This window comes from Dissulfurirhabdus thermomarina (genome assembly GCF_012979235.1).
Classification (GTDB): domain Bacteria; phylum Desulfobacterota; class Dissulfuribacteria; order Dissulfuribacterales; family Dissulfurirhabdaceae; genus Dissulfurirhabdus; species Dissulfurirhabdus thermomarina.
The window spans coordinates 113119-170324 of sequence record NZ_JAATWC010000005.1; the positions used below are offsets into that span (position 1 = coordinate 113119).

Consider the following 57206-nt stretch of genomic DNA (forward strand, 5'->3'; position numbering starts at 1 on the left):
GGACGCCCGCCCGGCCCGCGGCGGCGGGGCCCCCGCTTCCTGCCGGGGAGGTGGCCGCCATCCTCCGGCGGGCCTCCCGCAACCCCCTCGGGGTGCCGCTCCCCTCGCCCGGGGAGGCCCGCCGCCTCGCGGCGGCCTTCGCCCCGGTCTTCGTCCAGGAAACCGTCCATCCAGCCGACCGGTGGGGCGCCGTGGTGCCCGGCAGCGGCGGGTTCCGCGTGGACGGGGACCGGCCGGTGGTCTACTTCTACCTCGACCACCTCCTGGCCGGGGGCCGGCCCCTCCTCCGCCTGAACTACGTGATCTGGTACCCGGAACGAAACGGCGGCCTCACGCCCTGGTTCGAGCAAGGGGCCTTCGACGGCCTGACCTTCGCCCTCGTCCTGGGCCCCGATGGCCGGCCGATCCTGGGGGAGGCCATGAACAACTGCGGCTGCTACCACATGGAGTTCCCGGCACCGGCCGTGGCGGTCCGGGCCCGCCCGATCCCTTTCGGCCCGGACCCCCTGGTGCCCCAGGCGCTGCCCGTTCCGGGCCCGGGGGAGCGCCTGGCCGTCTTTCTCATGTCCGGCTGGCACCAGGTGCTCCGGGTGACCGCCGAGGCATCCGCGGGGCCCGGGCGGCGCTACGAGCTCCGGCCCTACGCCGAACTCGAGACCCCGGCCGGGCCGGGCCGCCGCTTCTTCGACGGGCGGGGGGTGGTGCCGGGATCGGAGCGGGTGGAGCGCTTCTTCTTCTTTTCCATGGGGATTCCCGCCGTGGGCAGCATGCGGCAGCGGGGCCACCAGCCCATCACCCTCCTCGGGCGGGAGCACTACGACGATCCCCGCCGCCTCGAGCGGCACTTCGAGCTCCGGTTGCCCGCGGGGGAGGCGGGCGACGGGGCCGGCCCCTCCGGCGAGTGATGGAACGTGTCCCGGAGCCCGAGCTCATGGCCGGCGAGGACCAGGCCCGTGCCTACGCCGAGGCCGACTTCGAGGAGCCGCACCGCCGGGTGCTCGAGGTCTTCCACGGCTGCTTTCCGGGCCTTTCCGTCCGGGGGCCCGTGCTGGACCTCGGCTGCGGGCCCGGGGACATCACCCGGCGGTTCGCCGAGGCGTTCCCCGGCTGCGAGGTGCACGGGGTGGACGGCTCGCCGGCCATGCTGCGCCAGGCCCGGCGCCTGCTGGCGGTATCGCCCGCCCGGCACCGCGTCCGCCTGGTCCTGGGCGTCCTCCCGGACGCGCCGCTGGCCCGATCGGCCTACGATCTCGTGGTCTCGAACAGTCTCCTCCACCACCTGGCGGACCCGGGGGTCCTCTGGCGGGCCGCCCGGGCCTTCGGGCGCCCGGGGGCCGCGGTCTTCGTCATGGATCTGCGGCGGCCGGACAGCCCGGCCGAGGCGGCGGCCCTGGTGGACCGCTACGCCGGCGGGGAGCCGGAGATCCTCCGCCGGGACTTCTTCCGGTCGCTCTTGGCGGCCTACCGGCCCGGCGAGGTCCGCCGTCAGCTCGAGGCCGCGGGGCTCCATCACTTCGAGGTGCAGGCCGTGGGCGACCGGCACCTGGCGGCCTGGGGACGGCTCCTGCCGGGCGGGTGAATTGCCCCTTGCGCCCGGGGCGTTTTTGTTTTATGAAGTGCCCCCAAGCCCCGTTCATTCGCCCGGGTTCTGGCGAATCTCGCTCCGGCCGGAAAAGGTTCCTAAAAGATAGATATCAAACCATCGTGACTTGATGAGTTCATCCGATCGAGATCTCTTCTTGTTCCTGGGGCGGGCCTTCCAGTATCCCGACGCGCAGGTCGCCCTGCACGGTGCCTGGACCCTCAAGAAGCTCGCCCGCGACCTCGGGCTCGATCTCCCCGACGTCCCCGAGATCTCCCTCGAAGAACTCCAGACCGAGTACACCCGCCTGTTCATCAACTCGCCCGAGGGGGCCGCGGCGCCGCCCTACGCCTCCATCTACCGCCACCGGGCGGGTTTTCTCTACCAGGAAGGGCACGACGAGGCCCTTTCTTATTACCGGGAAATGGGGTTCGAGCCCGTGGAGGGGCCCGAGCCCGGGGATCACATCGGCTTTGAACTGGCCTTCGTGGGGCTCTTGCTGGAAGAGGGCCGGCTGGATCTCTTGGAGCGTTTCCTGGGCGGCCACCTGCTCAAGTGGTATCCGGAGCTGGCCGCCCGGCTCCTCGCGGCCCGGCCGCATCCCTTCTACGCGGCCCTGGCGCAGGTCACCGACGCCTGTCTGAACAGACTGTTGGAGGAGGTTGTGCATGAAGAGAAGAGAGTTCCTTAAGTTTTCGACGGCGAGCTGCATGGCGCTGGCCGCCATGGAGCTGGGCGGAGGAAAGGCTTTCTTCAGGCCCGCCAAGGCCATGGCCTCCGGGGAGCTGCCCGGCAGCCTCGGAGCCAAGGAGGTCTACTCCGTCTGCGAGATGTGTTTCTGGCGGTGCCCCATCGTGGCCAAGGTGAAGGGCGGCAAGCTGGTCAAGATCGAGGGCAACCCCAAGAGCCCGGCCAACGGCAAGCGGGTCTGCGCCCGGGGCAACTCCGGCGTCCAGCTCCTCTACGACCCGGATCGGGTGAAGTACCCCATGAAGCGGACGGGCGCCCGGGGCGAGGGCAAGTGGGCCCGGATCTCCTGGGACGAGGCCCTGGACGAGGTGGCCTACAACATGAAGAAGGTGCGGAAGAAGTACGGCCCGCACGCCCTGGCCTACTTCGACCACGGGGCTTCCGCCGAGTTCATGCGCGGCCTCTTCATGCACATGGGCACCGAGAACTACTCCAACGAGCCCGCCTTCTTCCAGTGCGTCGGGCCCGTGGCCGAGGCCTTCATCTCCTCCATGGGGTACCTGGTCTCCGGCACCCGGCAGTACACGGACATGGGGCACGCCAAGGCCATCCTCCTGGTGGGGAGCCACATCGGCGAGAACGTCCACGTCTCCCACGTGCGGGAGTACATCCAGGGGCTGGCCAACGGCGCCAAGCTCGTGGTGGTGGACCCGCGCTTTTCGGCCCCGGCCAACAAGGCCGACGTCTGGCTGCCCATCCGGCCCGGCACGGACACCGCGCTGCTGCTTGCCTGGATCAACTACGTCATCCAGCACAAGCTCTACGACAAGGACTTCGTGGCCAACCACTGCGAGGGCTTCGAGGCGGTGAAGGAGGGTGTCAAGGACTACACCCTCGAATGGGCCGCCCGTATCTGCGACCTCAAGGTGGCCGACATGGAGGCCGCCATCCGGATGCTCGCCAAGGCGGCGCCCAACGTCACCATCCACCCGGGCCGGCACTCCACCTGGTACGGGCGGGGTGACGTCCAGCGCCACCGGGCCCTGGCCATCTTGAACGGGCTCCTCGGGGCCGTGGCCGTGCCGGGCGGGCTGTATCTGCCCACCCCGGTGAAGACCGGAAAGAGCGAGTGCCCCGAGTGCGAGGCCGAGGTGGAGGAGCCGGACACCTCGCTCAAGGACGACTTCCCCTACGCCGGGAACTTCCCCGGCAACCCCACGGCCAAGATCATCGAGGCCACCCTCACCGGTGAGCCCTATCCCATCAAGCTCTGGGGCGTCAACGGGGTGAACATCCTCCAGACCATCCCGAACCCCTACGACACCATGGAGGCCATCAAGAAACTGGACTTCATCTTCACCGAGTCCATGATGGCCGACGAGGCGGCCATGTGGGCCGACATCGTGCTGCCCGGGGCGACCTACCTCGAGCGCTACGACAGCCTCCATACCTACGACGGCATCACCCCGTACCTCGCCGTCCGCCAGCCCGCGGTGGAGCCGCTCTTCGAGTCGAAGTCCAGCTACTGGATCGCCCGCGAGCTCGCCAAGCGGCTCGGCGTCGACTGCTACCCCTGCGAGCACGAGGTGGAGTACATCGAGGAGGAGCTCAAGGGGGCGGGGCTCACCCTGGAGAAGCTCAACCGGATGGGCGGCATCGTGAGCTACAAGGCCAATCCCTACCGGAGCCGCAAGGAGCTCAAGCTCCCCACCGAGAGCGGCAAGGTGAACCTCGCGGTCGCGCACTACGAAGACGACGACTTCGACCCGGTGCCGAAGTTCGAGCCGACCCCGGCGCCCCCCAAGGGCTACGCCCGGCTCATCTACGGCCGCGTCCCGGTCCACACCTTCAGCCGGACCATGAACAACCTCTGGCTCCACAACGAGTGGCCCGAGAACCACGCCTGGGTGAACGACGAGGTGGCGGCCAAGCTCGGCATCGCCGACGGCGACACCATCGTGCTCGAAAACCAGGACGGGAAGCGCTCCCTGGAGGTCAAGGCCAAGGTGACCCCGGGCATCCGGCCCGACGCCATCTACCTGCCGCACGGGTTCGGCAGCCGCTCCAAGCGCCTCACCCGGGCCTACGGCAAGGGCGCCAGCGACCAGTTCCTCATCACCCACTACGAGAACTGCCCGTTCACCGGGGCCTCGAGCCACCGGACGAGCTTCGTGCGGATCGTCAAGGGGGGCAAGGCGCTCGACATCCCCGAGCTCCGGCCGCTGCCCCGGGAGATCCCCCGCTTCAAGAAGAGCGCGTAATAAGGAGGGTTAAGGAATGAGCCAATATGCCATGGTGATAGATCTGGACCGGTGCGTGGGCTGCCACGCCTGCGCCATCGCGTGCCGGGCGGAGTGGAAGGTCCCCACCGAGGAGGGCTACCGCCGGAACTGGGTGAAGCGGATCGGGCCGGAAAAGACCCCCTACGGGATCTCCTATACCTTCTTCCCCGGCCTCTGCAACCACTGCGACCACCCCGTGTGCGTGGACGTCTGCCCGGTGGACCCCGAGGAGCGGACCTTCACGGACTTCCGCACCGGGAAGAAGACCCGGATGGAGATCAAGGCGACGTACAAGGATCCCTTCACGGGGGCGGTGCTCATCGCCAAGGAGCGGTGCATCGGCTGCGGCGCCTGCGTGGAGGCCTGTCCCTACCACGCCCGCTACCTCGACGAGACCCTCGACGAGCCCAAGGCCGACAAGTGCACCTTCTGCTACGAGCGGCTCGCCCACGGCGAGGAGCCGGCCTGCGTCAAGACCTGCATCGCCGACGCCCGGATCTTCGGGGACCTCTCCGATCGCAACTCCCGCGTCTACAAGCTGGTCCACAAGGAGGGCGCCAAGCGCCTCGAGTCCGACGTGGTGAAGATCGGGCCCAACGTCTACTGGAAGGGCAAGAAGAAGGACCTTCATGCCCTCTTCAAGAACTACGCGCCGCGCGAGCGGACCTGGGAAGAGGTGGACAACATGAGCCGCCGCGGCTTCCTGGCGGGGCTCGCCCGGAAGACGTCCCTCAAGGGCTGATCCGGCCCTTCGCGGACATCCAAGCGCGGGGCGGGCCGGACGGCCCGCCCCGCGTCTTTTTGTCGGAGGAACGAACATGATGGACAACACAAGTGGCGGGGGCCGCGTGGTCTCCATCGCCTGGAGCGAGCGGAAGGGGGAACGCAAGACGCGGGTCGAGCGGGCCGTCCTGGTGGCCGGTCACGGCCTCGAGGGCGACGCCCACGCCGGGCCCTGGCACCGGCAGGTGAGCTTGCTTGCCGCCGAGGGGATCTCGCGCGCCCGGGAAAGGGGGCTCGACGTCCACTTCGGGGACTTCGCGGAGAACGTCGCCACCGAGGGGATCGACTGGCCCGCCGTTGCCGTGGGGACCCGGGTCCGCATCGGCGCCGAGGTCGAGATCGAGATCACCCAGATCGGGAAGCGCTGCCATACCCGCTGCGCCATCTACCACATGGCCGGCGACTGCATCATGCCCCGGGAAGGGGTCTTCGGCCGGGTGCTCCGGGGCGGCGAGATCCGGGTCGGCGACGCGGTCCGGCTGCTTTCCGGGGAGGCGGGCGAATGAACCCCGGGGCGGCCGTCCCGGCCCGCCGGGGTCGCGCGGGGTAGGGCGGCCCGGGTGGCGCGGATGGTGTCCTCCGCCGGGCCGGATCCCGGGGCCGGGCGCCGCCGGGCCCTGCGCTTCATCCTCTGCCTGGGCCTCGTCAGCCTCTTCGGCGACATGGCCTACGAGGGGGCCCGGGGGGTCACCGGGCCGTACCTGGCGCTCCTCGGGGCCGGGGGGGCGGCGGTGGGCCTCGTGGCGGGGCTCGGCGAGTTCGCCGGGCACGTCCTCCGGCTCGCCTCCGGGGTGGCCGCCGACCGGACCCGCGCCTACTGGCCCCTCACCTTCCTGGGCTACGGGCTCATGCTCGCCGTCCCGGCCCTGGCCCTGGTGACCTCGTGGCCGGCGGCGGCCGCCTGCCTCGTGCTGGAGCGGGCGGGGAAGGCCCTCCGATCCCCGGCCCGCGACGCCATCCTCGCCGGAGCCGCCCGGGAGGTGGGGCGGGGCACCGGCTTCGGCCTCCACGAGGCCCTGGACCAGGTGGGCGCCGTGGCCGGCCCGCTGCTCCTGGCCGGGGTCTTCGCCCTGGGGCTCGGCTACCGGGCCGGCTTCGCGGTGCTCGTCGTCCCCGTGGGGCTCGCCCTCCTCGCGCTCTGGCGCGCCCGGGCGGCGGCGCCGCCGGAGCCGCCCCGGGCCGGGGCCGGCCGGCCGGGGGCGGCGGTCCCCACGCGGCTCGGCCGCCGGTTCCGGGCCTACGTCCTCTTCACCTTCTTCGCCGTCCTGGGGCTCGCCAACTTCCCCCTCGTCGCCTACCACCTCGGGGTCACCGGGGCCGTCTCCCGCACCACGATCCCCCTCCTCTACGCCCTCGCCATGGGGGTGGACGCCCTGGCCGCCCTGGCGGCCGGGCGCCTCTACGACCGCCTCGGCCTCGCCGTGATCGGCGGGGTGCCGGTCCTCACGGCGGGTGCCACGGCGCTCGCCTTCGCGCCGGGGCCGGGGGCGGCGGTGACGGGCGTCGTCCTCTGGGGCGCCGTCATGGGCCTCCACGAGGCCGTCATGCGGGCCGCGGTGGCGGACCTCGCCCCCCGGTGGCGGCGGGGCACCGCCTACGGGATCTTCCACGCGGTCTACGGGGCGGCATGGCTCGCGGGGGGCTGGACCATGGGGGCGCTCCACGACGCGGCCCCCGGGGCGCTTGCCGCCTTCGCCGCCGGGGCGGAGCTCTTGGCGCTTGCCGCCTTCGCCGCCGGGCTTCGGCCGGGGCAAGGGGACGGGTGAGGGGGCGGAGGCCCCGCTGCGGCCGGGGATTTTGGCGGCTCCTCGTTGTTTGGTAGAATGGAGAGCGGAGGAGAGGCGGGAGCCCGGGACCAGGCGCCCTCCGGCGCGGGAGGCATCATGACGTTTTCGATCCCCAGATATGCTCCCGGAACTCGGACCGCTTGGCTGGCGTTCCTGTGCCTCCTCCCGCTCCTTGCCGCATGTGATCGGGGCCCGGACGATGGCGGCGCCGGGCGGCACGAGGTGGTGCGGCTGGACCGCCTGCAGCCCCTTCCCGGCCGTATGCGGGGGAACAATGCACGGCCCTTCCGCATGGCGGTCGCCGCCATGTTGTCCCCGGAGGGGAATCTCCAGGCCTACCGGGACCTGCTCCAGTACCTCGGGCAGCGGATGGGCCGCCCGGTGGAACTGGTCCAGCGGCGGACCTACCTCGAGGTGAACAAGCTCGTCACCGACGGGCGCGTCGACCTGGCCTTCGTCTGTACCGGGGCCTATTGCCAGGCGGCGGGGGAACACCGCATGGAACTGCTCGTGGTGCCCCAGGTGGGGAGCAAGGTGACCTACCGGGCCCTCATCATCGTTCCCGCCGCCTCCGGGGCCAAGGCCTTCCGGGACCTCGAGGGCCGGGTCTTCGCGTTCACGGATCCGCTCTCCAACACGGGCTACCGATATCCCCGGCGGGTCCTGGCCGAGATGGGGCGGCGGCCCGGGCCGTTTTTCGGCAGGACCCTCTTCACCTACAGCCACGACCGCTCCATCCGGGCGGTGGCGGAGGGCTTGGCCGACGGCGCCGCCGTGGACGAGATCGTCTTCGAGCGGCTGGCCAAGGCGGAGCCGGCCCTGGCGGAGCGTGTCCGCGTCATTCTCCGGTCCGAGGAGTTCGGCATCCCGCCGGTGGTGGTGCCGGCCTCCCTTCCGGATGTGGAAAAGTCGCGGCTTCGCCGGCTCCTGCTCGCTCTCCAAGACGACCCGGAGGGACGGAAGGCCCTTAAGGCCCTCGGCGTGGACCGGTTCGTGGAAGTGGATCCCGCGCTCTACCGCGTGCCGTGCCAGGAGCCCCGGGAGGAGCGGTGCGAGCGCTGAAGGGCCGAGGTCCTTGGGGCGGCCGCCCGAGGACCCTCCTGGTGGGGGCCCTGGGCCGGGCGGGGGCCGCCTTTTGGGCCGTGGCCGATTCGGTTCCCATCCGCGTCAAGATCATCGGGATGGTGCTGGGAACCGCTTGCCTGGTGGGGTCCTTCGCTACGGTGCACGTCTACCGGGTCATGTCCCGGCAGGTCTCGGAGCACCTGCGGGAGATGAGCCGTGCCGTGGCCGGGGAACTGTCGGCCCACGCGGGAGATTTCATCCTGGTCAACGACATCTATGGTCTCGACCGGTTGCTCCGGGAGGCCCGGGCCAACCGGCCCGATCTCCGCTATGCCTTCGTCCTGGACCCGGGCGGCCAGGTCCTCGTTCATACATTCGAGGGCGGATTTCCGCATGACCTCCTTCGCGTCCGGCACCGGGCGAAGGACGCGGGCACGATCCGTTTCCTCACCAACGAGGGCAGCGTGTGGGATACCGCCGTGCCGATTTCCGGCGGGGCGGCCGGGATCCTCCGGGTGGGCATATCGGAACGTCGATCCCGGGCGGTCATCCACTTTCTCGTTCGGGACCTCCTGCTGACCACGCTCCTGGTCATGGCAGGCGGGGTCCTGCTCTCGGGGCTCCTGACCTGGGTCCTCACGCGGCCCCTGAAGTCCTTGGCGGAGGCCGCCCGCCGTATCCAGGTGGGGGACTACTCCGCCCGGGTCAGGGAGTTTTCCCGGGACGAGGCCGGGCGGCTCATCTCGGCCTTCAACGAGATGGCCGAGCGGCTCGAGGCCGCCGAGGCCGAGAGGGCCGGCCGGGAGGCACTCCGCCGGGAGCTCATGGGGCGCGTCCTCGTGGCCCAGGAGGAGGAACGGGCCAGGATCGCCCGGGAACTGCATGACCAGGTGGGGCAGTCGATCGCCTCGCTCATGGTGGAACTCAAGGTGCTCCAGGGCGTGGCCGGGTGCGAGGCGGCCCGGGCGGGGGTGGAGCGGCTCCGCCATACCCTTACCCGGGAACTCGAGGGGATCCATCGCCTTTCCGTGGAGCTGCGGCCGCCCGTCCTGGACGACCTGGGTCTGGCCGCGGCCCTGGATCTGTACGTGACCGAATTCATGGAGCAGCACGGGATAGAGGTGGATTTCACTCCCATCGGCGTGGAAGAGGGGCGCCTGCCCGCCCCGGTGGAGATCGGGGTCTACCGGATCATCCAGGAGGCCCTCACCAACGTGGTGCGGCATGCGGAGGCCCGCCGGGTCACGGTCATCCTGGAACGCCGGGCCGGGCGGATCCGCGGCGTGGTGGAGGACGACGGAACCGGCTTCGTGCCCGGGAAGGTCCGCGGCGGCCGGGTCGGCCTCTACGGGATGGAGGAGCGGGCCCAGCTCCTGGGCGGGCGGTTGCACGTGGACAGCGAGCCGGGCAGGGGGACCATGGTGGTGCTGGATGTTCCCTTGCCGGGAGGGGCGGGATGACGGAGCGGCTCACCGTGGCCATAGTGGACGACCATGCCATCCTCCGGGCCGGGCTCCGCCTGCTCCTGGAGGCCGCGCCGGACATGGAGGTGGTAGGGGAGGCCGGGGAGGCCGGCGAGGCGCTGTCCATGATCCGGGACGCGCGACCGGACGTGGTGCTCCTGGACATCTCCCTCCCCGGGACGAGCGGCCTGGAACTCGTCTCGAGGATCCGTTCCCTCTCTCCCGATTCCCGGATCTTGATCCTCACCATGCACGAGGACACCCGCTATCTCGAGCGGGCCCTGGAGGAGGGCGCGGCCGGGTTCCTCCTCAAGAAGGCCATGGACGTCGAGCTGCTCCTGGGGATCCGGACCGTGGCGCGGGGGGAGCCCTTCATCCACTCCAGCATGGTCGCCGGGCTGCTCGGCGCGGTCCAGCGGCGGCCCCGGGCGGAGGCCACCGAGGACGGGCGGGATCGGGCCCTCTGGGGCACCCTGAGCCCCAGGGAGCAGGAGGTCATGACGGCCGTGGCCCACGGCCATACCAGCCGGGAGATCGCGGACCGGCACCACCTGAGCGAGAAGACGGTGGCCACCTACCGGTCCCGGGCCATGGCCAAGCTGGGGATCTCCAGCAGGGCCGAGCTCGTGGACTTGGTGCTCCGCCTGGGGCTCATGGACCGCCCGTCGGCCTGACACATCGCCTTCCCCGCCGGTCGCGGCCGGTGTCGGGGATCTTCCTACACGTCCGGGCGGCCTGTCCGGTCAACTCCGACAAAACTATCCAAGATTCCCCGATTTTTTTCGTGCGCCGGTGGATCTACCCTGGTTGTGGTCGGCAGGGTGAGCCGGGCGGCGGCGTCACCCGCCAGCGGCCGGGCCGGGCGCCTTCGCAGTGCTTGCGGATAGGGATCTCAGGAGGTTTCACCATGGCATTCATGGACATCGAACCCCAGGAAATTCGGCGGCGGATGACGGAGGACCTCAGGCGGGCCCTCGCCAAGCCCATGAACGAGCGGCACTGGGTCATGGTCCTGGACCTGGCCAAGTGCGTGGGCTGCACGGCCTGCACCACGGCCTGCGTGGCCGAGAACCACCTCCCGCCGGGTGTGGTCTACCGGCCCGTCATTGAGCGGGAGATCGGCCGGTATCCCAACGTTCGAAAGACCTTCATGCCCCGCCCGTGCATGCAGTGTGACAATCCGCCGTGCGTCAAGGTCTGCCCGGCCCACGCCACCTGGAAGCGGCCCGACGGCATCGTGGAGATCGACTACGACAAGTGCATCGGGTGCCGCTACTGCATCAATGCCTGCCCCTACTCCGCCAGGACCTTCGACAAGGGCTTCTACTACAGCGATGGCACCCCGTACATCCCGGACTACGAAAAGAAACCCGCCTTCGAGTACGGCAGGACGTGGCCCAGGCGAAACCGCCACGATTCCCCGGCGGGCAACGCCCGAAAGTGCACCTTCTGCCTTCACCGGATCGACAAGGGGCTCTTGCCCGCCTGCGTCACCACCTGTCTCGGGGACGCCACCTACTTCGGCGATTCCAACGACCCGGACAGCCTCGTCTCCCGCCTGATCGCCTCGCCCCGGGTGATGCGGCTCAAGGCGGAGTTCGGGACCCGTCCGAGCACCTATTACCTGGTATAGGGGGAGAAGATGAAAAAGCGGTTGAACGGCTTGGCCTGGCTGCTGGCCTCGGTTGGTTTCGTGATCGGCCTCTACGGCCTCTACCAGCGCTTCACCCTCGGTCACCGCATGGCCGATTACGGCTCCTACATCCCGTGGGGCCTCTGGGTGGCGGCCTACATCTACTTCATCGGTCTCTCCGCCGGGTCTTTCCTCCTGTCCACGCTGGTCTACGTGGCCCGGATCGAGCGCCTGGAGAAGATCGGCAAGCTGTCCCTCTTCACCGCCTTCGCCTGCCTGGTGGGTGCCCTGATCTCCATCTGGCTGGACCTGGGCCACGAGTTCCGCGTGTACCGGGTGGTCCTCCACCCGAACTTCCGGTCCATGATGTCGTGGATGGGCATCCTGTATTCGAGCTATTTCCTGATCATCCTGGTGGAACTCTGGTTTGCCATGCGGGTGGACCTCATCGCCGCCGGAAGGGGGCAGGGGGCCTCGGCGGCCCTGGCCAGGGTGGTGGCCCTCGGTTCCACGGACACCTCGGACTCGGCCGTGGAGAGGGACCGGCGGATCCTGAAGGTCCTGGGCTCCATCGGGGTCCCCCTGGCCATCGCCTTCCACGGCGGCGTCGGCGCCCTCTTCGGGGTGGTCGGCGCCCGGACATACTGGCACAGCGGCCTGACCCCCATCGCCTTCCTGGTGGGGGCACTGGCGTCGGGCGGCGCCCTCCTGGCCGCCATCGTCTACGTGTGGGGACCCGACCGGGACGGCCCGGCCTTCGAGGACATGATGCGGTTCTTGGGCAAGGTGGTCCTGGCCATCGTCCTGCTGGACCTGCTCCTCGAGGTCTCGGAGTTCTTCGTCGGCCTCTACTCGGAGATCCCCGACGAGGCCATTCCGATCCGGGCGGTGCTCTTCGGGTCCCGGTGGTACGTCTTCTGGGTGGTGCACATCTTCTTCGGGGTCCTGGTGCCGGTGTGGCTGCTCTTCCGAAACGCCGTGCTCCGCCGTACCGGGGAAGGGGGGCGTGCCGCGGGCGCCGTGGCCCTGGCCGGGTTCTTGGTGGCCGTCACCTTCATGGCGGTACGGCTGAACATCGTCATCCCGGCCCAGATCAACCCCGAGATCGCCGGCCTCGAGTATGCCTTCACGGGGCCGGGCCTCAAGTACACCTACCTGCCCACCCTCGGCGAATGGTTGGTGACCGTATGGGTCTCGTCCTTCTCCGTGTTGCTCTTCCTCGTCGGGTACAAGCTGCTGCCAATCGTGGGCCGCGATGATCGGGAGGTTGCCTGATGTCCGCCAAAGATCGCAATGGAAAAGTCGACCGCTACGACACCATGGAGGTGGACGGGCGGAGGATCCGCCTGAGCCGCCGGGGTTTCCTGAAGAGCACCGCCTTCCTGGGCGGGCTCGCCGCCGCCTCCGGGCTGCCCGGGTTCGATGCCTGGGGCGGCAAGCGCGGGGGACGGCGGCATCTCGCTGCCAACGCCTATCCCTTCGACCGGCCGGAAGGCGTGATCTATACCTGCTGCCTCCAGTGCCACACGGCTTGTACCATCAAGGCCAAGGTCCTGGACGGGGTCATGGTGAAGGTGGACGGGAATCCCTACAGCCCCATGAACATGAACCCCCACCTTCCTTACACCATGAAGCCCCAAGACGCGGTGGTCTTCGACGGGCGGCTCTGTTCGAAGGGCCAGGCGGGGGTCCAGACACTCTATGACCCTTACCGGATTCGAAAGGTCCTGAAGCGGAAGCCCGGGAGCCGCAGGGGCGAAAACAAGTGGGTCACCATCGATTTCGACAAGGCCGTGGACGAGATCGTCAACGGCGGCGACCTCTTCGGGGAAGGCAAGGTGCCGGGTCTCAAGGACCTCTTCGCGGTCCGTGATCCGGCCGTCATGAAGGAGCTGAAGGCCGACGCCGCGGCGGTGGCCCGGGGTGACATGACGGCGGCGGACTTTCGCAAGAAGCACCGGGCCCGCCTGGATCTCCTCATCGACCCGGAGCATCCGGACCTCGGGCCCGTCAACAACCAGTTCGTCTTCCTGGCGGGTCGGATCGAGCACGGCCGGAAGGAGTTTTCCCAGAGGTGGCTGAAGAACGCCTTCGGTTCCGTCAACTGGTACGAGCACACCACCGTGTGTGAGCAGTCGCACCACATCGCCTACAACGAGATGACCTCCCGGTACAAGGGCGGCAAGTGGCACCCGGTGCTGAAGGAGTACCGCGAGGATTACGGCGGCGGCAAGCATCACATGAAGCCGGACGTGCCCAACTGCGAGTTCGTGATCTTCTTCGGCACGAGCCCCTTCGAGGCCAACTTCGGGCCCACCAACTGGACCTCTTACATCACCAACGCCCAGGCCAAGCGCAACTTCCGCTTCGCGGTGGTGGACTCCCGCCTGAGCAAGACCGCGGCCAAGGCCAACTACTGGGTGCCCGTGCGCCCCGGCGGCGACGCCCCTCTGGCCCTGGGCATGCTGCGGTGGATCATCGAAAACGGCCGCTACAACGAGGCCTACCTCCGGGCGGCCAACCGGGCCGCCGCCGCGGCCAACGGGGACACCACCTGGACCAATGCCACCCATCTCGTGCGGTTGTCCGGCGACGGGAAGCGGGGCGTCAAGCTCCTTCGAGGCGACGAGTGCAAGCTCTGCGGGGAGCACAGCTTCATGGTCAGCGTCGGCGGGCGGCTGCGGCCCTTCGATCCTTACGCCGAGAAGGGGGAGCCCCTGGTGGGGGACCTGTTCGCGGAAGGAGAGGTGAACGGGGTCCGGTACAAGACCGCCTTCGCCCTGCTCCGGGACCTGGTGATGGAACGCAGCCTCGAACAGTGGGCCGAGGCCGCGGGCGTACCGGTGAAGCAGGTGGTGGCCCTGGCCCGCGAGTTCACCTCCCACGGGCGCAGGGCGGTGGCCGACCTCTACCGCGGCCCCGTTCAGCACACCAACGGCTACTACAACGGGCAGGCCATCCTCACCCTGAACCTCATGGTGGGCAACGGGGACTGGAAGGGCGGCCTCATGGTGGGCGGCGGCCACTGGCACGAGGACGGGAGCAAGAAGGGACAGCCGTTCCCGGTGAAGAAGGGGCTTCACCCAGGCAAGGTGGGGTCCTTCGGGGTCACGCTGTCACGGGAGAAGTGGCACTACGAGGACACCACCCTGTTCCGGCGGCACGGGTACCCGGCCCGCCGGACGTGGTACCCCTACACCGGCAACGTCTACCAGGAGGTCATCCCCAGCGCGGCGGACGGTTACCCTTACCCGATCAAGGCCCTCTTCCTCCACAAGGGGACACCGGCCTTCTCCGTTCCCGGGGCCAACGCCACCATCGAGACCCTGCGGGATCCGAAGAAGATCCCCCTGGTGTTCGCAGATGACATCGTCATCGGCGAAACCAGCATGTACGCCGACTACATCTTTCCCGACACGGCCATCTGGGAGCGCTGGGGCCTCCCCCACCTCACGCCCGCCGTCCCCACCCGGGGGAGCAAGGTCCGCCAGCCCGCGGTGGCCCCCCTGGTGGAGACCTGCACGGTCTTCGGGGTCGAGCAGCCCATCTCCATGGAGGCCCTCATGCTGGCCATCGCCGAACGGCTGGGCCTGCCGGGCTACGGAAGGGACGGTTTCGGGCCCGGCCTCGACTTCCGGACCCGGGAGGACTTCTACCTCAAGATGGTGGCCAACATCGCCTACGGCGACAAGGGAGGCAAGGACAAGGTCCCCCCGGCCGGCACCGGGGAGATGGAAATCTTCCGCAAGGCCCGGCGGCATCTTGCCGGCACGGTCTTCGACGAGAAGCGCTGGAAGGCCGCAGTGGGAGGCGGCGAGGACCTCTGGCGGCGGGTGGTGTACGTGCTCAACCGGGGCGGCCGCTTCGAGGGGGCGGAAAAGGCCTACGAGGGCGCCCGGATGCACCACCGTTTCGCCAGCCAGTTCAACCTCTTCGTGGAACACGTCGCCCTGGGCCGCCACAGCATGACCGGCGAGAACTTCTCCGGCCTGCCCATCTTCGAGCCCGTTCGGGACGCGGCCGGGCGGGTGGTGACCACCGGTGACGACTACCCCTTCCAGCTCTTCACCTACAAGCTGATCCTCGGCGGCCAGTCCCGGACCATCAGCAACTACTGGACCATGGTGTCCGAGCAGGAACGCAACTACGTCCAGATGAACCGATCCGACGGCCGGCGGCTCGGCCTCCGTGACGGCGACTTGGTCCGCCTCGAGGGACCGAGCAACTCCAGGGGCCGCATCCCCCTCCTGGACAGCGAGTTCAAGGAGGTGGTGGGCGTGGTCCGGCTCGAGGAAGGGATCCGGCCGGGCACTGTGGTCGCCAGCTGGAGCTACGGCCATTGGGCCTACGGCTCCCGCGACGTCACGGTGGACGGTGCCCTGGTGAAGGGCGATCCCCGCCGCGGCGCCGGGCTGTGCCCGAACGCGGTCATGATGGTGGACCCGGCGGTCCGGAACATGTGCCTCTCCGACCCCATCGGCGGCAGCTGTTCCTTCTACGACTCGTGGGTCCGGGTGGTCAAGGTCTGACATGCCACCGGTACGGTCTTCTCTCTCCAGGGCGGAGGTCCCCGCTCCTCCCTGGCTCATCGCACTCCTCCTCTTCTTGTCCTGCCTCCCCGCCGCGTGCAGGGAGGCAGGACACCCCTCCGGGGGCGGGGGCGGCCGAGAGGCCACGCCCGGGGAGAGCGGGGCGGGGGAAAGGACGGCGGCGCGCTACGCGGCCTTGGTCCGGGCCGGCGACCGGGCCTTCCGGAACGGGGACTTCGCCGGCGCCGCGGAGCGTTTCAGGTCGGCCATCGTGATCCGGCCCGCCGACGATGCGGCCTGGAGCCGCTACCGGCTGGCCGTCCTGGCGGCCGCCGGCGACGACTACCTCACCTCGGTACCGGAGGATCGCTACCGCGTGACGCCGGCGGAGCTGGAACAGGCGCTCCGGGGTGGCGGGCCGGGCTTTTTCCTGCTGGACGTCCGCGACCCCGAGGAATTCGACAAGGGACATCTCAAGGACGCGGTCAACATCCCCTTCCGCCGGGTCCTCAGGCACCTGGACTTGCTTCCCGGGAAGGACGCCCCGATCCTGCTCGTCTGCCATACCCAGCGCCGGGCCATCCACGTCCTGGTGGTCTTGCGGGAGCTCGGCTTCACCCGGGTCTATACCCTCAAGGGCGGCTACGCGGCCTATCTCAAGTGGAAACGCCGGGGTGCCGGGGCGGCGGGGGGGGTGATGCAGCCACCGGCCGGCCGTCCCGGGGGCGGGCCGGCGGGCGACACGTCCTCCGGCGACGCCGAGGAGGAAGACTTCGGCTGTTGAGTTGAGCGGCGCCGCTGGGGCCGTCTCGGCGAGGGATGAACGTGCAACACGACAAGGAGGGATTCATGAAAGTCATCGAAACGGCGCAAAGGTATCTCGTGGCGTTCATGGCCGTGGCGTTCGCCGCCGCGGTGGTTGCGGCCGGCGGCGTCGCCAGGGCCGCGGACGACCCGCTGCTCCAGACCCTGGTCAAGAAGGGCGTCCTGACCCCGGAGGAGGCCCGGGCCATCGCGAAGGAGAACGGGCGGGAGGCCGGGCTTCCGCCGGCGCTCCAGGGGCTGTCCATCGGCCTCCTGGGGTACCTCGACTATTCCATCGGGAAGTCGCCCAAGGCGGGCGGGGAAGAGAGCTTCGACCGCTTCACCCTGGGCCGGGGCTACCTAACGGTGAAGAAGCGGATCACCCCCTGGCTCTCCGCCCGGATCACGAGCGACATCACCCGGAAGGCGGACGGTGACTGGGAATTCCGGCTGAAGTACCTCTACGCGGAGTTCCGGCCGGGGGATCTCGGTTTCCTCACCGACATGAAGGCCGAATTCGGGCAGGGGCACAATCCCTGGCTGGACTTCGAGGAACACGTCAACCCCTACCGCTGCCAGGGCACCATGGCCATCGAGCGTGCCGGTGTCTTCAATTCCGCCGACCTCGGCGTCAGCCTGCGCGGCAACATCGGCGGGAAGCTGCCCGACGCCAAGGAGAAGACCGGCAACCATCACTACGACGGCCTCTACGGGAGCTGGCAGGTCGGCGTCTACAACGGGGGCGGCTACCATGCCGACGAGGCCAACCAGAACAAGGCCGTCGAGGTGCGCCTGACGGCCCGGCCCCTGCCCTGGCTCCTGCCCGGCTTCCAGTTGAGCTACCTCGGGATGTTCGGGGAGGGCAACAAGGACTACAACGGCGACAAGCCCGACTATATGGTGAACCTGGGGATGCTGAGCTACGAGCACCCGCTCTTCATCTTCACCGCCCAGTACTTCCAGACCACCGGGAACGCCGCCGGTTCCTGGGTCAAGACCGATGCACTGGGCAACCTGGTGGACGAACTCCAGACCCAGGGTTACTCGTTCTTCGGGCGGGTGCGCCTGCCCTTCGTCACGAACCGCCTCTCGCTCTTCGGCCGCTACGATCACTTCGACCAGGACAACGATGACGACATCGCCAAGGACACCGCCTACGACCTCTACATCGTCGGCCTGTCCTTCGATGTCGCCAAGGGGAACCTGCTGGTGCTCGACTACGAAACCACCAACTACGACGACGACACGGGGCTCAAGCACAAACTGCCCGCCACGGGCACCAAGCTCGGCGACGACTACAAGGTCCAACTGGTCTACCAGCTGGCCTTCTAGGATCGCCGGCCGTCACCGCGCCCGGGGGCGGGTCCGCCCGCCCCCGGGGCACATCCCCGGCGGACGACGGGGGACGACCCCGGGCGGGGCGTGGGCACGGCGGAGAGGAGACATGATGCCGGCACGAAGATGCGGCGGGCGAGCGCCCCGGGGGGCCGCGGCCCTTGCGGCGGCGGTCTTCTGCTGTGCCGTGGTCGCCGTCCCCGTGGACCGGGCGGCGGCCGCCTCCGGGCAGGATGCCGCGACCGCGGAGCGCCTCGACCGCCTGGAGGAACGGGTCGGGGACCTCGAGCGGGCGCTGGAAGAGAAGGACGCCCAGATCCGAGAGCTGCGCCGGCGGGCGGCCGGCCCCGAAGGACCCGGGAAGCGACCCGGGGCGGGCGGCGAGACGCCCCTGGTCTTCACGCCCCCCGGGGGGGACATCCAGGTGGGGTTCGGCGGCCAGTACCGCGTCAATTCCTATGCCGCCGACAACGACCTGCCCGGGGACCATCCCACCGCGAGCCGGGTCCGCATCCGCCAGGACCTGGACTTCCGGTTCGGCGAGCGGTTGCGATCGCACCTCGAGCTGGAACTCGGTCATACCAACGACAACCTGACCACAACGCCCTCCGGCTCCCGCGCCACCACGGTGGGGGTGCGACACGCCGTCGTGGCCTTCGCCCCCCTGGGGTTGCACGGCCCCGAGGTGCGGGCGGGCATCCTTCCACTCTCCGACCGGTTCGGCGACGTGCTCTTTTCCGCCGACTGGGACTACAACCCCGTGGGGGTCGAGGTCCGGGTCCCCCTGGGACCGGTTCAGGTCCGGGGTTTCGCCGCCGATCTCCATGAGGGGGCGGAACCCGTCGCCCACGACGATTTCGACCATTACCAGCTCGATCTCCAGGTCCGGCCGGCGCCGGGCCTGCGGCTGACGGCCGGGCTCTCGTTCCTGGATGCGGCCACCCCTGACGGACACCACACGCGGCGCCACTGGAACTACGGGGCCGGCGTCGAGGTGGAGGCCGGGCCCGCCGTGGCGGTCCGCGCCTGCGTCCTTGGGTCCAGGACCGACGGCCGTCTGCTCGGCGTGGACGATCCCGGGCAGGGGTGCGCGGCGAAGCTGGAGGTGACCGCCGAGGCCGGGCCGCACGCCGCCGGTCTCATGGCGACCTACGCCTCCGGCGAACGGGACGGGAGCGGCTTCCTGCCCGTCATGGCCCTTTCCCGGACCTACGGTTACTGGGGCTACACCGGGCTCCTGACCGTCCAGGGGGCCACCGACACCGGCATCGACGAGAGCGCCGTCAACATCTCCAACAACGGCTACGGCCTCGTGACCGTCCAGGCCTATTACACCCACCGGTTCGAGAGCCGGTTCTCCCTCCGGCTCGCCGCCGGCTGGTTCGGCGCCAGCCACACGCCGCGGGGCCGCAGCTCGGAACTCGGTATCGACACCCTGGTCATGGGGACCTGGCGCCTCCACCGGTACCTGACCTTGGACCTCGGGGTGGCCTACGCGCACCTCCGGGACGGGATCAGCGGCTACTGGTCCGGGGTCGGGCCGGCGGGCTTCGTTGCGCCGGCGGGCGCCCGGCGGGACAAGACCGCGGCCTTCTCCCGGCTCCAGCTGGCCTTTTAGCCGAAAAAAAAAGCCCCCCTTTCGGGGGGCTGGGGTGGAGGGGCCACGGCCCGTGGCCCCTGCCGAATCGGTGGCCCGGGAAGGCCCGGCCCCGTGCCTTCGTGCCTTCCCACCCGTGGCCCGGCCGCCGGCCGCGTCTTCATCACCCGAACAGCCTCCAGAGCAGTTTCGCGGCCACGGCGAGGAGGACCCCGCCGAACATCCGCTTGATCCAGGCGGCCTTCATCCGCTCCCGCATCACCTTGGCCCCCAACTGCGAGCCGACGATCACCGCCGCCAGGGTCGCCCCCATGAGGGGCCAGTCGAAGTGGCCCTCGGCCAGGTGCCCGGCGAACCCCGAAAAGGACGAGAAGACCACCACGAAGGCACTGGTGGCCGCGGCCTGCTTGGTGGGGTAGCCCATGGCGAGCATCATGGGGACGAAGAGGAAGCCGCCCCCGATCCCGAGGAGCCCGGCGATCATCCCCACGCCGAAGCCGCCCGCCCCCATGAGGGCGAACCGGGCCCCCGGGGCCATGTGCCGCCGCGTGTCGGGCCGGCCCGCGGCGATGAGCATCCGCCCACCGGCGAGGATCATCCCGGCGGCGAAGAGGAGGATGAGGGTCTCGGTGGGGACGTAGCGGGTAAAGAGCGCGCCCACCGGCGCCCCGAGAAACGAGGAGACGATGAGGGGCGCGGCCCCCCGGACGTCCACCATGCCGGCCCGCAGGTACGAGACGGCGGCGGAGAGGGCGGTGACGCCGTTGAGCAGGAGCCCCGTGGGGATGGCCACGGACTTGAAGTCGTAGCCGAACCAGTGGAAGACCGGGATGTAGAGCATGGCGCCCCCGAGGCCCAGCATGGAGAAGAGGAATGCCAGGGCGAGGACGATGGCGGCGGTCAGGGAGAGCATCATGGGCGGGACCTCCCGGGGGTCGCCCGGCCGCCGCGGCGGCGGCCGGGCGGGGGCATCAGTCCGGGTAGCCGGAGCACGGGATGCAGTAGAGCTCGCCGTCGGTGCCCACCCGGAGCTTGTTCACGAAGGTGAGCTCCCCGCATCCGGCGCAGCGGCGGGCTTCGAAGACCCCCTTCCCCTTGGGGACCTCCACGGTCCGGACCTCCCCGACCTCGAGGAACTCCGCCTCCGGGAGCCCGAGGATCCGTTCCACCAGGGGGTCGGCGATCTCGGCCGGGATCTCTTGCGGCGGAACGCCCGCCTTCCGCTGCTGGACGAAGGGGGAGGCCAGGGCCTTCTCGAAGAAGTCGGGTTTGACCGCCACGCGGACGGCCCGTCCCGTCCGGGCGTCGATGAGGGTGAAGGCGAGCTTGTTGTAGTAGAGCTTCCGGACGTTGGCCTTGCCGTAGGTGCAGCCCGTGGCCGTCATGAGGCCGTCCAGGAAGCAGGCGGCGGCATGGCCCTTCCCTGTCTCGGACTCCAGGAGGAGTTCCTTGTCCTGGGCCCGCTCGACCCCGAGGGTCCGCATGGCGGCCAGGCCCGCCCGGAGCCCCATGGGCATGGCGGGGCACTTGTGGCCGTGGAAGGCGAGACCGATGGGAAAGAGTTCGTCGAGTTTCTTCATGGTGACACCTCCTTGCTGGATTGTGGTGCTGCCGTGTCAAGGGGCGCCGCGAAGCGCCAGGTGACCTGGCAGACGAGGCGGCCGGCGTCGTTTCGGGCGATGCCGTTTTCGGTGATGAAGTCCCCGGCCCGGAGTACGGCGTAGAAGACCTGGACGTCCCAGTCCCGGGCGGGCCGCCACTGGATCACAGCGTCGAATTCGTCCCCGATGTGGGCGTGGCGGTTGCCGGGCACCCGGTAGCCGTAGTAGGTCCACTTGTCGGCCTTCTCCGCCAGGGAGAACCGGTGGAGGGCCAGGTGGACCGAGAGCCCGGGGCGGGGGGCGAGGTCGAGGCTCGCCTGGTCGTCCACCATGTTGCCCCAGGACATGACGTCCAGGCGGCCGTAGTGGCGGCCGTCCGTGGAGCCGAAGGGGCTGGAGAAGGTCCGGACGCGGTCGTCGCCGGGGCGGGGGTCGCCCGAGGCGTAGACCCGGCCCAGGCCGAGCCGCGGCCGCCAGGGAAGGTCCCGGAAGGTCCAGCCCGCCTTGGCCACGTAGGCGTAGGCCGAGACGTCCGGGTCCGGGCCGCGGCGGTCTTCGAAGCGGCCGGTTTCCCGGATCCATGTGAGGTCGAACCAGAGGCCCCGCCAGTCGTCCTCGTAGAGGCGGCAGCCGAAGAAGCGGGTGTCCTCGCGCCGGTCGCGGTCGAAGAAGCGGGCCTTCTTCCAGGCGAAGAAGGGCTCGACGCCCCCGGTGGCGGACCAGGCGTGGCGGGCGTAGAGGCCCACGCCCTGGTAGGCGTGGCGGGCGGCCAGGCTCAACGACTCCGGGTCCTTGGTCTTGGTCTGCCCGTACCAGACGTCGGCGAAGTCCCGGCCCCGGCGGAGCGAGTACCGGGCGGCGTCCCAGAGCCAGCCGATGGCGTTTCCCCAGGAGCCGGGGCCGAAGACGCGGCGGTCGCCGTACCAGATGACCTGGCGGCCGAGGACGAGGCGGGACTGCCGGGTCCCGATCCCCTTGATCGTCACCTGGGCGTCGTAGAGCTCGAGGTATTCCTCGTAGGGGTCCATGACCACCTCGTCGCTGGTGCCCCGGTTCTTCACGAAGTCGTCCTGGTCGAGGGACCAGCCCCAGACCCGGGCGTCGTAGAGGTGGAGGCGCCAGTCGATCCGCCGGCCCTCCCCCGTAAGGCCGGCCACCACGCGCTGGAGGAGGAGCCGGTCGTCGGGCTCGCCCCGGACGGTGCCGGCGGAGTCCACGGCCGCGTCCCCGTAGGCCTTCTTGTTGAGGCCGTTCCAGGCCTCGAACCGTTCGCGGATCTCCCCGTCGAGGGTGACCCCCGCCCGCGCCGCCGCGCACCGGAGCCCGAAGAGCAGGGCGGCGAGAAGGAGAAGGGCCCGCGCCGGCAGCGGGCCCCGCGGGGGGCGCAAGGCGCGGCCGGCCGGCCGCCTCTCCCGTTTCCCCGGCATCTCACCGTCCCCGGGCCGGGGCCTTCCCGGCCCGCCGCGCCAGTCCCTCAGCCACCCCGCGTGCCCAGGCCCTGAGGTCCTCGAAGAGGGTGTAGAAGATGGGCACGTAGATCAGGGTGAGCAGGGTGGAGACGAAGAGCCCGCCGATGGCCACCACCGCCAGGGGCGAGAGGCGCTCGAGGCCCAGGGCGCGTTCCGCGGCGATGGGCAGCATCCCCACGATGGTCCCGAGGGCGGTCATGAGGATGGGCCGCGTCCGGACGCGCACCGCCCGCTCGATGGCCTCCCGGAGGGGCACCCCCTCGGCCCGCGACTTTTCGATGAAGTCGATGAGCAGGATGGAGTTGTTCACCACGATGCCCGCCAGGAGGATCATCCCCATGTTGGCCGGCATGCAGGCGTGGCGGCCGGTGAGGAGGAGGCCCCAGGCCGCCCCGATCATGGCGAGCGGGATGCTCGTCATGATGGTGAGGGGGTTCAGCCACGACCGGAAGGTGGGCGCCAGGGAGAAGAAGAGGAGCACCACGGCGAGGCCGAGGGCCCGCTTGAGGCGGCGGCCCGCCTCCTCCATGTTCTTGATCTCGCCCTCGTGGCGGAGCGTGTACCCGGGGGGCAGCCGGAGGCCGGCCAGGGCCTTTTGGATGCGGCCTTGGAGGTGCGTGATGGCCGTGGTGGCCCGGTAGCCGTAGACGTCCACCGTGGGCTCGAGGTCTTGGCGGGTGAAGCGGGTCCGGGTGCGGGCCCGGGTCACCCGGGCCAGCTCGGCCAGGGGCACCGGGCCGATCCGGGTCCGGACCTGGATGGCCTCGATGTCCGGCCGGCTGTCCCGGGCCTCGGCGGGGTAGCGCACCCGCACGACGTAGCCGTCCTCGCCGGGGACGCGGAGCACGGAGGCGGGCCCGCCTCTCACCGCCTCGGTGAGCTGCCGGCTGATCTCCACCGGGTCCAGGCCGTAGCGGGCGGCCTTCTCCTGGTCCACCCGGATCCGCCACTCGGTCTTGTCCAGGGTCCAGGAGCGCGAGACGGTGGTCAGCCCCCGCACCCGGCGGATCCGGGCCGCCACGTCGTCCGCCAGCCGGTCCAGGACGGCGGGGTCCGGGCCCGAGATCATGACGTCCACCGACGCGGCGATGGAGGAGAGGGGAGTGGCGCCGAAGTCGAAGACGTCGAGGCTCTTGAGGCCCGGGATGGCGGCGGCCCGCTTCCGGATGGCCGCCTCGAGCTCCCAGATGGTCTCCTTTCGGTGGAAACGGTCCACGAAGTGGACCGTGACGAGGCCCTGCTGGGGGATGCGCCCGGTCCCGAAGCTCACCACGCCGGGCTCGGACCCCACGGTGGTGGAGATCCGTTCGACCCCGGGCATGTCCTGGAGCACGGCCTCGATCCGTGCGGCCACGGCCTCGGTGGCCGCCAGGGAGCTGTCGGAATCCGTCTCGAAGGCGATCTTTACGATGCCCGTGTCCATGGGAGGCATGAGATCCCGGCCGGCAAGGGGCATCTGCCGCATGCTGGCCACGAACAGTAAGGCGGCCACCAGGAGGAAGAGGCCCCGGTGCCGCAGGGCCACCTCGATCAGCCCCGCGAAGAAGTCCCGAACCGGATCCACGAGGTACCGCCCGACGTGGCTCACCCAGCGTTCCACGCGGTTTCTGGATGTGCCGGCCTTTACTACGTGCCGGGCCAACAGGGGGATCACCGTCACCGAGACCGCGTAGCTGACGAGGAGCGCCATGGCCAGGACCACCGTGAACTGGCGGAGGATCTTTTCCACGTATCCGCCGATGAACATGATGGGGACCAGGACGATGGCCGATGTGAAGACACCGGCCCAGTTGGCGAGCAGGATCTCGTTGACCCCGTCCACCACCGCCCGGTGGATGTCTTTCCCGAGTTCCCTGAAGTGGCGCTCGATGTTCTCGATCACCACGATGGCGCCGTCCAGGAGGAGGCCCACCGCCACGATCATGGCCGTCAGCGTCACGATGTTCAGCTCGTAGCCGAAGACGTACATGGCCGCGAATGTGAGGAAGTAGGTGAAGGGGATGGAGACGGCGGCCAGGAGCGAGATCCGGGTGTTGGCCAGGATCAGGAAGATCACCGCCACGGTCATGACGATGGCGTCCCGGAGGGCATCCACCATGTTGGAGATGCTGGTCTCGATGATGGTCTTCTGGGTGTCGGCCACCTCGAAGGTCACGTCGGGGAACCGGGCGCGGATGGCCGGCAGCGCCCGTTCCAGGGCGGCGATGGTGGTGGTGACGTGGCCCTTTTCCGGCCGGAGGATGTTGACGCCGATGGCCGGGTGGCCGTTTCCGCGGTAGAGCGACTGGCGCTCCCGGTAGCCGGTGCGGACGTCGGCCACGTCGCCGAGGTGGACCTCGCCCCCGGCCTCGCGGCCCACCACGATGTCCAGGAGGCGGGCCTTCTCGAGGCGTTCCCCCTGGGTCTTGACGAGGTACTGGCCGCCGTCCCGGAAGACGAGGCCGTCGGGGATGTTCAGGTTCTGGGCCCGGATGGCGGCGATCACCTGCGCCAGGGAGAGGCCGTGGGCGTGGAGGCGCCGGGGGTCCACCTCCACGGTGACCTCGGGCGCGTAGCCGCCGAAGACCTCCACGTTGGCCACGTCGGGCACGCGGAGCAGGGCCTCGCGGATCTCGTTGTCGGCGAGCTGGCGGACCTTGGCGAGGTCGAGGTGGCTGCCGGGCCGCGGCGCCAGCGCCAGGGTGAAGACGGGGTTGGTGGCGTCGCTGACCCGGAAGATCTCGGGCGGCTGGATGTCGGGGGGCAACTTGGCCTCGATGCGCTTCAAGGCGTTGGCCACGTCCGTGGCCGCGGCGTCGAGGCTCTTCGCGTACTCGAACTCCACGCTCACCGCGGCCATCTCGTCCTGGCTCACGGAGCGGACCTTGCGGACGAGGTCGATGGTGGCCAGCTCCTTCTCCACCGTGCGGGTCACCTTGTCTTCCACGTCCGAGGCCGCGGCCCCGGGTTCCGGGATGATCACCGCGATCACCGGGTAGTTGGCGTCGGGGAAGAGGTTGAGGGGCATGGCCTTGAAACCGATGAACCCCAGGGCGGCGGCGAGCAGGATGAACGAGGTGATGAGGTAGGGCCGCTCGAGGTAGGCCTCGACGAAGGTCTTCCGGCCCCCGGGGCCGGGCGTGGGCGTGCCGGACGGGGCGTTCATGGCCGGGCCTTCCCGGTGTCCGCCTTCGGGCCCGGCGCCGCCGCCCCGGAGGGGGCGTCGGCGCCGGCGGCCTCGGCCACCCGGACTTTCTCGCCGTCGTGGAGGCGCAGCAGGGCGCTCTCCTGGGCGGTCACCACCCGGGGGACACCCTCCAGGTCGCCCCGGACCACGGCGAAGGTGTCGCCGCGCCAGCGGACCTCCACCCGGACGGGGTGGACCGTGCCGCCGTCCGAGACCCGGAAGACCCAGTCGGCCCCCGCGTTCTCGAGCAACGCCCGGAGCGGCACCCGCCACCCCTCGTGGCGCCGGGTCTCGAGCCGGGTCTCCACGGTGGCCCCGGTGGGGAGCCCGAAGGGGCGGTCCGGGAGGTCGATCTCCACGGCGGCGAGGGTGCCGACCCGCACCGCCGGGACCACGCGGCTCGCCCGGGCCGCCAGCGGGGGGGCGGTGCCGGGGTCCGGGGGGAGGATCTCGGCCCGTGTCCCGGGGGCGAGCACGGGGAAGAGGTCCTGCGGCACCCGGACCCGGACCCGGTAGCCGCGGTCCGGAGCCTCCATGGCGACCACGGGCCGGCCCGGGAGGGCCAGGTCCCCGGGGTCGGCGAGGCGGGCCGTGACCACGCCGTCGAAGGGTGCCTCGAGGCGGGTGTAGGCGAGGTCCGTCTCGGCGGCGTGGAGGTCCTTTTCGAGGCCGGTCACCCGGGCCCGGGCGGCCTCGAGGGCGGCCACGGACCGGTCCAGGGCCTCCCGGCTGAGGGCCTTGGCCTCGAAGAGGCGCCGGTCGCGGCCGGTGACGGCCTCCTGGGTGGCGAAGGCCGTGCGGGCGGCGTCGAGCGCCGCCCGGAGGCCGGCCACGCGGTCGCGCTCGGGCCGGTCGTCGAGGCGGGCGAGGAGGTCCCCCCGGCGCACCCGGTCGCCCTCGCGCACCCGGACCTCGAGGATCTGGCCGGTCACCCGCGGGGCGATCTCGGCGGCCACCTTGGCCTCGATGGTGCCCAGGAGGCGCACCGTGGCGGGAAAGGTGCCGTAGGCGGCCCGGGCGGTGGTCACCACCGGCAGCACCGGGGCGGGGGGCGGGGTCCGGGCGAGCTGGGCCTTGCGGTGGCGCACGAGGAGCACGGCCCCGAGGGCCGGGATCAGGACGGCGAGGGCGAGGGCGATCTGCCTGCGGTTCAGGCGGAGTCGGGTCTTCATCTGGAGGCGGTCCTTTCCGGGGTCTCGCCGTCGCCTGCAGCCGTCGCCGGGGGCCCGGCCTCGATGAGGCCGAGGGCCAGGCGCTCGGCCACGGCGGCGCGCTGGTGGTCGAAGATGGCGGCCAGCTCCGCGGCCTTGGCCTGGAGCCAGGCGGACTGGGCGAGCAGGCTGTCGGTCACGGTACCGGCGCCGGTCCGGTAGCGGAGCTGCTCGATCCGGTAGGTCTCCTCGGCGGTCCGGCGGGCGGCCGCGGCCACCTCGAGGCGGTGCTCGGCCTCCCGGCGGGCGGAACGGGCATGGAGGATGTCGGTCCGGGCCCGGAGCCGGGCCTCGCGGAGGCGTTCCTCGGCGGCCCGGAGTTGGTCCTCGGCCTTCCGGATCTCGGCCGAGACGGTGCCGCCGGTGAAGAGGTCGAAGGAGAGGGCGACGCCGGCCCACCAGACCTCCTCGTCGGCCTCGAAGCCGCTTCCCGCCCGGCGGCCGTAGTCCCCCACGAGGTCCAGGGCGGGGAGCCGCCGGCCCCGGGCCGCCCGGAGCGCCGCCTCGGCCTGCCGGACCCGGCGCTCGGCCTGCCGGACGTCGGGGCGGCGCGCCAGGGCCGCCTCGATGTCCGGGGCGGCCTCGCCTGCGGGCGGCGCCGGCAGGAGTCGGCCCTCCGCCTCGGGGGGCGCCGAGGGGTCGAGGCCGAGCAGCAGGGCGAGGTCCTCCCGGGCCCGGAGGGCCGACTCGCGGCTCTGGATGAGGGCCTGGCGCTGGGAGGCCACCTGGGTGTCGATCCGCATGAGTTCCACCGGGGCGATGCGGCCCACCTCGAGCCGGAGCGCGGCGTCGGCGCGGGCCTTCTCGAGGGCCGAGAGGGTCTCCTCCTGGGCCCGGACCAGGGCCTCGAGGTAGAGCACCCGGTTGAAGGCGTCGGTGACCTCGGCCACCAGCCGCTGGGCGGTGAGACGGAGCCCTTCCAGGGCGGCCCGGTCCCCGGCGGCCGCCTGGGCCAGGCGGGCCCGGAGGCTGCCGCCGTGGAAGAGGGGGGCCCGGATCCGGGTGCCCGCCTGGTACTGGTCGCGGCTGAAGTCCGGAAGCGGGCCGTTGAAGCTCTTGATGGGGACCACCACCGTGGGGTCGCTCTGGCGCCGGGCGTCGGCGTAGGCCGTGACCTGGGGGAGCATCCGGCCCAGCGCCGCCCGGCGCTCTTCTCCGGCGGCTCGGCGCTCGTGGACCACCGCGGCGAGGAGGGGGCTCTGGCGGAGCGCGGTTCGGACGGCCGCCTCGAGGGTGAGCCTCCGGGGCGCCGGGCCGGGGGCCGGCGGCGCCGCCGCGGCGGCCGGCAGGGCGGCCAGGGCGAGGAGGAGGACGAGGAACGCGGGGAGGTCTCGGAGCGACATGCGGCGGCCAGCCTTGTCGGGAGCCTCGGCCCTGGTGATGTCGCGAAAACTCGCCGATGGCTGTGGTGCTTCGGATCCCCTCGTCACCGCGATGTACCCATGGCCCGCCTCGCTCCTCGGCATTCTCGCACCGTGCATTTTCGACCTTCCTTGGGTATCCGCTCAGAAGCCCTTGCGGGCCATCACTCCCTGACCAAGAGGATCGGGGCCGCGGCGAATTCCACGGCGGCCCTGGAGACGCTTCCCAGGAGGAGTTCCCGGAAGCCGCCCCACCCCCGGGTGCCCATGACGGCAAGGGTCACGTCCCCCCGGCGGAGCCGCCGGGTCACTTCCTCCCGGACGGGGCCGGTGACGAGCTCGACCTCCACGGCTCCCGCCCCGGCGGCCTTCATCTCTTCCGCAAGGCCGGCGAGCCGGTTCCGTGCCGCCGCGGGGGCCTTCCCGGGAGGCGTCTCCCGGGCGGTTTCCTCTCCCGCCCCGGGGGATTCCACCACGTGGAAGAGGGTCATCCGGGCCGCCCTGGGGGCCAGGGACCGGGCCGCCCGGCGGGCCCCCTCGGCCCGGGGCGACAGGTCCGTCAGGAGGCAGACGTGGTCGGTCACGGGCCGGGCCTCGAGGGCGCAGGTGAAGCGGTCTCCTGTGCCCGCCGGGCGCATGACGAGGACGGGGACGTCGGCGTGCTCCACCACGAAGCCGGTGGTGCCCCCGAGGAGTTTCTCCTTCCAGGAGGTGCGGCCGTGGGAGCCCATCACCACGATGTCGCAACCCTCGGCCCGGGCGGCATGGACCACGCCCTTTCCCGGGATGTCGTGGACGAGGCGGCTTTCGGCCTCGATGCCGGCCCGGCGCAGGTTCTCCAGCCGGGCGGCCAGTTCCTGGGTGGCCATTTGGTCGTGGCGTTCGTAGAAGGTCTTGTCGAAGCCGAGGAAGTCCACGGCGGACCTCACGTCGGTGACGTGGAGGAGCACGGCCTTTCGGATGCCGAGCCCCTCGAGGGCGGACGTGCAGGCGAGGACCTTGTCGGAGATCTCGGAGAAGTCCACCGGGAAGAGCGCTTTTTCGAACATGGTCATACCTCCGTGAACCAGTGGCGGGTGCGGTTGCAGAAGGCGCACACCGAGAGCATCACCGGGACCTCCACCAGAACGCCCACCACGGTGGCGAGCGCCGCCCCGGACTCGGGCCCGTAGAGGGCGATGGCCGTGGCCACGGCGAGCTCGAAGAAGTTCGAGGCCCCGATGAGGGCGCCGGGGGCGGCCACCGGGTACGGGACCCGGAAGAGCCGCATGAGCCCGTAGACCAGGGACGAGTTGAAGTAGACCTGGATGATGATGGGCACCGCGATGAGGGCCACGTGGAGGGTCTTGTCGCTGATGTTGTCCGCCTGGAAGGCGAAGATGATCACCAGAGTGGCCAGGAGCGCCGCCACGGAGACGGGGTGGAGCAGGGGCAGGAACCGCTGTTCGAACCACTCGAGGCCCTTGGCGCGGATGGCCAGGGTCCGGGTGAGGCTCCCGGCCGCGAGCGGGATCACGATGAACAGGAACACCGCCCAGAGGAGCACCGGGATGGGCACCGTGAGCCCGGAGGCCCCGGCCACGAGGAAGGTTACGATGGGGGCGAAGGCGAAGAGCATGATGAGGTCGTTCACCGCCACCTGGACCAGGGTGTAGGCCGGGTCTCCGTCGGTGAGGTAGCTCCAGACGAAGACCATGGCGGTGCAGGGGGCGGCGGCGAGGATGATGACGCCCGCGATGTACTGCCGGGCCAGCTCCAGGCCGATGATAGGCAGGAAGAGGTGGCGGAAGAAGAGCCAGCCGAAGAAGGCCATGCTGAAGGGCTTGACCAGCCAGTTCACGAACAGGGTGATGAGGAGCCCCCTCGGCCGCTTTCCCACGTCCAGGACGGACTTGAAGTCCACCTTGAGCATCATGGGGTAGATCATGAGCCAGATGAGCACGGCGATCACCACGTTGATGTGAGTGTTCTCGCCGAACTCCAGGGTCCGGATGGCCGAGGTGGCCGCCGGGAAGGTCCGGCCCAGGACCACCCCGAGCACCATGCAGGCGGCCACCCAGAGGGAGAGGTAACGTTCGAAGAGGCTCAGGCGCTTCGGGCGCGCCGCGGTGTTGTCGGTCATGAGATCCGTCCTCCTTCTTCGATGGCCTCCGGGATCGCGGGCCGGCGCCGGCGGGCGCTCATCCCTCCTCCCCGGTGAGCAGTCGCTTGATCTCCTCCACGGAGAAGAGCTTGCCGTAGCCCTTCACCTTGCCGTCTACCACGATCCCGGGGGTGGTGAGGACGCCGTAACCGATGATGCGGCCCATCTCCGAGACCTTTTCGATCTCCGCCTCGAGGCCGAGTTCCTTCACCGCCTGTTCCGCGTTGGCCCGGAGTGCCTCGCAACGCGCGCAACCGGGTCCGAGGATCTCGATCTTCATGGGGGACCTCCTTCTCCTGGTTTTGTGTCGTTCAGGCCCCCGGCCCGGCCAGCACCGGTGCCAGGAGGTGGTTCCATGTCCAGTAGCTCCCCGCCGCGATGAGCCCCGCGCCGCTGGCGGGTCGGGCCCACCGGTCGAGGCCTCGGGCCGCCTCGAAGACCCGGGCGGCGGCGTCGGCGCCGGCGGCGATGGCCGCCGCCGCGGCGGCCACCGGGAGGGCGGTGCCCACCCCGAAGGCGGCTGGCAGCAGGAACGGGGACCGCTCGGCCAGGACGAGCGGGAGGAGACTCCCGAAGAAGAGGGCCGCCGAGACGGGGCAGAAGGAGAGGGCGAAGAGGAAGCCGAGGGCCCCGGCGCCCCAGGCCCCGCCCCGGTCCGCCAGGTGCCGGGCCCCCGCCCCGGTGCGGGGGCCGAAGGCGGGCAGGCGCAGCCACCCGAGGAGCACCGCCCCGGTGGCCACGAGCAGCGGCCCCATGAGGCGGTTCATGTGGGTTTCCAGGAAGAAGGCCGTCCGCGGCACGGCGAGGAGGCCCCACGAGAGGGCGGAGGCCAGGGCCGCGTAGGCCGCCGCGCGGCCCAGGGTGTAGCAGAGCCCCGCCCGGAGCGCCGCCGGGCCGGAGCACCGGCCGGTGCCGCCGGCCATGTAGCATATCGCGGCGAGGTTGCCCGCCAGGGGACAGGGGCTCACCGAGGTGAGGAGGCCCAGCCAGCCCGCGGCGAGGAGGGAGGGGATGCCGTGGGTCATGGCCGCCCTCCCGAGCCGCCGGCCTTCGAGAGGAAGGTGCGGACTTCCTGCTGCACGTAGTGCTTGAAGGCGGCGGGCTCGCGCACGAGGTCCCAGATTCGGGCGAGATTCTTCCACCTGGGGGCCGGGCCGCCCTCCTCCACGAGCACCAGCGACTTGGTGTAGAGCCGGAAGTCGTCCACGAAGTGGCGGTCTTCGGGGCGGGTTACGTCCACCGACCGGAAGGCGAGGCGCCCGTCGGCCAGCTCCGCCGCGAAGCCCTCCGAGACGGCCTCCCGGGAGAGCCGCTCGAGGGTGCGGCAGGTGGGACACCGGTAGGCGGTGTGGAAGTAGTAGACCACGACCTTCCGCTCGGCGGCCGGGCAGGCCGGGACGACCCAGGCCAGGACGGCGAGGATCGCGGCGGCCAGCGCCGCCGGGCGGCGGAACGGGGCCGGCATCTCCTTTTTCACGATGTTTCCTCCATGGCGCGCAGGGCCTCGTCCGCCGCACGGCGGACGTCGGCGAGACATCAGCGGCCCCGCGGGTTGCGCTCCGCGCACCGGCAGGCGCCCGCGGCCTTCTCGGCCAGGATGCGCGCGAAGATGGTGGAACGGCCGTGGGCGCGGACGTCGTCTCGGATGTCCGCGTCGGTGTAGCCGAAGCAGTAGCAGAGGGTTTCCGGCATGGTCAGCCTCCGGCGGCGAGGTACCCGTAGCCGAACCCGGTGAGCGTGGCCACCGTCACCACGAGGGCTACGTAGACGGCGGTCTTGCGCGTTCCGAGCACGGAGCGGATGACCAGCATGCTGGGGAGCGAGACGGCGGGCCCGGCCAAGAGCAGCGCCAGGGCCGGCCCCGGCCCCATCCCGGAGCCGATGAGCCCCTGCAGGATGGGCACCTCGGTGAGGGTGGCGAAGTACATGAGGGCCGCCATGACCGAGGCGAAGAAGTTGGCTGCCAGGGAGTTGCCGCCCACGAGGGCGGCCACGTGGCGGGCGGGGATGAGGCCGCCGCCCTCCCCGGGCGCCCCCAGGAAGAACCCGGCGAAGAAGACCCCCAGGAAGAGGAGCGGCAGGATCTTCCGCGCCAGGATGTAGGAGGATTCGAACCAGGCACGGGCCTCGCCGCCGGCGGTGTAGAGCACCACGGAGAGCCCGGCGGCCCCCAGGGTGAAGGGGATCTCGGGGCGCCCGGCGGCCGCGGCCGACGCCGCGACGGCCGCGGCGAGGGCGGCCAGGGGCGCGGGGCGGACCCGGTAGAAGACCGCCAGCTCCACGGCCAGGGCCAGGGCCGCGGCGGCGGTGAGGACCCACTTCACCTCGTGCACCCGCTGCCAGAGGCCGATACCCTCGCCCCACGTGGCGAAGACCAGGAGGGCCACCAGGGTGGCCATGAAGAGGACCACCTGCCACAGGGGGCGGCCGGGGCCGGTCGCCACCGAGGCCATCCGGTCGAGGCGTTCCCGGTCCTCCCGGCGGAAGACGGCGGCCATGGCCAGCCCCACGAGGATGCTCGTCGCCACCGCCCCGACGGCCCGGGCGAGGCCGAGGTCCAGCCCCAGGACCCGGGCCGTCAGGATGACGGCCAGCACGTTGATGGCCGGGCCGGAGTAGAGGAAGGTGGCGGCCGGCCCGAGCCCGGCCCCCATGGTGTAGATCCCGGCGAAGATGGGCAGGATGGTACAGGAACAGACGGCGAGGATGGCCCCGGCCACCGAGGCCACCCCGTAGGCAACGGGTTTCGGGGCCGCGGGGCCCAGGTACCGGAGGACCGCCTGGTCCGAGACGAAGACCTCGATGGCGCCGGCGATGAAGAAGGCCGGCACCAGGCAGAAGAGGACGTGTTCCCGGGCATAGAAGTTGAGGAGCAGGACGCCCTGGTCCACGGCCCGCAGGAATCTCGGCCCCCCGGGCAGGAAGTAGAAGACCAGGAAGAGGCCCACCGCCCCCCCGATCAGCAGGAGTTCCCGGCGCCAGTTCACGGCCGGCCTCCCGCCGGACCGGGACGATTTTGGAGACTTATGGCTATGTGGCTATGAATTTGGGCCATCAAGATTCACCTCTCGTTCTCGATCCCGAGTTCCCGCGCCACCAGCGGCACCAGCTCCGCCCGCATCCGGTCCCGGACGCGGCGGAAGGCCGCGAGCCGTTCGTCCTCGCCGCCCGTGGCGCCGGCCGGGTCGTCGAAGCCCGCGTGGATCCGCCGCCCCTGGCCGGGGACCACGGGGCAGGCCTCGGCGGCCCCGCCGCACAGGGTCACCACCAGGTCGAAGGCACGGCCGGCGAATTCGTCCACGTGCTTTGAGCGGGCCCCCGACATGTCGATGCCCGCCTCGGCCAGCGCCCGGACCGCCAGGGGGTGCACCTCGGCGGGGGCCGTCCCGGCGGAGAAGGCCCGCACCCGGCCGGCGAGATGGTGGTTCACCAGAGCCTCGGCCATCTGGCTGCGGCAGGCGTTCTGCGTGCAGAGGAAGAGCACGGTCTTCACGGCCGGGCCCCCGTTTCCGCGGCGGCGCGGCCGGGGCAGCAGGCCGGCCCCGCCTCCCGGCCCCGCGCCGCCTGGGCCGCCCGGAGGCGGCGGAGGAAGCGCGGCAGCTCCGGGTCGTCCTCGACCCGGGACCGGACACCGGCCAGGACCTCCCGGGCCACGGGGTGCCGGGGGTCGGGCGCGAGGTCGAAGTCCATCCGCTGGCCGCTCCGGCGCGAGGTCACGAGCCCCGCCCGCTCGAGGGCCTGGAGGTGGCGCGTCACCGTGGGCTGGGCCAGCTCCAGGGCCTCCGCGAGCTCGCAGACGCAGGCCGTCCCCCCGGAGAGGAGCTTCAGGATCCGGTAGCGGGTGAGATCCGAGGCGGCCTTGTAGATCTGGACGGTGCGCTTCATGCAAGTCTTATAGCCATATGGCTATGAAAAGTCAAGCTCCTTGCACGCCGGTGCGGGGGGCTTCCGGGGATCCACGCCGGGGAGGGGCGCCGGCCCGGGGCGGGGCTCAGGGTTCGAGGAGGCGGTGCAGGCGGGCGAGGCCCTCCGCGTCGGCGGCGAGGGGCGGGCAGTCTTCCGGTTCCGCTTCGCCCAGGGCGACCTTGGCCGCGAAGGCGAGGCAGGCGGGTTCGCCGCATTCCCGGCAATTGGTGCGGGGCAGGAGGCGGTAGATCTCCATGGCCGGGGGAAGGGAACGGGGCCGGGGGTCGGGGGGGATCTCGTTCCGCCGGGCCCACAGGTCGTTCAGGAGGTCCACGACCCGGCGCACGGCGGCCCGGCCCTCCTCGAGGTCGGCCACGACGCCCACCGCCACTTCGTGGGGCCGGAGCGCCACCCGGTATCCCTCGTGCCGGAAGACGAGCACCGGCTCCTCCGGGTCGTGGGTGAGGACCTTGACCCGGGCGTTGGCATACGGAAGGAGCGGGGAAAGATCCGCCGCCGTCTCGAGCCGGGCCTTGAAGCAGGCCCGGTCCCGCCGGCAGGAGGAGGCCTCGAGGACCGGTTCGGCGTAGTCGAGCAGGGGCGCCGCTACTCCGACCACGATATGGCCTCGGCGGGGCAGCTCTCCACCGCCTCCTCGCAGTCGCAGGTGTCGCAGGCGTCGGGGTTTTTCACCCGGGCCTTTTCGTCTTCCTCCACCTCGAAGACCTCGGGGCAGATCTCGGCGCAGGTGCCGCAGCTGATGCAGAGTTCCTCGTCCACCACGGGATGACGGCTCATGGGAGACCTCCTTCACGTTTGGGGATGCTGTACGGCCGCTCCATGCCTCCACCTATAGGCGCCGGGCAGGCCCCTGTCAACGGGCCGAGGGCACCAGCCGGCTTTAGCCCACGTAGAGGATCTCCCACTCCGCCTCGAATGGCGGGTCCGCGCCGGTGAGGGTGAGGTAGCGGGTCTCCCCGGTCCCGGGCCCGGTGCTGGTCTCCTCGCGCCAGAGCCGCAGGCGGATGGCGGGCTCGGGCCGGGCGCCGGGCTCCCGGGGCTCCAGCCAGATCTCCTGCTCCTCGATGACCTTCCACACCGTCTTGTCCGCCCGGCGGCGCACCCGCTCGCCGACCCTGGGCGAGCCGAGCCGGTCGCGCAGGGTCTTGAAGCTGTACGGGGAGCGCTCCCCGTGGTCGAGGATCCGCTCGCCGAGGAACATGATGGCCGCGGCCCCGGTGGGGGCGGTGAGCAGGATGGAGAGCACGGCCACGGCCAGGATGAGCTCGCCCGAGGCCACGCCGGCCGCCAGCGGCACCGCGCCGATGGCGGCCTGCACCGTGGCCTTCGGCACGTAGGCCACCACGGTGAAGAGCCGCTCGCGGGGGGTGAGCGGGGTTCCGAGGAGCGAGAGGTAGGTCCCGACGCTCCGGAAGACGAGGCCCGCCAGGATCACCGCCGTCCCCGCCAGCCCCGCCTGCCAGGCCACGTGGACGTTCACCTGGGCGCCCACGAGGACGAAGAGGAGCAGCTCGGCGAAGACCCAGAGCTTCTTGAGCTTCTGGGAGATCTGGTGGGCGATGGGCTCGGCCTTCTCGAGGATGACGAAGCCGATGGCCATGACGCCCAAGAGGCTCGCCACCGGGACGCGGCCCTCCAGGGCCTTCTCCACCCAGGTGAGGGCGATGGCGACGCCGAGCACCACCAGGGTCTTTCTGGGCGGGCGGAGATCGTAGCGCTCGAAGAGCCGGTAGAGGAGGTAGCCGGGCACCACGCCGGCCACGATGCCGAGGGCCACGGAGACGGGGACCTCGGCGAGCTTCGCCCAGACGTTCACCTCGCCCCCGCCGTACATCCCGAGGAAGATGGTGAAGAGGACGATGACGAAGACGTCGTCCACGGAGGAGGCGGCGAGCACCAGGGTGGGGATCCCCTTCTTCGCGCCGCGGCCCCGGTCCATGAAGTCGATCATGAGCGGCACCACCACGGCCGGGGAGACCGCTCCGAGGATGCAGCCCAGGATGGCGGCCTCGAGGGTGGAGATGCCAAGGAGGTGCGGGGCCACCAGGGTCACCCCCACAATCTCGAAGACGGCGGGGACCGCGCTCATGAGGAGGGCGGTGCGGCCGACGCGGTTGAGGGTGTCGCGCCGGAGCTCGAAGCCGGCGCGGAGCAGGATCACGATGAGGGCGATCTTTCGGAAATCGCCCGAGACCTGCATCATCTCCGGGGCCATGAGGCCCAGGACGTAGGGCCCGGCCAGGATGCCCACGAGGAGCATCCCCACGAGGCCGGGCATCCGGAGTCGGCGGAAGAGCCAGTCGCCCCCGAGGCCGAGGAGGATGACGAGTGCGATGCTGATGTCCATGGGATAAGATCCTTTCCCCCGGACACGAAGAGATGGCCTCGCGATTTGCGACGCCATCACGAAAAACCCCGTCCGGCGCACGGCACAAACGGGGTCTCGGCCCGGGCGTCTTCGAGGCGGCCGGCGGCGGACGAATCCTTCGACACGCAGAAGTCATCATCCGGCCGGGCCGGCGTTTTTTCGGGCAGACTTCATTGATGGCGTCGCAAAAATGCGCCAACTGCTGTGTTGCTTCGGATGTTCTCGTCATTGCGGCGTACCGTAGCGTACGCCTCATTCCTCGACATCCTCGCGCCTTGCATTTGGCGATTCTTGCTGAGCCATCCACTCAGAAGACTTTTTACGAGGCCATCATCTTTACGAGAAATCAACCCTTGATTGCCCCTGAATTTCGGGGAATATGCCACTCGGGCGGCTGGCCGTCAACGGCGGGGGCCCCCGGGGGGCGAGGAGGGAGGGCCATGACCTTCGAGATGCACCCCATCGGGCGCGTTTGCAATCCCACGGGCGAGGTGCCCCGGCACTGGACGGTCTCCCGGGTGGAGGGCGCCATCGAGATCGACCCGGCCTACGAGGCGGGGCTCTCGGACATCCGCCCCGGGGACCGCGTGGTGGTCCTCTTCGCCTTCCACGAGAGTCCGCCCTTTTCCCCGGAGCTCCTCCGCCAGCGGCCGCCGCACCGGGACCGCGAGCGCGGCGTCTTCAGCATCTGCTCCCCGGTCCGGCCGAACCCCATCGGCCTCTCCGTGGTGGAGGTCCTGTCCGTGGAGGGGCCGGTGCTCCGCGTGCGCGGCCTCGACATGCGCGACGGCACCCCGGTGCTGGACCTCAAGCCGGCCACGGGGCTTCACCCCGAGGTCCCGGGGGGGCGGGCGGCCTAGTCCTCGATGGCGTCGCGCGAACCGCCAAGCGGAACGCTTGGCGGTGATGCTTCAAGCCCCTCGGCCCCTCGTGGTCCCCGGCGCCGCCTCGTTTCTCTCGGTGGTCGCGCCTTGTCCTCGGCGATTCCCGCTGGGCCATCCACCCAGAGGATTCTTGCGAGGCCGTCACCGCTGGGGAATCAGAGCACCGCTCCAGGCTCCCCGGAAGAATGAATTGACTCTCGGCCCGTCTCTGCCCCCGCCCTCTGTGGCGCCGAAGGCGTCGATGACGGGGCCGGAAGGAGCGCGACGAATTGTCCGAGCCCCGCGAAGCGGGGCGAGTTTTTCGTCGCGCCCGGCCCCGCCGAGACGCCGAGGGGACCCCGCCCCGTCCCGCCGACGTTGTTGGCGGGACGGGAGGGGCGCCACAGTGGGCTGCCCTTTCTTTTGGTTACTTTTCTTTGGGCACGCAAAGAAAAGTAACGCCCGCCGCAGGCGACGGCGGCCCCGCGCCTCCACCGAGGCGCCGAATTGATGGCGTCGCGGCAGAAATGCGCGGGTTGCGGCGTTGCTTCGGGTACTGTCGTCATTGCGGCGTGGTCTCCGGCGCCGCCTCGTTTCTCTCGGTGGTCGCGCCTTGTCCTCGGCGATTCCCGCTGGGCCATCCACCCAGAGGATTCTTGCGAGGCCGTCAGTCTTCGGGGATCTGCCAGGTCTCCACCATCCGCCGGAAGGCCGCGAGCCGCGGGTGGAAGTTCTCCGGCGTGACCCGGTAGCGGCCGGTCCGGATGCACTCCACCATGAAGCGGTTGATCTCCGGCGAGTAGTGGCCCGGGTCCATGTAGTTGTCGAGGTTCGCGGTGATCTCCGCCGCGTCCTGGAAGTCGTAGAGCTCCACGTTGGGAAGATCCCGCGTGGCGTTGAAGATGTATTCTTTGAAGAGGAGGGCGTTGCGGAAGACGGGCTTCGGGGCGTTCTTCCACATGAGGAGGGAGACGGGCGGCCGCAGGAGGATGAAGCGTACCCGGGGATGGGCCTTGATGTGGGCGAGGAGGTTCACGTCGAAGCTCCGGGCCAGGTTGTGGAGGGCGTAGTAGTCGGGGGGCTCGGGGAACATGTTGGCGTCGCGCCACTTCTTGAGCACCACCTCGCGGCCGAAGGCGTGGTTGTGGCCGAAGTACTTGTAGAGGTCGGGATCGAGCTTTCTCGCCCGGACGCCGAGCCAGTTCGCCTCGAGGGCGCGCACCGAGAACTGGAGGGTGTCGATGCTGAGGAGGTAGCGGTAGTCGTTCAGGCGGTTGTCGTCGTAGAGGTGGAAGGGGAAGGTGTCGGCCCCGTAGCGCAGGCGGTCTGGCGCGCCGGCGAAGGCCGGAAAATCGATCCCGATGATGACGTTCTTCGTCTGGGGCCGCCGGAGCACCAGCCGGAGGAGCAGCGAGATCTCGCGGGCCGAGGCGGCGTCCATGGAGAGCTTGATGCTCTTGACCCCGAGGGCCTTGTCGATCTCGCTCGGGATGAAGTTGTGCATCATGGAGGAGCCGAGGATGGCCGTGTCGTAGGCGTGGGTGCGGGCGAGGCCGGGGTTCAGGTACCGGGGCTTTTCGTAGTAGGTCCGGTAGAAGGTCGATGCGCGGTACTGCTGGAGGGGGTCCACCGCGTAGTTGAAGAGGGCGGCCAGGGCCAGGATGGCGAGCGAGGCCCGGAGGGTTCGGCGGGTCCATGCCCGGTAGCGTTTCATGCGGCTCCGTTCCCCGGCCCTAGAAGATGAAGTAGAGGAACTCGGACATCTGGGAGAGGTGGAGGACGCCCAGCACGAGGAGGGCGGTCACGAAGGCCGCCGACTTCCAGTCGGGCCGGAGTTCGCGGGCGACGGCCACGGAGTTGCGGGCCGCGAAGGCCATGGCCGCCACCAGCGCCAGGATCGCCAGCGCCCGGGCGTTTCCCTTGACCCAGTCGAAGGTCTCGCCGAACCGGACGCCCAGCTCGGCGAGCCGGCCGAGGGCCGGGGCCAACTCCGCCGGGAGCACAACCCCCGTCATCCCCAGCATCCCCTTGAAGACCTTGGCGGCGTCGTGGAGGTTGCGGGCCCGGAAGACCACCCAGGTGCAGTGGACGAAGAGGAAGGTGAGCGGCCAACCGATCCAGGTGGGCATCCGGAGGCCGGCGTTCCGCCACAAGCGGTGCACCGCCGACCCCAACCCGTGGAGCGTCCCCCACAGGACGTAGGTCCACCCCGCCCCGTGCCAGAGCCCGACGAGGAAGAAGGTCACCACCAGGTTCACGTAGCCCCGGAGCACGCCCCGCCGGTTGCCGCCCATGGGGATGTAGAGGTAGTCGCGGAGCCACCGGGTGAGCGTCATGTGCCAGCGGCGCCAGAAGTCCCGGATGTTGCCGGCCTTGTAGGGGGAGTTGAAGTTCAGGGGCAGCCGGATGTTGAAGAGGTAGGCCGCTCCCATGGCCATGTCCGTGTAGCCGCTGAAGTCGTAGTAGAGCTGGAAGGTGTAGGCCAGCGAGGCGGTCCAGGCCTCGGCGAGGTTCAGCACCGGCGCCGTGTCGAAGCCCTGGGTGGCCCACTCCGAGAGGGTGTCCGCGATGACGGCCTTCTTGAAGAGGCCCATGGCGAAGAAGGCGAGCCCGATGGCGATGTTCCGGTGGTTGGGCAGCTTGTTCCGGATGCGGGAGAACTGGGGCATCATCTCCCCGTGGTGCACGATGGGGCCCGCGATGAGCTGCGGGAAGAAGGAGACGAAGAGGCAGTAGTCCAGGAAGTCGTACTCGGCCGTCTCCCCCCGGTAGCTGTCCACCAGGAAGGCGATCTGCTGGAAGGTGAAGAAGCTGATGGCCAGGGGGAGGGCGATGTGGGGGAGCGGGAGGTGGAGCCCTAGGGCCCGGTTCAGGTTGTCGAGGAAGAAGTCCGTGTACTTGAAGTAGCCGAGGAGCCCCACGTTGAAGCAGATCCCCGCGGCCAGGACCAGCCGGGGCGGGACCAGGGCCTCCCAAGGCGCCCGCTGTCGCCGGGTCGTCGCCAGCGCCGTCCCCACGGCGTAGTTCACCAGGATGGAGAGCAGCAGCAGCGGGAGGTACCGGATGTTCCAGTAGGAGTAGAAGAAGAGGGAGGCCAGGACCAGCCAGGCCTTCCCGGCGGCCACGAGCCGGCGCCGGTTGAGGGCGAAGTAGACCGCCACCACCACCGGGAGGAAGAGGAAGATGTATTCGTAGGAGTTGAAGAGCATGGCCGGCCGATCGTCGGCCCTTCTCTTAACCACCGGCCGGGCAAAAAGCAAGCGGGGGCGGCCCTTTGGCCGCCCCCGCCTGCGGTGGCGCCGTCCGCCCCTACTGGACCACGTAGGAGGACATGCACTGGTGGATGATCCGCACGTTGTCGGCGGGGTTCTTCTCCTGGACCGGCGGCGCCGGCCGGATCTCCGCCCGGATGCCGGCGCTCTTTCTCACGAGCAGGGGCGTGTTGGAGATGGAGAAGGTCTTCCGCGAGGCCTGGGCGAGGCCGGAGAAGGGGATGCTCCGGGTGACCGAGCGTCCCTGCATCAGGTCGAAGTAGGTCACGGTGATGGTGCCGGCGGCCTGGATGCCCGGCGTCTGGCTGGTGACGACGACCTCCAGGTTCGGCAGCAGCATGGCGTCCACGCCGGCCGGCTGGCAGGGGCACGAGTTCTTCGCGCCCAGGCTGTAGATCTGGAGGTCGGCGGCGAAGTGGAGCTTGCTCGGGTCGATCTTCGTCTTCTGCACCTGGATGCCGACGGGCGCGGTCCGGATGGGCGGGCCCGCCAGGGCGGCGGTGGCGAGGGCGGCGCCGGCCGCGAGGGCCAGGGCGAGCGGGGCGAGGGATGTCGTCTTCTTCATGGTCGTGTCCTCCTTGGGATGTATTGATGCGTCGAGCGCGATCTGCAGCTCGGGACCGGCAGCCTTCCGGGCCGGCGGGGCGGGAGCCTGCCGGCTCCGATGCCGTCCGGCCACGGGTCAGCGGTACCGGTGGGCGCCGCAGGAGAGGCTCCGGCCCAGGATGTTGTTGCCTTCGTCGGCCTCCTTGATCTGGTTGCCGGCGTCCGTCCACGCGCGGATGGTCACGGTCCGCCCGGGGCGGACCACCTGTTCGGGCATGATGCCCAGGCCCCGCCGGGTGAGGGAGCCCCCGGGCCGCTGGAGCTGGCGCCCCGGGTCGAAGCCCTGAAGGTCGATGCCGCCCCAGGGTCGGCCGTTTCTGTAGAGCTGGAGGCCGACGGCGCCGGAGCGGAGGTAGGCCGCGTCGGGGATCGATCCCGGGCCGAGGTTCTTCACGGTGACGATGACCCGGCACTTCGGGTCGAGGTGGATGTCGGTGACGGCGAGGTCCGGGAGCGCGGCCAGGCGCTTGGGGAAGGGCGCCCGTTTCTCCAGGGCGGGGACGGCGGCGCCCCCGGCACGGGCCGCCGGGGGGACGGCGGCAAGTCCCAGGGCCAAGACGAGCGCGGCGCATCCGGTGAGACGTTTCGGTTCCATGTGGGCCTCCTCCTTTCGGTGCGCCGGCGGGTGCGCCGGCGGTTTTGCCCATGAGTGGCGGCGGCGGCCGGAAAGGTTCACCGCCGGGTGGCCGGGGCCCCGGTTCCGCTCCGCCGGCTTTCCGGGGCGCGGCAAAGGCGCATCGCCAGGAGCCTTTCGGCCCATTGGCAAAGGCCGCCCGCCGAGGCGTGGAGGGCGCCCCGATCCACCCTCCCGTCACGGCCCAGGGCCAGGGCCACCACGCCGCTCACCGCCGCCGCGGCGAGGGACGTCCCGTCGAGGAAGTTGTAATCCCCGCCCGGGGTGGTGGTGAGGACGTGGATGCAGGGGGCGGAAAGGTCCGCCATGCGGGCGATCTCCGCGTCGGGGAAGGGCCTCCCCCCCGCGTCCCGGCCCGCCACCGCCACCACGTCCGGGTGGGCGGCGGGAAAGGCGAGGGCGCCCCGGCCCGGGACGTTCCCGGCCGGGGCCACGAAGACGACGCCCCGGCGCGCCCCGGCCGAGATCACCCGCGCGACGAGCGGATCCGGGACGGTGGCGCCGAGGCTCAGGTTCACCACCCCGGCCCGTTCCGCGACCGCCGTGTCCACGGCCTCCGCCACCGCGGTGGAGACGCAGCGGCCTTCCGGGCGCCCGGGCGCCGCCTGGCGGCAGGCCCGCAGGGCGAGGAGCTCCGCCTCCGGCGCGATCCCCTCGATGCCCCGGCCGTTCAGGGCCGCGGCGATGACGCCGGCCACGGCGGTCCCGTGGATCTCGGCCCGGTAGGCCTCGCCGGGAACGAGGTTCCGGGCGGACCGGATCCGGCCCCGGAGGTCCTCGTGGCCGGTGTCCACCCCGGTGTCGATCACCGCCACCAGAACGCCCTTTCCCCGGAGGCGGCGGTGGAGGCGCTCGAAGTCGAGCTCGCGGCCGAGCCCCTGGAGGTCGGACATGGGTTCCGACAGGGTCCGGAAGACGTAGTTCGGCTGGGCGAGGACCACGCCCTTCTCCCGCCGGATCTCGGCGGAGAGGCGGAAGACGTCCCGGTCCGTCCGGAACACGGCGCACCGCCAGCCGATGGAACGGAGGCGGAATGTGCGGACCGGCCGGAGCTCGTACCGGTCCTGGACCGCCTCCAGGACGCGGGCGCCCTCGGCGTCGTCCGCCGCGGCCACCAGGATCTCGCCCGGGACCACCTCGGCCTTCGAGCCGAAGGTAAAGGTGCCGATGGCGCTTTCGGCCTTCGGGGTCCCGTCCGCCGCGAATCCCTTCACGTGCCAGAGATACCGGCCGCCCGGGCGGAAGACGGCCCCCAGGGTGAAGGCGGGCGGCGTGTAGCGGGTGGCGCGGGTGTAGGCCGAGAAGACCGGCTTCTCCCCGGCCCGCTCCAGGAACTCCACCAGGTAGGTCCGGCAGCCGGGGGCCGCCCGCCAGGTGAAGACCGGCCTCGAGGCAGCGACGTTCCCGCCGTCCCCCGGCTCGAGGAGGACGATCCGGGCCCTTCCGGCCGTGCCGCCGCTGGCGACGAAGTAGATGGCCTCCGGGAGGGGGATCTCCTGCGCCGGTTCCGTCACCACGAACCGGAGCACGTGGGTGCCCTCCTGGAAGGTGGGGAGCCCCGGGGGATCCGGGAGGCGGAGGGTCACGAACCGTTCCGCCGCCAGGTGCCGTTCCACCACCGCGAGCCGCCGGCCGTCCACCTCCCAGTAGCCGCGGAGCAGGCCGGAGCCGGTGAACCAGACGTCGGCGAAGGCCTTCGGGGCGGGTCCGCTCCGCGCGACCTCGGCCTCAGCCCGACGGTTGCCGAAGTAGAGCTGGATCCGGGTCACCCGGAAATCGGCCCCGGCCTCGGTGGTGAGGGTGAGGGTGGCGAGGGCGGTGGCGGAGAGGAAGGCGTTGGAGAACTGTCGCTGGTAGACCACCTGGGGGGTGCCGAGCCGCTCGGCGCGCTCGAGCACGGCAACCGGTACGGGAACCGCCTCCGTGACGATTGCCGTACCGTTTCGGATCGCCGCGGACAGCGGGGCCCGGACCTCGCCCACCACCCGCCCCCCGGCCAGGAAGACCCCCTTGGAGGAGCTCAGGGTGAGGGAGGCGGGCGGCGTGGCGGTGAACCGGTAGGCGAGCGCCTGGGAGGCGGCGGCGCCCCGGGCCGTCTGGAAGGCGGGCGGGGAGACCGCCACGGCCACGGCCGGCGGGTTGACCACCAGGGTGCCCGTCCCCGGGTCGGGCGGATTGGGCGGTGTCAGGCACGCCCCGGCCTTTTCACGGGCGGTCAGGGTGAAGGTCCCGGGGGTCGCGTACACGTGGGTGAGGCCCGAAAGGGTGCAGGGCGTGGTGGTGCAGGTGCCGGCGTCGGTCCAGGGGGAGCCGTCGCCGAAGTTCACCTCCATCGTGCAGCTCGGGGCCCCCACCAGGGGGAAGTCTGCGGTCACCGTCACGGCCACCGGCTGCGTCACCACGGCCGGGGAGGGGGCCGCCGATACGGTCACGGCCGCCGCGGGATCGGCCGGGACGGCGGCCAGGGCGGCCAGGACGAGCACGGGTGCGACAAGGCGGTGGAGCTTCATGTGGGGCCTCCTTCACGGATTTCGTGGCGTCCGGGGCGCGGGAGGTTCATCCTCCGGCCTCCCGCTTGGGGAACGGAGGGCTGCGATCCTGTCGCCTCCGGCTCGCCTCTGGTCGCCTGGGAGACGGGCTCCTCGACTGGATTCGGCCTGCCGGAACCCAAATCCACACGGGCAGGAGGCGGATTCGGCGCCCTTCCAAGAGCGCGGCACCGCCACAGAGGGCGGGGGGCGGCGATGGCCGGGAGTCGATCCATTTTTTCGGGGAACCTGGAGCGATGTTCTGATTCCCCAGCGATGATGCCCTCTTAATTTGCATGGATGGCCCGGCAATAAAGCTCCGGGATCGGCACGGAATGGATAGGCGAGAATCGCCGAGGACGAGGCGCGGCCATCGCGAGGAACGGGGCGTACTCGAAGATGCGATGGGAAGCACCACCGTCATTGGCGGCTCTCGCGACGCCATCATCAAAAGGCGAAGGGCAGGGCGGCCGACAGCACCAGGAAGAGCCGGAGATCCTCGTTCCCCGTTCCCTGGGTCCGGTCGCGGTTTCGCCCGTACCGGAGGAGAAGCCCCGCCGCCGGGCGGGCCGGGCCCGGCAGGGCCTTCGCCTCGAAGTTCCAGGCCAGGCGGGCGTCGGCCTGGATGTTGTCCTGCTCGGACGGGGCGTCGCCGGCGGTGCGCATACGGCTGTAGGTCCCGGCCAGGTCGCCGGAGAGGCGGCCGCCGAGCCACGTTCCCCGGAGCGCCGTGGTGACGGTGGTGGTGTCGGTCCGCAGGTGCAGGGCCGGCAGCCGCGCCCGGTTGAAGGAGATGCTGGGCGTGAGGGAGAGGTTCCCGGCCGTGTAGGAGAGGGTGAGGGTGCCGGCGGCCGTGGTGCTGTCGTTGCCCTGGGGCGTCCGGTCGTCCTGCACGGAGTAGGCGGCCTGGAGGCCCGCGTTCCAGGCCCCCTTCATCCAGTTGAGCCGGGCGGCCGCCGTGGTGGTCTCGTTCCGGAGGGGGGGCGCCGTGGCGGGGCCGCCGTCGGCGTCCAGGGCGACGACCTGGAGGTTGAGCCCGGCCGGGAGGGACGGGATCCCGGAAAAACCGTAGTCCAGTGCGGCCTGGGTGGTGGTGGTCCGCGCGAAGAGATCGCTGCCGTCCACGTTGTCGTGGAAGCGCGAGAAGGAGAGGTTCAGGGCGTGGACCCCGAAGGCGGCGCCGCCGGCCAGGCGGAATCCCTCGCGGTCCTTCTGAAGCCCCTGGTTGCCGATCACGTCGTAGGCGGGGCCCGTGTACTCGTAGGCCGCCTCGTAGGAGTAGCGGCCCGCGAACCCAGCGGCCCGGACCTTCCAGGCCTTGTCGTTTGCGGCGTCGAACTCGTCCGAGGTGTCGGGGTCGAACCGCGAAAGGTCCAGCTCCGCCTCGGTGGTGAGGCGGCGGCCGAAGAGGTCCGCCGCGGCGGCGAGACCGAGGACGCGGCCCCGCTTGTCGCCCGCCGGGCCGGCCCACAGGCCGAGGGTGGTGCCGGCCTCTTCGCCGCCCTCGGCGTAGAGGGCCTGGGCCCGGAATCGCCCGTCCAGGGCGTCGAAACCGGCACGGGCCCCGGCGAGGTGGTCCTTCGCCCCGGTCCCCACCCCCACCTCGCTGCCAGGCCCGTAGGCCGGGGCGCTATCCACGGAGAAGGCCTCGAGCCGCAGGCCGCCGCCCGCCAGTTCCATCCGCCCGCCCCGGCGGGCGAGCCCCTGGATCGTGGCGGGCGTAAGCTCGATCCGGACGTCGCCGAGCTCGGCGCGGAGTCGCAGCCGTTCCCCCTCCCGGGTGAGCCCGAGGAGGTAGGTCGCCAGCCGCAGGCCCTTCTCCAGGGGCGGGGCCACAGGGGCGTCCTGGTCGAGGTAGCGGAGCCGGGAGTGGAAGTCCAGGGACCAGGCATCCTCGCCGAGTCGGGTCTCGTCGGCCAGCTCGGCCTCCACCTTGGCGGCGGGGACGCCGGAGACGTCGGCGGGCTTCGCCAGGCGCACCTCCGAGACGGCGGAGAGGACGTTCTGCGAGGCCGCCTCTCGAAGGAGCCGGCTGTGGCGGGTCGAGAAGGTGAAGGCGGTCCGGGCCTCGGCACCGCCCGGTTCCGTGACGGCCACCTCCAGCTGGTGCGGGCCCGGGGGGAGGATCTCCACCGGCCGGTACCGGAAGCCCGCCGGGGTGGCCTCCACGGCGCCCGTGACGTCCACGCCGTCGAGGAGCACGAGGAGGCCCCCGGGCTGGACCGGCGCGGCGAACTCGCACTCGATGAGGGGGCGCTTCGCCGTGACGAGGGCACCCTCGGCGGGGCGGACGAGCCGGACCGGCGGGGCGCCCAGGGCCGGCCGCCCGCCGGCGAGCAGGAGGGCGGCGAGGAGCAGGGTCCACCCCCACGCCGCCCCGGCGCAAGGGCCTTTCCGTGGCTCCGGGCCGGGGCGGGGGGAGGGACGGACTGGCACGGGGACCCGCCGGCTAGTAGGCCTGCCGGGCGAAGCGGACCACCCCGGAGCGCCGGAGCCGCTCGAGGAGCGCCTCGGGCCTCGCCCCCGGCGGCACGCGGATCACGTAGAGCCCCTCCGGGGACGGGCCGTCGACGATGGTGGCCCCCACCCGGACGAGCAGCGCCCGGATGTCTTGCTCCCGGGCGTCGGGCCGGAAGACCACGTTCACGGCCACGGCCCGCTCCGCGGTGGGGCGGGGGGCGGTCAAGGTCCGGAGGCCCGACCCGGGCGGGGCGACGAGCAGGAGGAGGATCGCCGCCGCCTGGACCGCCGCCAGGCCCCAGGCCAGCCGGAGGTCACGAAGCGGCGCGGTCCACCGCCGCCACGACGGGGAGGGCCCCGGGACGGTCTCCCGGACACCTTGGAGGATCCGCCCGTAGACCGCCTCCGAGGGGCAGGGCACGCACCTTTCCATCTCCTCGAAGGCCGCCGCGATCTCCCGGCATTCCTGGAGTTCGGCCTGCAGCCCGGGATCCCGCTCCAGGGCCGCCTCTACGGCGGCCCGGTCGCCCTCCGGGAGCGAGCCGTTCAGGTAGAGGGGGAGAAGTCCCCGGAGGCGTTCGCGCTCAGAGGTCATCCCGCCTCACCCCCATCTCGGCCAGGGCCTTGCGAAGGGCGTCCTTGGCGTAGAAGACCCGGGTCTTCACGGTGTTCTCCGGGATGGAGAGCACCTCGGCCGCTTCCCGGTAGTGGAGCCCTTGGTAGAAGACGAGGTCCAGGACCTCCCAGTGCTTCGGCGACAGCCGCGCCAGCGCCGCCCGGAGCACCCGGCGGCGGTCGGCGCCGGCCAGGTCCACCCCGCCTTCTCCGGGGGGATCCGCGAGGGTCTCCAGCGAGACGTGGGTCTGCGTGCGCCGCCGCCGGTTCATGGCGAGGTTCCGCCCGATGCCCACCATCCAGGTGGTCGCGCGGGAGCGTCCGCGGAATTTCTTGGCGCATCGCCACACCTCGGTGAAGGTCTCGACCAGGACGTCCTCCGCATCCGAGGGGTCGGCCAGCAGCCGCAAAAGATAGTAGTAGAGCCGCCGGTGCGTCCGCTCGTAGAGGTCGCGGAAGGCGGCCTCGTCGCCCGCCGCGACCCGCGCCAGCAGCCGTTCCTCGGATTGCGTGCCCGGTTCTCTCATCAGTGGCACCATCGGCGGGAAAGGTTCGATCCCGCCGCCGCTTCCCCGTCCATTGAAGGATGGCCTCGTAAAAAGTCCTCTGAGTGGAGGATCGGCACAAATCGCCAAATGCAAGGCGCGAGGATGTCGAGGAATGAAACGTACTTGAGCGCGCCGCAACGACGAGAACATCCGAAGCTCGCGACTTTTGGGGACGCCATCATTAAAGGGGCGGTCCGCCGGGAATGCAAGGAGGGGGCCGTCATGTCGCCCGGGGAGGGCCCGCGGCGCCGCGGCGCGCCGTCCCCTTCCCTTTCTTCCCCGGGGGCGGCTCCGGGAAGCCGGCCAGGACCCGCTCGAGGTCCTCGGCGATCTCGTCCGCCGAGTCGTAGAAGACGCGGGCGCCCGCAGAGAAGTGGAGGAGGATTCGGTTCAATTCCTCGGGGATGTAGGGGAAGAGCTTCTTCAGGTTCACGATCCGGTCCCGGAAGAGGAGGGAGAGGTCGTCGGTGGTGAGCCGGTCGATGACCTTGGGCCCGAGCGCCGGGTTCTCGTAGACGTCGAGGGGCCGGTAGTTGCCGCGGCCGACGATGAAGAGGAGGATGTTGCCGAGGCCGAAGAGGTCCAGGGCGAAGGGCCGCTCGGGAAGGTAGAAGTCGTAGTCGAAGTCGATCCAGCGAAAGCGCCCCGTGGCGGCGTCGATCAGGACGTGGTCGCGGCGGATGTCGCCGTGCTTGAAGCCGTGGGCGTGGAGGGTGTCGATGGCGGCCAGGGCCTCGAGGAAGAGGCGGAGGAGGCGGGGGACTTCCCGGTGGAAGTAGTGCCGATGCGAACCCCCGAGATGGGCGATGTGGTTGTCCAGGCGCTGGCCGCGGATGATCTCCAGCACCCGGACCAGGTTCCCGGCGGCGTCTTCCACCGGTTCTCCCTGCATGAAGCGGAGATCCCCCCGGACCAGCTCCAGGACGCGGGCCTCCTTCTCGGGGCTCCGGTAGCAGGTCACCCGGAAGCGGCCCAGGGTGATCTGGAAGGTCTCGTGGAAGACGAGCTTCAGGATCCGGTGATCGCCGGTCTCCAGGTCCACGGCCCGCTTCACCCAGAACTTCGGCTGCTCGTCGATGCCGAACCGGCCCTCCCGCTCGTGGCCGGTGACCACGTAGTAGCGGCCCTCCAGGACGATGACGTCGCCGTAGTCGATGGCCATGCAGCGGTGGGTGTCGTGGAAGACGCGGGGCCGGCGGCGGACGTGCCGCGCCTCGAGGTACTCGGCCAGGCGCCGGGCGATGGCCGGGGGGAGATCCTCCGGGCGGCCCATCGGGGGCGGAGAGGGGGGCGGGGCATGGCCGGGCCGGGGCGCCATCGGTTCGGGTCCTGGCCGGCGGTTTCCGGGGGCCGTGGAACCCCGGTGGGTGCCGGCCCGCGGCGGAGGCCGCAGCGGGCCCGTTTCGCCCGCCGTCTTCACCGCCCCAGGATGTCTTGGATGACGGAGCCGGCCGGCCGGCCGGTTCCGGAGGTGACCCGGGTGTTGCACCGCCGCACCCCCAGGGTGTTGTTGCTCATGTCGGGGTCCACCAGGCGGCCCAGGGGGACCACCGCGCCCCGTATCCCGGTGGCGGCCCGGACGAGGACCGGCGCCCGGACGAGGTCCACGATCCGTTCCTCGCCCGGGCCGAGGGCCTTCACGTCCCGCGTGACCACTTCGTTCCGCTGCCGGGCGAGGTCGTAGTAGGTGACCCGTACCCGGAATTCCTTCACGGTCGATTGGGAGCGGTTCCGGACGTGCACCTTGAGGTCGTTCATGTAGAAGGCGTCCACCCCGGCCAGGGTCGGGCCGTAGGGGCAGGCGCCGGAGAGGATGTTTTCGAGCTCGAGGTCCACCGGGAGCGAAGCCGTCGCGGACACCGTGGCCGCCTGCATGTGCAGTGAGAAACCCGCGTTGCTGTCGTCGAAGGCCGATCCGTCCAGGGTCTTCACCCGGATCCGGTAGCCGGAGCCGGCCGGGGCCGTACCCCCCTGGTAACGGCCCGCCTGCCAAGTGAAGGAACCCGGGGCGGCCGGCACGTCCGCCGCGATGTCGCCCACGTAGGCGCCGTTTTTCCGGAGGACGACCCGGACGCGGGTCCCGGGGGCGCAGGTGGAGGTCCAGGTGATGGCGGCGGCCGTCCCCAGCAAGAGGGTCTCGCCGCCGTTCGGGGCGGTCACGGTGAGGCACCCGGCCCGGGCCGGGGCGGCGATGCAGCAGAGGCACAGGCAGAGGGCGAGGGGCGGGAAGGCGCGGGGTCTCGGGGTGGCTGGTGTCATGGGGGCGATCTCCTTATGTCTGGGTGTGGCGTCTGCCAGGGGCCTGGCGTGCGGGGACTCGGCGCGTCTCCCTCGCGGCCGCGGCGGCGGTTTCCCTGCCCGCACCGGCGGTCATCCCACCACCCAGACGGTGCACCCGGAGGCCCGGCGGACCACCGTGGTGGAGACGCTGCCGAAGAGGAACTCCTCCGCCTTGGAGACCCCCCGCTTCCCGAGCACCACCGTTCCGTAGCCGCCGGCGGCGAGCTCCTGGAGGATGGCGTCGCTGATGGTCCGGCCGTCGGACATGCGGGCCAGTGCCCGGACCTGGCCGCGGGGGATGCCGTGGGCGCCGAGGAGATCCGTCACCCTTTGGAAGAGACGGCGGGCCTCGGCTTCCTTCAGCCCCCGGTAGTCGTCCAGGGATCGTCCCGCGGTGTAGTAGTCCGGCGGCGGCTCCGGGTAGACGTGGAGGAGCGTCACCTCCATGCCCGCCGTGCACCCGGCGATCTCTCCCACGTAGCGGACCGCCCGCATGGCGGTCTCGGTGTCGTTCACGGCGACGAGGAGCCGGCGCCAGGTGCGCCCGGCGGCGTCCGGGGCCCGCTCAGCCATGGCGGCCCTCCGCGCCGTGGTGGCCGAGCTTCTCCATGGCCGTCACCAGCTCGGACAAGGTCTGGAGGGTGAGGAGTCGAAGGCCGCGTTCCCGGCCGTAGCGGAAGAGCGCGCCGCACTCCGCGTCGATCTCGGTGCGGCTCCCGTTCAGGATGTCGAGGAACATGGAGGAGAGGTTTTCGGCGGTGGCGCGGCAGGTCTCGTGCAGGAGGGCACGGAGGTCTTCCCCCAGCAGGTCCACCCCCGCGGCCTCCGCGGCCGCGCGGCCCTCGTCCACCAGCCGTTCCATGAGCTGCACGGATTCCGGGTGGGCGAGGAGGTCCCCGTTCTTCACCTTGAGCACCGCCGAGACGGCATTGATGGCGGAGACCACGATGACCTTGTGCCAGAGGCGGCTCACCACCCGGTCGTCCACCCGGGTCTCGAGGCCCGCCGCTCCGAGGGCCCCGGCGATCTTTTCCACCCGGGGGGTGCGGCGGCCGTCGAGCTCGCCGATGACCGTGGGGCCGGTGCCGCCGTGGTGGACCCGGCCCGGGGCCACGGCGGTGGCCGCCATGTAGGTGAAGCCCCCGAGGATGGCGGAGCGGTCGACGAAGCGTTCCATGACCTCGAGGTTCCCGAGGCCCGTCTGGATGCTGAGCACCGGGCAGCGGTCGGAGACGAGGCGGGCCGCCCCCCTCATGGCGGCGGCGGTGTCGAAGGATTTCACCGCGAGGATGACGGCATCGGCCCCGGAGATGTCGGCGGGGTCCAGGAAGGCCCGGGCGGGGTGGAAGGCGATCTGGGAGGGGTCCGAGGCCCCCATGGGCAGGAGGCCGATTCCGTGGCGGTTGACGGCGTCCACGATCTCGGGCCGGACCTCGACGAGCGAGACCTTGTGGCCGCCCCGGGAGAGGAAGGCGCCGAAGAGGCAGCCGATGCTGCCGGCGCCTACGATGGCAAAATGCATGTACTGATCCTCCTGGGCCCATTATAGGCGAAACCGGGTGGAGGTCCACACGCCCGGCGGAACGAGCGGCGCGATACGCCGCCTGCCGGCCGCTGTCTCTCACGCCGGACCGGCACGGGCGGTGCGCTCCCCGGCGGTCCTGCGCGGTTTGACTCGCCGTCGGGATCCGGGTAGGACAAACGCATGGACGTCTTTTTCACCTTCGTCGGCCGGTTCTTCGGGTGCCTCCGGCACGTGGTCCCGGTGCTCCTGGTGCTCTCGGCCGTGGTGGCGGCGCTGGCGTGGCTGTTCTCCGTGGTGGAGTCCATCGGTTTCTTCGACGCCTTCTACTTCGCCGTGGTGACCGCCCTGGCGGTGGGTTACGGCGACATCGTTCCGGTCACTGCGGCGGGAAAGGTGATCGGCATGGCGCTCGGGATGGTGGGAATGGTACTCTTCGGTATCGTGGTGGGGATCTCCACGCGGACCATCATGGTCGTCATGCACCCGGACGAGGTCCGGAGAGGAGGCGGGGATGAGTGACCGGGAAGGGCGGTACGTGGACCCGGTGTGCGGCATGTCCACCGACGAGGAGGGCGCCTTCATTCCCTACGGGCACGGGGGCATGACCTATCACTTCTGTTCCACCCGGTGCCTGGAGCAGTTCAAGGCGGACCCGGAGCGGTACGTCGGGTCGGCCGGCGCGGGTCAGGGCCACGGTCCCCGCCGGCATCGCCATGGCACCGCCGCTCCTGCGCCGGCCCCGGCGCTGCAGGGCGGCTACACCTGCCCCATGCACCCCGAGTTCCACCAGGAGGGGCCGGGCACCTGTCCCAAGTGCGGCATGGCCTTGGAACCCGTGATCCCCCAGGCCCCGGTGGCCGAGTACACCTGCCCCATGCATCCGGAGGTGGTCCAGGAGGGCCCCGGTACCTGCCCGAAGTGCGGCATGGCGCTCGAGCCCGTGGCGGCGCCCGCCGGGGAAGCGGCCAACCCCGAGTACGAGGACATGCGGCGGCGTTTCGTGGCGGGGGCGGTCCTCACCGTCCCCCTGGTCGTCATCGCCATGCGCGGTCTCATCCCGGGCGCCTCGGTGATGGAGCGGTGGTTCTCCGAGCGGACCCTCCAGTGGGTCGAGCTCGTCCTGGCCACCCCGGTGGTGCTCTGGGCGGGATGGCCCTTCTTCGTCCGGGGCCTCCGGTCGGTGATAAACCGCAGCCTCAACATGTTCACCCTCATAGGGCTCGGCGTCTCGGTGGCCTACCTCTACAGCCTGGCGGCCGTCGCCTTCCCCGGCCTCTTCCCGGCGGCCATGCGGTCCCCGGAGGGGCTGGTGGGTGTCTATTTCGAGGCCGCGGCGGTCATCGTCACCCTGATCCTCCTGGGGCAGGTCATGGAGCTCAGGGCCAGGAGCCAGACCGGCGCGGCCATAAAGGCGCTTCTCGGCCTGGCGCCCAAGACGGCCAGGCGCGTCGACGCGGACGGCTCCGAGGAAGACGTTCCCCTGGAACATGTCCAGCCGGGCGACATCCTCCGGGTGCGTCCCGGCGAGAAGGTCCCGGTGGACGGCGTGGTGGTGGAGGGCGCCAGCGCCGTGGACGAGTCCATGATCTCCGGCGAGCCCTTGCCGGTCCGGAAGGGGCCGGGCGACGAGGTCATCGGCGCCACGGTCAACACCACCGGCTCCCTCCTCATCCGGGCGGAGAAGGTGGGGGCGGACACCCTGCTGGCCCAGATCGTCCACATGGTGGCCGAGGCCCAGCGGAGCCGGGCCCCCATCCAGAAGCTGGCCGACGTGGTGGCCGGGTGGTTCGTGCCCGCGGTGATCCTGGTGGCCCTGGTCGCCTTCGCCGTCTGGTTTCTCTACGGCCCGGAGCCCAGGCTTGCCCACGCCGTCATCGCCGCGGTCTCGGTCCTCATCATCGCCTGCCCCTGCGCCCTGGGGCTCGCCACCCCCATGTCCATCATGGTGGCCACCGGGAAGGGGGCCGGGATGGGGGTCCTCTTCCGGAACGCCGAGGCCATCGAGACCCTGCGGAAGGTGGACACCCTGGTGGTGGACAAGACCGGCACCCTCACGGAGGGGCGTCCCCGCCTCGTGGACGTGGTGCCGGCCGGGGGCTTCGAGGCCGCGGAGGTGGTGGGGCTGGCGGCCTCCCTGGAGCAGGGGAGCGAGCATCCCCTGGCGGCCGCCGTCGTCGAGGGGGCGAAGGCGCGCGGCGTGGCCCTCGACCCGGTCTCGGGTTTCGAGTCCCACACCGGCAAGGGGGTCTCGGGCGAGGTGCGGGGGCGCAAGGTCCTCCTGGGCAATGCCAGGCTCCTCGAGGAGGCCGCCATCGAGCCCGGGCCGCTGGGGGAAAAGGCCGGGGCCATGCGGCGCGAGGCCAAGACGGTCATGTTCCTCGCGGTGGACGGCCGCATGGCCGGCCTCGTCGCCGTGGCCGATCCCATCAAGGAGACCACGCCGGGGGCCATAGCGGCGCTCCACGGGGAGGGACTCAGGGTGGTGATGCTCACCGGCGACAACCGGGCCACCGCCGAGGCCGTGGCCGCGCGCCTGGCCATCGACGAGGTGGTGGCCGAGGTCCTGCCCGAGCAGAAGGCCGAGGCGGTGGAACGATTCCAGGCCCAGGGGCGGGTGGTGGCCATGGCCGGCGACGGCATCAACGATGCCCCCGCCCTCGCCCGGGCCGATGTCGGCATCGCCATGGGGACCGGGACCGACGTGGCCATGGAGAGCGCCGGTGTCACCCTGGTCAAGGGCGACCTCACGGGGATCGTCCGGGCCCGGAAGCTCAGCCGGGCCGCCATGCGAAACATCAAGCAGAATCTCTTCTTCGCCTTCGTCTACAACGCCCTGGGCGTGCCGCTGGCGGCGGGCGTCCTCTATCCCCACTTCGGGATCCTGCTGTCGCCCGTGATCGCCGCCGCGGCCATGAGCTTCAGCTCCGTCTCGGTGGTGGCCAATGCCTTGCGGCTGAAGCGGGTGCGGATCGCCTGAGATGGAGCGGGTCCTGTGGATTCGGCTCTCCGCGTTCGCGGGGATCTTCGTCCTCATGGCCCTTTGGGAGGCGGCGGCCCCGAGGCGGCGGCTCACGGTGGCCAAGCCCGGCCGGTGGTTCACCAACCTCTCCATCATCGGGCTCGACAACGCCCTGGTCTTCCTGGTGGCACCCGGGGCGGCGGTGGCCACGGCCGTGGCGGCCCAGGCGGCGGGGTGGGGGCTGCTCAACCGCTTTCTTCTCCCGGGTCCGGCGGCCGTGGTGGTCGGGGTCCTCGCCCTGGACCTCGTGATCTATCTCCAGCACCTGATGTTCCACGCGGTTCCGCTCCTCTGGCGGCTCCACATGGTCCACCATGCCGACCTCGACATCGACGTCACCACCGGCCTCCGGTTCCACCCGGTCGAGATCCTGGTCTCCCTGGGCATCAAGGTGGGGGCGGTGGCGGCCATCGGCCCGCCGGTGGCGGCGGTGGTGATCTTCGAGGTGCTGCTCAACGCCACCTCCATGTTCAACCACGGCAACGTTCGGATGCCGCCGCGGCTGGACCGGGTGTTCAGGCTCCTGGTGGTGACACCGGACATGCACCGCGTGCACCACTCGGTGGCCATCCGGGAGACCAACAGCAACTTCGGGTTCAACTTCCCCTGGTGGGACCGGATCTTCGGGACCTACCGGGCCCAGCCGGCCGCCGGCCACCGGGGGATGACCATCGGGCTCGCCCAGTTCCGGGATCCATCGAGGCTCGGGTTCGTCTCGTGCCTCCTCTTGCCCGTGACCGGTGATCCCGGCGCCTACGCCATCGACAAGAGCGGCATGGAGCCCGTGCGCCGGGAGCGGCCGGAGGGTTGAACGGCCCCCCGCCGGGGCGACCGATACACGTTTCTCCAGGATCCCCGCGGTCACCGGCCGGCTGGCCCGGGGAGGGCACCGTCCAGGCGGCCCTGCAGGTCCTCGCACGTTCCCGCACTCCCTCCGCATCCTGGGCCGGCCGCCCGCCTCCCGGAAGGCGCGGGGGCGGGATCGTCGCCGTGCGGCGGCGAAGCTCCGGGGACCCGATTCTTGACCAAGGTCACATAAACCCGTGACCGATATCATTGTGAGCCCTCCCATGTCCGGCTTTAAAGGAAGAAAGTCGGGGTGGAGCACAACAACTCAAGTTCCACGGAAGGAGGGTGCACTTCATGAAACGGACCCGTGACAAGTTGCGTGCCATCTGTGTCTGTCTCGTCTTGGCGACGGGGTTCCTCCTGCCGGCCTTGGCGGCGGCCGGTCCCCTCATCGAGTTCGGAGACGAGGGTTACCTCCAGATGGATGTGAAGCTCCAGGGCATCGCCGATTACGCCGACTTCGGCTCCGGCCGGTACGGGGACAAGGGCCGGTGGGATCTCAACCTCCGGCGGACCCGGATCTCCCTGACGGGGTTCCTGAACGACACCTGGGGCGCCAAGTTCCAGACCTGCGGCGGGTCCAGCGTCGACCGGCAGTTCGGCGGCCCCGGGTTCTCCATCGCCAACACCAACGACAAGGCCAACAGCCGGATACGGGTCGTGGACGCCTACCTGATCGGGCTCCTCGCCGACTGGCTGAACCTCAAGATCGGGATGACCAAGATCCCCCTCACCCGGGCGAACCTGGACGAATGCTTCGCCCCCCTGACCACCGAGCGTTCCCGGTACGTCTATACCCCCTTCGGGGTGGACGCCACCAAGAGCAGCCGGGACATGGGAATCGTGGTATCGGGGAACTTCTTCGAGGACCATCTCAAGTACTGGGCGGCCGTGATGGAGGGACGTGACGGGACCGCGAAGTTCCCCAACCCCTTCGTGGACCAGACCTTCTACACCAGCCCGGAGCCCGAGAGTAACCTCGAGTACGTGCTGCGGCTCCATTACTCTGCCCTCGATCCCGAAAACGGTCCGACGTCCATGGGTTACGAGGGGACCTACCTCGGGAAGAAGGGGAAGATCTTCACCATCGGGGTCGCGGGCGCCTACGAGGCGGATGCCGCCTTCAAGGACACGGCCCCGGCGGCTGCTCCGGGCAATCCCGGGTTCCTGCAAGCGCAGGTGCTGGATGACAAGACGGTGGATTACTGGGC

51 protein-coding genes (2 of these 51 only partly in view) are annotated in these 57206 nt (G+C 70.8%); 21 read left to right on the forward strand and 30 right to left on the reverse strand.

Annotation, left to right across the window (positions count from 1 at the left end; all coding sequences use genetic code 11):
* The 16 genes from HCU62_RS07520 to HCU62_RS07595 form a co-directional block, all read left to right on the forward strand.
* Positions 1-905: the 3' portion of a hypothetical protein gene (locus HCU62_RS07520; RefSeq protein ID WP_169755537.1), read on the forward strand. 577 nt of this gene lie to the left of the window's left edge; only the last 905 of its 1482 coding nucleotides appear in the window; its start codon lies beyond the left edge, outside the window; the stop codon is at positions 903-905.
* Entirely contained in the window at positions 905-1579 is a 675-nt protein-coding gene (locus HCU62_RS07525) for a class I SAM-dependent methyltransferase (RefSeq protein WP_163299373.1), read from the forward strand. Before HCU62_RS07520 ends, HCU62_RS07525 begins: the two co-directional genes overlap by 1 nt.
* A gap of 133 nt (positions 1580-1712) precedes the next feature.
* The gene (locus HCU62_RS07530) at positions 1713-2273 is read left to right on the forward strand and encodes a TorD/DmsD family molecular chaperone (protein ID WP_169755538.1); all 561 of its coding nucleotides are present in this window, start codon (positions 1713-1715) and stop codon (positions 2271-2273) included.
* The gene (locus HCU62_RS12630) at positions 2251-4533 is read left to right on the forward strand and encodes a molybdopterin-containing oxidoreductase family protein (protein WP_163299371.1); all 2283 of its coding nucleotides are present in this window, start codon (positions 2251-2253) and stop codon (positions 4531-4533) included. The genes HCU62_RS07530 and HCU62_RS12630 overlap by 23 nt, the downstream gene beginning before the upstream one ends.
* A gap of 16 nt (positions 4534-4549) precedes the next feature.
* Positions 4550-5296, forward strand: a complete 747-nt coding sequence (locus tag HCU62_RS07540; protein WP_163299370.1) for a 4Fe-4S dicluster domain-containing protein — start codon at positions 4550-4552, stop codon at positions 5294-5296.
* A 76-nt stretch (positions 5297-5372) separates the two neighbouring features.
* A complete protein-coding gene (locus tag HCU62_RS07545; protein ID WP_246325358.1) occupies positions 5373-5843 on the forward strand; it encodes an MOSC domain-containing protein in 471 nt (156 codons plus the stop codon).
* Positions 5844-5906: 63 nt separating this feature from the next.
* A complete protein-coding gene (locus HCU62_RS07550) occupies positions 5907-7103 on the forward strand; it encodes an MFS transporter (protein WP_169755539.1) in 1197 nt (398 codons plus the stop codon).
* A 312-nt stretch (positions 7104-7415) separates the two neighbouring features.
* Positions 7416-8186 (forward strand): substrate-binding domain-containing protein, encoded by a 771-nt coding sequence (locus HCU62_RS07555; RefSeq protein WP_163299073.1) that lies wholly within the window; start codon positions 7416-7418, stop codon positions 8184-8186.
* Positions 8174-9649, forward strand: a complete 1476-nt coding sequence (locus HCU62_RS07560) for a sensor histidine kinase (RefSeq protein WP_163299074.1) — start codon at positions 8174-8176, stop codon at positions 9647-9649. The genes HCU62_RS07555 and HCU62_RS07560 overlap by 13 nt, the downstream gene beginning before the upstream one ends.
* Positions 9646-10326: a response regulator transcription factor gene (locus tag HCU62_RS07565; protein ID WP_163299075.1), complete on the forward strand. Its 681-nt coding sequence runs from the start codon at positions 9646-9648 to the stop codon at positions 10324-10326. Before HCU62_RS07560 ends, HCU62_RS07565 begins: the two co-directional genes overlap by 4 nt.
* A 233-nt stretch (positions 10327-10559) precedes the next feature.
* Positions 10560-11285, forward strand: a complete 726-nt coding sequence (locus tag HCU62_RS07570) for a 4Fe-4S dicluster domain-containing protein (protein ID WP_163299076.1) — start codon at positions 10560-10562, stop codon at positions 11283-11285.
* Positions 11286-11294: 9 nt separating this feature from the next.
* Positions 11295-12560, forward strand: a complete 1266-nt coding sequence (nrfD, locus tag HCU62_RS07575; protein WP_163299077.1) for an NrfD/PsrC family molybdoenzyme membrane anchor subunit — start codon at positions 11295-11297, stop codon at positions 12558-12560.
* Positions 12560-15814: a molybdopterin-dependent oxidoreductase gene (locus HCU62_RS07580; RefSeq protein WP_246325359.1), complete on the forward strand. Its 3255-nt coding sequence runs from the start codon at positions 12560-12562 to the stop codon at positions 15812-15814. Before nrfD ends, HCU62_RS07580 begins: the two co-directional genes overlap by 1 nt.
* 1 nt (position 15815) lies before the next feature.
* On the forward strand, positions 15816-16598 hold the full coding sequence (locus HCU62_RS07585) for a rhodanese-like domain-containing protein (protein WP_169755540.1): 783 nt from the start codon (positions 15816-15818) through the stop codon (positions 16596-16598).
* A gap of 65 nt (positions 16599-16663) precedes the next feature.
* Positions 16664-17950, forward strand: coding sequence for a hypothetical protein (locus HCU62_RS07590; RefSeq protein WP_163299103.1), 1287 nt, complete (start codon positions 16664-16666; stop codon positions 17948-17950).
* A 115-nt stretch (positions 17951-18065) separates the two neighbouring features.
* Positions 18066-19571, forward strand: a complete 1506-nt coding sequence (locus HCU62_RS07595) for an outer membrane beta-barrel protein (protein WP_163299104.1) — start codon at positions 18066-18068, stop codon at positions 19569-19571.
* A gap of 142 nt (positions 19572-19713) precedes the next feature.
* On the opposite strand, the gene HCU62_RS07600 is transcribed toward HCU62_RS07595, so the two are convergent.
* The 18 genes from HCU62_RS07600 to HCU62_RS07685 all read right to left on the reverse strand — a co-directional run bounded on the left by HCU62_RS07600 (position 19714) and on the right by HCU62_RS07685 (position 36775).
* Positions 19714-20466, reverse strand: a complete 753-nt coding sequence (locus HCU62_RS07600; RefSeq protein ID WP_163299105.1) for a sulfite exporter TauE/SafE family protein — start codon at positions 20464-20466, stop codon at positions 19714-19716.
* Between the two features lie 55 nt (positions 20467-20521).
* A complete protein-coding gene (locus tag HCU62_RS07605) occupies positions 20522-21130 on the reverse strand; it encodes an FmdE family protein (protein ID WP_163299106.1) in 609 nt (202 codons plus the stop codon).
* The gene (locus HCU62_RS07610) at positions 21127-22539 is read right to left on the reverse strand and encodes an alginate export family protein (protein ID WP_163299107.1); all 1413 of its coding nucleotides are present in this window, start codon (positions 22537-22539) and stop codon (positions 21127-21129) included. The genes HCU62_RS07605 and HCU62_RS07610 overlap by 4 nt, the downstream gene beginning before the upstream one ends.
* A gap of 40 nt (positions 22540-22579) precedes the next feature.
* Positions 22580-25765, reverse strand: coding sequence for an efflux RND transporter permease subunit (locus tag HCU62_RS07615; protein ID WP_163299108.1), 3186 nt, complete (start codon positions 25763-25765; stop codon positions 22580-22582).
* Positions 25762-26958, reverse strand: coding sequence for an efflux RND transporter periplasmic adaptor subunit (locus tag HCU62_RS07620; RefSeq protein WP_169755541.1), 1197 nt, complete (start codon positions 26956-26958; stop codon positions 25762-25764). Before HCU62_RS07620 ends, HCU62_RS07615 begins: the two co-directional genes overlap by 4 nt.
* Entirely contained in the window at positions 26955-28340 is a 1386-nt protein-coding gene (locus HCU62_RS07625) for a TolC family protein (protein ID WP_163299519.1), read from the reverse strand. The genes HCU62_RS07620 and HCU62_RS07625 overlap by 4 nt, the downstream gene beginning before the upstream one ends.
* 182 nt (positions 28341-28522) lie before the next feature.
* Positions 28523-29407, reverse strand: coding sequence for a universal stress protein (locus tag HCU62_RS07630; RefSeq protein ID WP_163299517.1), 885 nt, complete (start codon positions 29405-29407; stop codon positions 28523-28525).
* Positions 29408-29409: 2 nt separating this feature from the next.
* Complete coding sequence (gene arsB, locus HCU62_RS07635; protein ID WP_163299515.1) at positions 29410-30480, reverse strand: ACR3 family arsenite efflux transporter; 1071 nt, start codon at positions 30478-30480, stop codon at positions 29410-29412.
* A 58-nt stretch (positions 30481-30538) separates the two neighbouring features.
* Positions 30539-30781, reverse strand: coding sequence for a thioredoxin family protein (locus tag HCU62_RS07640; RefSeq protein WP_163299513.1), 243 nt, complete (start codon positions 30779-30781; stop codon positions 30539-30541).
* Between the two features lie 31 nt (positions 30782-30812).
* On the reverse strand, positions 30813-31526 hold the full coding sequence (locus tag HCU62_RS07645; protein WP_169755542.1) for an aromatic aminobenezylarsenical efflux permease ArsG family transporter: 714 nt from the start codon (positions 31524-31526) through the stop codon (positions 30813-30815).
* Positions 31523-31978, reverse strand: a complete 456-nt coding sequence (locus HCU62_RS07650; protein ID WP_163299774.1) for a nitrophenyl compound nitroreductase subunit ArsF family protein — start codon at positions 31976-31978, stop codon at positions 31523-31525. Before HCU62_RS07650 ends, HCU62_RS07645 begins: the two co-directional genes overlap by 4 nt.
* Positions 31979-32037: 59 nt before the next feature.
* Complete coding sequence (locus HCU62_RS07655; protein WP_163299776.1) at positions 32038-32193, reverse strand: bacterioferritin-associated ferredoxin; 156 nt, start codon at positions 32191-32193, stop codon at positions 32038-32040.
* Between the two features lie 2 nt (positions 32194-32195).
* Positions 32196-33488, reverse strand: a complete 1293-nt coding sequence (locus tag HCU62_RS07660; protein WP_169755543.1) for a permease — start codon at positions 33486-33488, stop codon at positions 32196-32198.
* A gap of 74 nt (positions 33489-33562) precedes the next feature.
* Entirely contained in the window at positions 33563-33994 is a 432-nt protein-coding gene (locus tag HCU62_RS07665) for an arsenate reductase ArsC (protein WP_163299778.1), read from the reverse strand.
* Positions 33991-34386, reverse strand: coding sequence for an ArsR/SmtB family transcription factor (locus tag HCU62_RS07670; RefSeq protein ID WP_163299780.1), 396 nt, complete (start codon positions 34384-34386; stop codon positions 33991-33993). Before HCU62_RS07670 ends, HCU62_RS07665 begins: the two co-directional genes overlap by 4 nt.
* A 106-nt stretch (positions 34387-34492) precedes the next feature.
* Positions 34493-35026, reverse strand: coding sequence for a (Fe-S)-binding protein (locus HCU62_RS12860; RefSeq protein WP_169755544.1), 534 nt, complete (start codon positions 35024-35026; stop codon positions 34493-34495).
* Positions 35014-35205: a ferredoxin gene (locus HCU62_RS07680; protein ID WP_163298557.1), complete on the reverse strand. Its 192-nt coding sequence runs from the start codon at positions 35203-35205 to the stop codon at positions 35014-35016. Before HCU62_RS07680 ends, HCU62_RS12860 begins: the two co-directional genes overlap by 13 nt.
* Positions 35206-35308: 103 nt before the next feature.
* A complete protein-coding gene (locus HCU62_RS07685) occupies positions 35309-36775 on the reverse strand; it encodes a cation:proton antiporter (protein WP_163298556.1) in 1467 nt (488 codons plus the stop codon).
* A 461-nt stretch (positions 36776-37236) separates the two neighbouring features.
* On the opposite strand from HCU62_RS07685, the gene HCU62_RS07690 reads away from it, so the two are divergent.
* The gene (locus HCU62_RS07690) at positions 37237-37656 is read left to right on the forward strand and encodes an SAM-dependent methyltransferase (RefSeq protein WP_163298555.1); all 420 of its coding nucleotides are present in this window, start codon (positions 37237-37239) and stop codon (positions 37654-37656) included.
* Between the two features lie 670 nt (positions 37657-38326).
* Here HCU62_RS07690 and HCU62_RS07695 read toward each other — a convergent pair.
* The 12 genes from HCU62_RS07695 to HCU62_RS07750 form a co-directional block, all read right to left on the reverse strand.
* Positions 38327-39373, reverse strand: a complete 1047-nt coding sequence (locus tag HCU62_RS07695) for a hypothetical protein (protein WP_163298554.1) — start codon at positions 39371-39373, stop codon at positions 38327-38329.
* 19 nt (positions 39374-39392) lie between these two features.
* On the reverse strand, positions 39393-40868 hold the full coding sequence (locus HCU62_RS07700; RefSeq protein ID WP_163298553.1) for an MBOAT family O-acyltransferase: 1476 nt from the start codon (positions 40866-40868) through the stop codon (positions 39393-39395).
* A gap of 100 nt (positions 40869-40968) precedes the next feature.
* Positions 40969-41496 (reverse strand): hypothetical protein, encoded by a 528-nt coding sequence (locus tag HCU62_RS07705; RefSeq protein WP_163298552.1) that lies wholly within the window; start codon positions 41494-41496, stop codon positions 40969-40971.
* A 117-nt stretch (positions 41497-41613) separates the two neighbouring features.
* A complete protein-coding gene (locus HCU62_RS07710) occupies positions 41614-42132 on the reverse strand; it encodes a hypothetical protein (protein ID WP_163298551.1) in 519 nt (172 codons plus the stop codon).
* A 77-nt stretch (positions 42133-42209) separates the two neighbouring features.
* Positions 42210-44681 (reverse strand): S8 family serine peptidase, encoded by a 2472-nt coding sequence (locus HCU62_RS12640; RefSeq protein WP_163298550.1) that lies wholly within the window; start codon positions 44679-44681, stop codon positions 42210-42212.
* Between the two features lie 465 nt (positions 44682-45146).
* Positions 45147-47135 carry a hypothetical protein gene (locus HCU62_RS07720; RefSeq protein ID WP_163298549.1) on the reverse strand — a complete coding sequence of 663 codons (1989 nt, stop codon included), beginning with the start codon at positions 47133-47135 and terminating at the stop codon, positions 45147-45149.
* Between the two features lie 13 nt (positions 47136-47148).
* Entirely contained in the window at positions 47149-47754 is a 606-nt protein-coding gene (locus HCU62_RS07725; RefSeq protein ID WP_163298548.1) for a S8 family serine peptidase, read from the reverse strand.
* Positions 47744-48301: a sigma-70 family RNA polymerase sigma factor gene (locus tag HCU62_RS07730; protein WP_163298547.1), complete on the reverse strand. Its 558-nt coding sequence runs from the start codon at positions 48299-48301 to the stop codon at positions 47744-47746. Before HCU62_RS07730 ends, HCU62_RS07725 begins: the two co-directional genes overlap by 11 nt.
* A gap of 241 nt (positions 48302-48542) precedes the next feature.
* On the reverse strand, positions 48543-49595 hold the full coding sequence (locus HCU62_RS07735; protein ID WP_181448355.1) for a serine/threonine-protein kinase: 1053 nt from the start codon (positions 49593-49595) through the stop codon (positions 48543-48545).
* Between the two features lie 143 nt (positions 49596-49738).
* Entirely contained in the window at positions 49739-50581 is an 843-nt protein-coding gene (locus HCU62_RS07740; RefSeq protein WP_169755545.1) for a GPI anchored serine-threonine rich family protein, read from the reverse strand.
* Between the two features lie 111 nt (positions 50582-50692).
* Positions 50693-51175: a universal stress protein gene (locus HCU62_RS07745; RefSeq protein ID WP_163299128.1), complete on the reverse strand. Its 483-nt coding sequence runs from the start codon at positions 51173-51175 to the stop codon at positions 50693-50695.
* The gene (locus HCU62_RS07750; RefSeq protein ID WP_163299129.1) at positions 51168-52124 is read right to left on the reverse strand and encodes a ketopantoate reductase family protein; all 957 of its coding nucleotides are present in this window, start codon (positions 52122-52124) and stop codon (positions 51168-51170) included. Before HCU62_RS07750 ends, HCU62_RS07745 begins: the two co-directional genes overlap by 8 nt.
* A 183-nt stretch (positions 52125-52307) precedes the next feature.
* Between HCU62_RS07750 and HCU62_RS07755 the strand changes: the two genes are divergently transcribed.
* The 4 genes from HCU62_RS07755 to extI all read left to right on the forward strand — a co-directional run.
* Positions 52308-52646, forward strand: a complete 339-nt coding sequence (locus HCU62_RS07755; protein ID WP_163299130.1) for a potassium channel family protein — start codon at positions 52308-52310, stop codon at positions 52644-52646.
* Positions 52639-55104 (forward strand): heavy metal translocating P-type ATPase, encoded by a 2466-nt coding sequence (locus HCU62_RS07760; RefSeq protein ID WP_163299131.1) that lies wholly within the window; start codon positions 52639-52641, stop codon positions 55102-55104. The genes HCU62_RS07755 and HCU62_RS07760 overlap by 8 nt, the downstream gene beginning before the upstream one ends.
* Before the next feature lies 1 nt (position 55105).
* Positions 55106-55957: a sterol desaturase family protein gene (locus HCU62_RS07765; RefSeq protein WP_163299132.1), complete on the forward strand. Its 852-nt coding sequence runs from the start codon at positions 55106-55108 to the stop codon at positions 55955-55957.
* 332 nt (positions 55958-56289) lie between these two features.
* Positions 56290-57206, forward strand: the 5' portion of a protein-coding gene (gene extI / locus HCU62_RS07770) for a selenite/tellurite reduction operon porin ExtI (protein ID WP_163299133.1). Its footprint extends 472 nt past the window's final position; the window shows 917 of its 1389 coding nt (coding positions 1-917); it begins with the start codon at positions 56290-56292; its stop codon lies off the right edge, out of view.

Coding starts and splice junctions, on each gene's coding strand:
- HCU62_RS07585 (WP_169755540.1), top strand. CDS start 15,816: ATGCCACCGGTACGGTCTTCTCTCTCCAGGGCGGAGGTCCCCGCTCCT.
- HCU62_RS07530 (WP_169755538.1), top strand. CDS start 1,713: ATGAGTTCATCCGATCGAGATCTCTTCTTGTTCCTGGGGCGGGCCTTC.
- HCU62_RS07725 (WP_163298548.1), bottom strand. CDS start 47,754: ATGACCTCTGAGCGCGAACGCCTCCGGGGACTTCTCCCCCTCTACCTG.
- HCU62_RS07565 (WP_163299075.1), top strand. CDS start 9,646: ATGACGGAGCGGCTCACCGTGGCCATAGTGGACGACCATGCCATCCTC.
- HCU62_RS07765 (WP_163299132.1), top strand. CDS start 55,106: ATGGAGCGGGTCCTGTGGATTCGGCTCTCCGCGTTCGCGGGGATCTTC.
- HCU62_RS07525 (WP_163299373.1), top strand. CDS start 905: ATGGAACGTGTCCCGGAGCCCGAGCTCATGGCCGGCGAGGACCAGGCC.
- HCU62_RS12640 (WP_163298550.1), bottom strand. CDS start 44,681: ATGAAGCTCCACCGCCTTGTCGCACCCGTGCTCGTCCTGGCCGCCCTG.
- HCU62_RS07545 (WP_246325358.1), top strand. CDS start 5,373: ATGATGGACAACACAAGTGGCGGGGGCCGCGTGGTCTCCATCGCCTGG.
- HCU62_RS07740 (WP_169755545.1), bottom strand. CDS start 50,581: ATGACACCAGCCACCCCGAGACCCCGCGCCTTCCCGCCCCTCGCCCTC.
- HCU62_RS07625 (WP_163299519.1), bottom strand. CDS start 28,340: ATGTCGCTCCGAGACCTCCCCGCGTTCCTCGTCCTCCTCCTCGCCCTG.
- HCU62_RS07555 (WP_163299073.1), top strand. CDS start 7,416: ATGGCGGTCGCCGCCATGTTGTCCCCGGAGGGGAATCTCCAGGCCTAC.
- HCU62_RS07630 (WP_163299517.1), bottom strand. CDS start 29,407: ATGTTCGAAAAAGCGCTCTTCCCGGTGGACTTCTCCGAGATCTCCGAC.
- HCU62_RS07640 (WP_163299513.1), bottom strand. CDS start 30,781: ATGAAGATCGAGATCCTCGGACCCGGTTGCGCGCGTTGCGAGGCACTC.
- HCU62_RS07620 (WP_169755541.1), bottom strand. CDS start 26,958: ATGAAGACCCGACTCCGCCTGAACCGCAGGCAGATCGCCCTCGCCCTC.
- HCU62_RS07580 (WP_246325359.1), top strand. CDS start 12,560: ATGTCCGCCAAAGATCGCAATGGAAAAGTCGACCGCTACGACACCATG.
- HCU62_RS07730 (WP_163298547.1), bottom strand. CDS start 48,301: ATGAGAGAACCGGGCACGCAATCCGAGGAACGGCTGCTGGCGCGGGTC.
- HCU62_RS07600 (WP_163299105.1), bottom strand. CDS start 20,466: ATGATGCTCTCCCTGACCGCCGCCATCGTCCTCGCCCTGGCATTCCTC.
- HCU62_RS07570 (WP_163299076.1), top strand. CDS start 10,560: ATGGCATTCATGGACATCGAACCCCAGGAAATTCGGCGGCGGATGACG.
- HCU62_RS07540 (WP_163299370.1), top strand. CDS start 4,550: ATGAGCCAATATGCCATGGTGATAGATCTGGACCGGTGCGTGGGCTGC.
- HCU62_RS07590 (WP_163299103.1), top strand. CDS start 16,664: ATGAAAGTCATCGAAACGGCGCAAAGGTATCTCGTGGCGTTCATGGCC.
- HCU62_RS07645 (WP_169755542.1), bottom strand. CDS start 31,526: ATGACCCACGGCATCCCCTCCCTCCTCGCCGCGGGCTGGCTGGGCCTC.
- HCU62_RS07735 (WP_181448355.1), bottom strand. CDS start 49,595: ATGGGCCGCCCGGAGGATCTCCCCCCGGCCATCGCCCGGCGCCTGGCC.
- HCU62_RS07615 (WP_163299108.1), bottom strand. CDS start 25,765: ATGAACGCCCCGTCCGGCACGCCCACGCCCGGCCCCGGGGGCCGGAAG.
- HCU62_RS07755 (WP_163299130.1), top strand. CDS start 52,308: ATGGACGTCTTTTTCACCTTCGTCGGCCGGTTCTTCGGGTGCCTCCGG.
- HCU62_RS07710 (WP_163298551.1), bottom strand. CDS start 42,132: ATGGAACCGAAACGTCTCACCGGATGCGCCGCGCTCGTCTTGGCCCTG.
- nrfD (WP_163299077.1), top strand. CDS start 11,295: ATGAAAAAGCGGTTGAACGGCTTGGCCTGGCTGCTGGCCTCGGTTGGT.
- HCU62_RS07750 (WP_163299129.1), bottom strand. CDS start 52,124: ATGCATTTTGCCATCGTAGGCGCCGGCAGCATCGGCTGCCTCTTCGGC.
- HCU62_RS07685 (WP_163298556.1), bottom strand. CDS start 36,775: ATGGACATCAGCATCGCACTCGTCATCCTCCTCGGCCTCGGGGGCGAC.
- HCU62_RS07745 (WP_163299128.1), bottom strand. CDS start 51,175: ATGGCTGAGCGGGCCCCGGACGCCGCCGGGCGCACCTGGCGCCGGCTC.
- HCU62_RS07760 (WP_163299131.1), top strand. CDS start 52,639: ATGAGTGACCGGGAAGGGCGGTACGTGGACCCGGTGTGCGGCATGTCC.
- HCU62_RS07705 (WP_163298552.1), bottom strand. CDS start 41,496: ATGAAGAAGACGACATCCCTCGCCCCGCTCGCCCTGGCCCTCGCGGCC.
- arsB (WP_163299515.1), bottom strand. CDS start 30,480: ATGACCGACAACACCGCGGCGCGCCCGAAGCGCCTGAGCCTCTTCGAA.
- HCU62_RS07595 (WP_163299104.1), top strand. CDS start 18,066: ATGCCGGCACGAAGATGCGGCGGGCGAGCGCCCCGGGGGGCCGCGGCC.
- HCU62_RS07655 (WP_163299776.1), bottom strand. CDS start 32,193: ATGCCGGAAACCCTCTGCTACTGCTTCGGCTACACCGACGCGGACATC.
- HCU62_RS07670 (WP_163299780.1), bottom strand. CDS start 34,386: ATGAAGCGCACCGTCCAGATCTACAAGGCCGCCTCGGATCTCACCCGC.
- HCU62_RS07700 (WP_163298553.1), bottom strand. CDS start 40,868: ATGCTCTTCAACTCCTACGAATACATCTTCCTCTTCCTCCCGGTGGTG.
- HCU62_RS12630 (WP_163299371.1), top strand. CDS start 2,251: ATGAAGAGAAGAGAGTTCCTTAAGTTTTCGACGGCGAGCTGCATGGCG.
- HCU62_RS07695 (WP_163298554.1), bottom strand. CDS start 39,373: ATGAAACGCTACCGGGCATGGACCCGCCGAACCCTCCGGGCCTCGCTC.
- HCU62_RS07680 (WP_163298557.1), bottom strand. CDS start 35,205: ATGAGCCGTCATCCCGTGGTGGACGAGGAACTCTGCATCAGCTGCGGC.
- HCU62_RS07550 (WP_169755539.1), top strand. CDS start 5,907: ATGGTGTCCTCCGCCGGGCCGGATCCCGGGGCCGGGCGCCGCCGGGCC.
- HCU62_RS07690 (WP_163298555.1), top strand. CDS start 37,237: ATGACCTTCGAGATGCACCCCATCGGGCGCGTTTGCAATCCCACGGGC.
- HCU62_RS07605 (WP_163299106.1), bottom strand. CDS start 21,130: ATGAAGAAACTCGACGAACTCTTTCCCATCGGTCTCGCCTTCCACGGC.